The 57,671-nt window shown below is 37.6% G+C and carries 44 protein-coding genes (1 of these 44 running past the window's edge); 20 read left to right on the forward strand and 24 right to left on the reverse strand.

Annotated elements, in window-relative coordinates; translation table 11 throughout:
- On the reverse strand, positions 1-231 hold a 231-nt coding region (locus ABDZ97_RS00005; protein ID WP_343783775.1), incomplete at its 3' end, for a hypothetical protein.
- A gap of 165 nt (positions 232-396) precedes the next feature.
- Here ABDZ97_RS00005 and ABDZ97_RS00010 point away from each other — a divergent pair.
- Entirely contained in the window at positions 397-615 is a 219-nt protein-coding gene (locus ABDZ97_RS00010; protein ID WP_343783778.1) for a hypothetical protein, read from the forward strand.
- A 324-nt stretch (positions 616-939) separates the two neighbouring features.
- On the opposite strand, the gene ABDZ97_RS00015 is transcribed toward ABDZ97_RS00010, so the two are convergent.
- Positions 940-3,069 (reverse strand): T9SS type A sorting domain-containing protein, encoded by a 2,130-nt coding sequence (locus tag ABDZ97_RS00015; protein ID WP_343783780.1) that lies wholly within the window; start codon positions 3,067-3,069, stop codon positions 940-942.
- Positions 3,070-3,797: 728 nt separating this feature from the next.
- On the opposite strand from ABDZ97_RS00015, the gene ABDZ97_RS00020 reads away from it, so the two are divergent.
- From ABDZ97_RS00020 to ABDZ97_RS00060, 9 genes are all read left to right on the forward strand, one after another.
- Positions 3,798-6,005, forward strand: coding sequence for a tetratricopeptide repeat protein (locus ABDZ97_RS00020; RefSeq protein ID WP_343783782.1), 2,208 nt, complete (start codon positions 3,798-3,800; stop codon positions 6,003-6,005).
- The gene (locus ABDZ97_RS00025; RefSeq protein ID WP_343783784.1) at positions 6,002-6,748 is read left to right on the forward strand and encodes a LytR/AlgR family response regulator transcription factor; all 747 of its coding nucleotides are present in this window, start codon (positions 6,002-6,004) and stop codon (positions 6,746-6,748) included. The genes ABDZ97_RS00020 and ABDZ97_RS00025 overlap by 4 nt, the downstream gene beginning before the upstream one ends.
- Positions 6,749-6,896: 148 nt before the next feature.
- On the forward strand, positions 6,897-7,466 hold the full coding sequence (locus ABDZ97_RS00030) for a hypothetical protein (RefSeq protein ID WP_343783786.1): 570 nt from the start codon (positions 6,897-6,899) through the stop codon (positions 7,464-7,466).
- Positions 7,467-7,548: 82 nt separating this feature from the next.
- Positions 7,549-8,802 carry a T9SS type A sorting domain-containing protein gene (locus tag ABDZ97_RS00035; RefSeq protein WP_343783788.1) on the forward strand — a complete coding sequence of 418 codons (1,254 nt, stop codon included), beginning with the start codon at positions 7,549-7,551 and terminating at the stop codon, positions 8,800-8,802.
- Positions 8,803-8,808: 6 nt separating this feature from the next.
- Positions 8,809-10,158, forward strand: a complete 1,350-nt coding sequence (locus ABDZ97_RS00040) for a LamG-like jellyroll fold domain-containing protein (RefSeq protein WP_343783790.1) — start codon at positions 8,809-8,811, stop codon at positions 10,156-10,158.
- A 292-nt stretch (positions 10,159-10,450) separates the two neighbouring features.
- Positions 10,451-11,371 (forward strand): hypothetical protein, encoded by a 921-nt coding sequence (locus ABDZ97_RS00045; RefSeq protein WP_343783792.1) that lies wholly within the window; start codon positions 10,451-10,453, stop codon positions 11,369-11,371.
- A 181-nt stretch (positions 11,372-11,552) separates the two neighbouring features.
- Positions 11,553-12,431 carry a helix-turn-helix domain-containing protein gene (locus ABDZ97_RS00050; protein ID WP_343783794.1) on the forward strand — a complete coding sequence of 293 codons (879 nt, stop codon included), beginning with the start codon at positions 11,553-11,555 and terminating at the stop codon, positions 12,429-12,431.
- Between the two features lie 72 nt (positions 12,432-12,503).
- On the forward strand, positions 12,504-13,154 hold the full coding sequence (locus ABDZ97_RS00055) for an NAD(P)-dependent oxidoreductase (protein ID WP_343783796.1): 651 nt from the start codon (positions 12,504-12,506) through the stop codon (positions 13,152-13,154).
- A gap of 27 nt (positions 13,155-13,181) precedes the next feature.
- The gene (locus tag ABDZ97_RS00060) at positions 13,182-13,394 is read left to right on the forward strand and encodes a hypothetical protein (protein ID WP_343783798.1); all 213 of its coding nucleotides are present in this window, start codon (positions 13,182-13,184) and stop codon (positions 13,392-13,394) included.
- A gap of 37 nt (positions 13,395-13,431) precedes the next feature.
- Here the strand turns inward: ABDZ97_RS00060 and ABDZ97_RS00065 are convergent, their stop codons facing one another.
- Positions 13,432-15,156 (reverse strand): phytanoyl-CoA dioxygenase family protein, encoded by a 1,725-nt coding sequence (locus tag ABDZ97_RS00065; RefSeq protein ID WP_343783799.1) that lies wholly within the window; start codon positions 15,154-15,156, stop codon positions 13,432-13,434.
- 480 nt (positions 15,157-15,636) lie between these two features.
- Here ABDZ97_RS00065 and ABDZ97_RS00070 point away from each other — a divergent pair, with 480 nt between their 5' ends.
- The 7 genes from ABDZ97_RS00070 to ABDZ97_RS00100 all read left to right on the forward strand — a co-directional run bounded on the left by ABDZ97_RS00070 (position 15,637) and on the right by ABDZ97_RS00100 (position 23,938).
- Complete coding sequence (locus ABDZ97_RS00070; RefSeq protein ID WP_343783800.1) at positions 15,637-17,037, forward strand: RtcB family protein; 1,401 nt, start codon at positions 15,637-15,639, stop codon at positions 17,035-17,037.
- Between the two features lie 10 nt (positions 17,038-17,047).
- Complete coding sequence (prfH, locus tag ABDZ97_RS00075; RefSeq protein WP_343783803.1) at positions 17,048-17,761, forward strand: peptide chain release factor H; 714 nt, start codon at positions 17,048-17,050, stop codon at positions 17,759-17,761.
- Positions 17,754-18,275 (forward strand): tetratricopeptide repeat protein, encoded by a 522-nt coding sequence (locus ABDZ97_RS00080; RefSeq protein WP_343783805.1) that lies wholly within the window; start codon positions 17,754-17,756, stop codon positions 18,273-18,275. Before prfH ends, ABDZ97_RS00080 begins: the two co-directional genes overlap by 8 nt.
- A 121-nt stretch (positions 18,276-18,396) precedes the next feature.
- Positions 18,397-19,767, forward strand: a complete 1,371-nt coding sequence (locus tag ABDZ97_RS00085) for an RtcB family protein (RefSeq protein ID WP_343783807.1) — start codon at positions 18,397-18,399, stop codon at positions 19,765-19,767.
- 571 nt (positions 19,768-20,338) lie between these two features.
- Entirely contained in the window at positions 20,339-21,433 is a 1,095-nt protein-coding gene (locus ABDZ97_RS00090; protein ID WP_343783809.1) for a slipin family protein, read from the forward strand.
- Between the two features lie 157 nt (positions 21,434-21,590).
- Complete coding sequence (locus ABDZ97_RS00095; RefSeq protein WP_343783811.1) at positions 21,591-23,036, forward strand: MBOAT family O-acyltransferase; 1,446 nt, start codon at positions 21,591-21,593, stop codon at positions 23,034-23,036.
- 8 nt (positions 23,037-23,044) lie between these two features.
- Entirely contained in the window at positions 23,045-23,938 is an 894-nt protein-coding gene (locus ABDZ97_RS00100) for a hypothetical protein (RefSeq protein ID WP_343783813.1), read from the forward strand.
- Between the two features lie 46 nt (positions 23,939-23,984).
- Here ABDZ97_RS00100 and ABDZ97_RS00105 read toward each other — a convergent pair whose 3' ends face one another.
- The 11 genes from ABDZ97_RS00105 to ABDZ97_RS00155 all read right to left on the reverse strand — a co-directional run bounded on the left by ABDZ97_RS00105 (position 23,985) and on the right by ABDZ97_RS00155 (position 37,813).
- Entirely contained in the window at positions 23,985-25,133 is a 1,149-nt protein-coding gene (locus ABDZ97_RS00105; RefSeq protein WP_343783815.1) for a PHB depolymerase family esterase, read from the reverse strand.
- Between the two features lie 130 nt (positions 25,134-25,263).
- Positions 25,264-28,236 carry a T9SS type A sorting domain-containing protein gene (locus ABDZ97_RS00110; protein WP_343783817.1) on the reverse strand — a complete coding sequence of 991 codons (2,973 nt, stop codon included), beginning with the start codon at positions 28,234-28,236 and terminating at the stop codon, positions 25,264-25,266.
- Between the two features lie 120 nt (positions 28,237-28,356).
- Positions 28,357-29,106, reverse strand: coding sequence for a LytR/AlgR family response regulator transcription factor (locus ABDZ97_RS00115; RefSeq protein WP_343783819.1), 750 nt, complete (start codon positions 29,104-29,106; stop codon positions 28,357-28,359).
- Positions 29,106-30,959 (reverse strand): tetratricopeptide repeat-containing sensor histidine kinase, encoded by a 1,854-nt coding sequence (locus ABDZ97_RS00120; RefSeq protein WP_343783821.1) that lies wholly within the window; start codon positions 30,957-30,959, stop codon positions 29,106-29,108. Before ABDZ97_RS00120 ends, ABDZ97_RS00115 begins: the two co-directional genes overlap by 1 nt.
- A 32-nt stretch (positions 30,960-30,991) precedes the next feature.
- Entirely contained in the window at positions 30,992-31,477 is a 486-nt protein-coding gene (locus tag ABDZ97_RS00125; RefSeq protein WP_343783823.1) for a hypothetical protein, read from the reverse strand.
- A gap of 44 nt (positions 31,478-31,521) precedes the next feature.
- On the reverse strand, positions 31,522-33,060 hold the full coding sequence (locus ABDZ97_RS00130) for a M61 family metallopeptidase (RefSeq protein WP_343783825.1): 1,539 nt from the start codon (positions 33,058-33,060) through the stop codon (positions 31,522-31,524).
- 75 nt (positions 33,061-33,135) lie between these two features.
- The gene (locus ABDZ97_RS00135) at positions 33,136-34,761 is read right to left on the reverse strand and encodes an AMP-binding protein (protein WP_343783827.1); all 1,626 of its coding nucleotides are present in this window, start codon (positions 34,759-34,761) and stop codon (positions 33,136-33,138) included.
- Between the two features lie 198 nt (positions 34,762-34,959).
- Positions 34,960-36,027: a PA0069 family radical SAM protein gene (locus tag ABDZ97_RS00140; protein ID WP_343783829.1), complete on the reverse strand. Its 1,068-nt coding sequence runs from the start codon at positions 36,025-36,027 to the stop codon at positions 34,960-34,962.
- 80 nt (positions 36,028-36,107) lie between these two features.
- Positions 36,108-36,785 (reverse strand): LytR/AlgR family response regulator transcription factor, encoded by a 678-nt coding sequence (locus tag ABDZ97_RS00145; RefSeq protein WP_343783830.1) that lies wholly within the window; start codon positions 36,783-36,785, stop codon positions 36,108-36,110.
- Complete coding sequence (locus ABDZ97_RS00150; protein ID WP_343783832.1) at positions 36,782-36,991, reverse strand: hypothetical protein; 210 nt, start codon at positions 36,989-36,991, stop codon at positions 36,782-36,784. The genes ABDZ97_RS00145 and ABDZ97_RS00150 overlap by 4 nt, the downstream gene beginning before the upstream one ends.
- Positions 36,992-37,024: 33 nt before the next feature.
- Positions 37,025-37,813, reverse strand: a complete 789-nt coding sequence (locus ABDZ97_RS00155) for a sensor histidine kinase (protein WP_343783834.1) — start codon at positions 37,811-37,813, stop codon at positions 37,025-37,027.
- A 205-nt stretch (positions 37,814-38,018) separates the two neighbouring features.
- Between ABDZ97_RS00155 and ABDZ97_RS00160 the strand changes: the two genes are divergently transcribed.
- A complete protein-coding gene (locus ABDZ97_RS00160; RefSeq protein WP_343783836.1) occupies positions 38,019-40,394 on the forward strand; it encodes a TonB-dependent receptor in 2,376 nt (791 codons plus the stop codon).
- A 32-nt stretch (positions 40,395-40,426) separates the two neighbouring features.
- On the opposite strand, the gene ABDZ97_RS00165 is transcribed toward ABDZ97_RS00160, so the two are convergent.
- Positions 40,427-41,110, reverse strand: coding sequence for a carboxypeptidase-like regulatory domain-containing protein (locus tag ABDZ97_RS00165; protein ID WP_343783838.1), 684 nt, complete (start codon positions 41,108-41,110; stop codon positions 40,427-40,429).
- Between the two features lie 70 nt (positions 41,111-41,180).
- Here ABDZ97_RS00165 and ABDZ97_RS00170 point away from each other — a divergent pair, with 70 nt between their 5' ends.
- On the forward strand, positions 41,181-42,521 hold the full coding sequence (locus tag ABDZ97_RS00170; protein WP_343783840.1) for an FAD-dependent oxidoreductase: 1,341 nt from the start codon (positions 41,181-41,183) through the stop codon (positions 42,519-42,521).
- Here ABDZ97_RS00170 and ABDZ97_RS00175 read toward each other — a convergent pair.
- From ABDZ97_RS00175 to ABDZ97_RS00190, 4 genes are all read right to left on the reverse strand, one after another.
- The gene (locus tag ABDZ97_RS00175) at positions 42,518-43,657 is read right to left on the reverse strand and encodes an NAD(P)/FAD-dependent oxidoreductase (RefSeq protein WP_343783842.1); all 1,140 of its coding nucleotides are present in this window, start codon (positions 43,655-43,657) and stop codon (positions 42,518-42,520) included. The two genes, ABDZ97_RS00170 and ABDZ97_RS00175, sit on opposite strands and share 4 nt — an antisense overlap.
- Positions 43,658-46,894, reverse strand: a complete 3,237-nt coding sequence (locus tag ABDZ97_RS00180; protein WP_343783844.1) for a LodA/GoxA family CTQ-dependent oxidase — start codon at positions 46,892-46,894, stop codon at positions 43,658-43,660.
- A 183-nt stretch (positions 46,895-47,077) separates the two neighbouring features.
- Entirely contained in the window at positions 47,078-49,165 is a 2,088-nt protein-coding gene (locus ABDZ97_RS00185; RefSeq protein WP_343783846.1) for a T9SS type A sorting domain-containing protein, read from the reverse strand.
- A 125-nt stretch (positions 49,166-49,290) separates the two neighbouring features.
- A complete protein-coding gene (locus ABDZ97_RS00190; RefSeq protein ID WP_343783848.1) occupies positions 49,291-51,672 on the reverse strand; it encodes a T9SS type A sorting domain-containing protein in 2,382 nt (793 codons plus the stop codon).
- Between the two features lie 291 nt (positions 51,673-51,963).
- On the opposite strand from ABDZ97_RS00190, the gene ABDZ97_RS00195 reads away from it, so the two are divergent.
- On the forward strand, positions 51,964-53,109 hold the full coding sequence (locus ABDZ97_RS00195; protein ID WP_486389563.1) for an MFS transporter: 1,146 nt from the start codon (positions 51,964-51,966) through the stop codon (positions 53,107-53,109).
- A 4-nt stretch (positions 53,110-53,113) separates the two neighbouring features.
- On the opposite strand, the gene ABDZ97_RS00200 is transcribed toward ABDZ97_RS00195, so the two are convergent.
- From ABDZ97_RS00200 to ABDZ97_RS00220, 5 genes are all read right to left on the reverse strand, one after another.
- On the reverse strand, positions 53,114-53,542 hold the full coding sequence (locus ABDZ97_RS00200; RefSeq protein WP_343783850.1) for an RrF2 family transcriptional regulator: 429 nt from the start codon (positions 53,540-53,542) through the stop codon (positions 53,114-53,116).
- Between the two features lie 61 nt (positions 53,543-53,603).
- A complete protein-coding gene (locus ABDZ97_RS00205) occupies positions 53,604-54,932 on the reverse strand; it encodes a DUF58 domain-containing protein (protein ID WP_343783852.1) in 1,329 nt (442 codons plus the stop codon).
- 5 nt (positions 54,933-54,937) lie between these two features.
- Positions 54,938-55,942, reverse strand: a complete 1,005-nt coding sequence (locus ABDZ97_RS00210; RefSeq protein ID WP_343783854.1) for an AAA family ATPase — start codon at positions 55,940-55,942, stop codon at positions 54,938-54,940.
- A 5-nt stretch (positions 55,943-55,947) separates the two neighbouring features.
- Entirely contained in the window at positions 55,948-57,141 is a 1,194-nt protein-coding gene (locus ABDZ97_RS00215; RefSeq protein WP_343783856.1) for a DUF4350 domain-containing protein, read from the reverse strand.
- Positions 57,134-57,671, reverse strand: partial view of a hypothetical protein gene (locus ABDZ97_RS00220; protein WP_343783858.1) — the 3' portion only. It continues 212 nt past the right edge of the window; the window shows 538 of its 750 coding nt (coding positions 213-750); the start codon falls outside the window, past its right edge; the stop codon is at positions 57,134-57,136. Before ABDZ97_RS00220 ends, ABDZ97_RS00215 begins: the two co-directional genes overlap by 8 nt.

The raw sequence follows: 57,671 nt of genomic DNA on the forward strand, positions 1-57,671 counted from the left end.
CAGAAACTTGCTGTGGAATAAATAAACCGGGTAGAGTCCGGAACAGGGTTGGTCACGACTGGTTGTTTTTGCTGTTCCGGCAGGCGGGTTCTCTTCGGGGAACCCGTTTTTTTTTATTGTTGCGGGGAACGCCTCTTTTACTCCCCTACTCCCGCAGACCTTGGATGTTGCAGAGTGACAAAAAGGAAATACAGCAGCTTTTACATTCCATGTCCACGTCAAAAACGGCATCAAAAGTTCGATTGTACTTCCGTCCAGACCGCTTTGAAAGATTTAGAGCCTTTTTTATTTTTATACGTTTTCTTAATTTGCGTTTGTAGAACAAATTACAATTCCCCCATATTTTTTTATGCTTTTTGTGTATTATTTATCATTAGTAGCGCATAATCATTTTTCATGAAAAATATGGAATCTAATCGTTTTTCAGTAGAAATAACTGTTTTTCACGGAAGGAAGCCACCGGAGGAAGGGACATTAGTAGGTTATGAAGCATTGATTCACAAATATGAACTTCAAGTACCAAGAACCGCAAATACACTACTGAACAATGGCAGGTATACACACCACACTATTTACCTGATGATAATTTATATAGACAGTTGGTATTCGCATTAAAATATGACGGAGTCAATCTATTGGTTCTCAAAAAATATTCGACCAACTGAAAGATAAAGAAGCGATAGACCTTCTACAAGAAGAACCTACAGGACAATAATTAGAAAAACCGAAAAACTTAAAAAGTATATAGCAGCAGACTTTGCTACACAGAAAAACGATTATCTGAAAAAATATTCGTAAAGAAATACTTCAACGTGCTTCAGCTCTCCTATTGCCAAAAGACTCCAAAGCCTCATTTACTATTGAAGGAGAAAGCCTTCTCATCTCTGAGAAGGCTTTTCAAAACAGTATTTCAGGATATGACTTTCTTACTGCGTACAACTAGTTTTTAACAACTCTGGAAGTATGAAGTAGAGCATCATTTTGTTTAACGACTACTAAATAGAAACCTGAAGGTAAATAGCTGGTATCAAGTGTTCCGGATTGATTCCCGGCTGTTGTCAGAAGAACACGTCCGTTGATATCTACAAGCGAAATGGCTACATCACTCGTCTGAAGTTCAACTGGTATTGACAGTGAAATAGACTCCTCAAAGGGGTTTGGATAGACTTTTATAGCAAGTGATGGTTCTTCTGTCTCTGCAAATGCTTCATCTTCTTCAACCGAAGCTTCCTTTTTCATGAGAACCAGTAACTGACATGAAAATAATTGCGAACCGGTTAAATACTGAGTATATCCCAATAACGGTCTGAATCCATTCCCCGTCTGAGCCACTGCATACATATTAGCACCACTTCCTCCATTTCCATTAATTTTTAAGACTTTATTATTTGCCAGGCAAATCATCTGGGTATTACCATAAAAATCGATATCTGTAACTGATGAGGCAAAATGTGCACTTCCTTCTAATTGTGTAGCATAAGCACCACTTGTCGTTACAAAACCATGTAGAACTTCTGTAGCATTAAACATATTAGCACCTGTTCCCCCACTATTAAATACTTTCATGATTTTCCCGTTTCCAAAGGTTATAAATAACCGGTTTCCGCTTGGATTATGCGTAATTTTATTGATCGCTGACGAATAATTACTGTAGCCCACATAATAGTTGTAAGAAGGTATACCACTAAATCCGGATGCATTTTCACTTACCGCAAACATATTAGCACCACTACCACCAGTACCATTAATCTTTAAAATCTTACCGTTATAAAAACCTAAAAACAGATATGTTCCATTACTATACATTTCAGATACAGGTCCCATAAATTTGGAGTGTCCACTATAAAAATTATAAGAAGGAATAGTACTATAACCGCTTGTTGTTTCAGTAATCGCAAACATATTGGCTCCGGTTCCTCCTGTATTATTAATCTTCAACAATTTGCCATCCAGGGTACTTACAAACATGAACGAACCAACTGAAAACACTTTATTAACAGGAGATAAAAAATAAGAGTGTCCGGAATAGTAATTATAACCCGGAAGACTGGAAAATGAAGTTGGCGTTTCCGTAATCGCAAACATATTAGCACCACTTCCACCAGAACCATTAATCTTCAACATACCTTTATTGATACAGGAAATGAATAATTTATCATCCTTGATAAATAAATCCGTAATGCCGCTCAAAAACTTATGATGCCCGCTGTAATAGTTATAAGGGCTTATGTTTGCAAAACCATTTGTAGACTCTGTTACTGCAAACATATTAGCACCGCTTCCTCCCGTTCCATTGATCTTTAGAATCTTCCCGTCATTGAACGAAATAATTGTTTTTCCATCACTGGTATACACCATATCTGTTATTGGTGTATTAAAATCGTTATAGCCAATTAAGTTCGAATATCCCGGAAGATTCGCCGGCGGATTAAATGATAATCCCCAAACATTATCTCCTGAAGACCCCAAACTAGAGAACTTATAGATCATTCCTGCATTTTTCTGAACAAAAAAGTACTCTCCCGGTACAAATTGATAAATTTCATTCACATCCTGACATCGAGAAAATGAATTATCGTAGTCACTTCCTGAGCATACTGAATACAGACCGTCATCAGGACGAGTTACGACTATTGTATTCGTTTGTTCCGTTACAAGTGTCTCAACATAAAATCCTAAAATATACCTACGAATAATTATTTTGGCATAATAATAACCGGATAATGGCTCAACATTATCAAATGTGTAGTATATGTTTGGACATATTATAAGCCCGGAGCAATTAATCTCCTGATCACCGGAGTTATACGTCTTTGAATCAATTTGATTACCATTTCGATAAAAATTGATTTCATACGAAAAACTTTGGGCACTTGAAACATTTGATTCGTATGTCCTGATTGAGTTAAAGAAAAAATTTATAGGCTGAATGGATGAACAAGTTGCAAAATTGATATTGTCTTGTGAGCCATTCACAGAAATAGTAGACAGAGTTTTAGTCTGCGCATTCGAAGTAATCGAAAAGAGTAACACAATGCATAAACATGCGATTTGTTTAAATTTAATCATAATTAGAATTTTTAGTTATAGGTTTTGAATTATTTACTGTTATCAAGATGTTATACAACACCTTTTTTCTTTTTACATATTCACCGAGAGAGTTATTCATTTCTCTCAATGATTCTGCACACATTCAGTAGATATAAAAATTTCCTTTGTGTCCTTCTTCCCTACTCAATTTTCAGGAAATTTCACTGTTATCAGAAAATTCAGTATTCAGAGTCGTTTACATACCGATAAGAAAACACGTGTAGTAGGCGTAAAATTCTTAGAGGCAGAAATCCAGAAAAGTAGTATATCCGTTATTAATATGCGAGTTGATAAGGTTAATTTTTTGTTTAGTATTCTGTTTAATTAATGTGAAAGCAATGTAGCAAAAAAATTGAACAAAAAATATTTTCTCACATTTTTATATTTCAATACTCATTAAAAAACAAGCTGTTAAGAATTAGCGTAAAGCTGTTCATACACTAAAAATTTTAGGAAGAGCCTTCAATTTCATATATACACATTCATCGTAACGCTGTAACACAAGCCTAAGCATTACACTACCAAAATAACAGGAGTTTGATACTTTGAAAAATCAAGAAGTAGATAAATTGCTTTTTAAAAGCAAACCCATATTACAAATGACATCAGAATAAAAAAATTCGATTTACAACTGGTTTATCCTCATTTTTTTTGATTTTTACGCAAAACTTGTCATTTAATTCAAATCCACTATTGTTTAACTGAGCATGAAAAGATTCTTCCTGTCTGCTTTTTTCAGGTACTTAACACTAAATTTCTGCCTTATTATTTTTGCAATTAAGGCAATAGGACAGACATCTGTTCTAGATAGTTTGGAAAATGAACTACAACTTCATACAAAAGAGGACACAAATCGCGTTAACTTGTTGACCCAATTTGCGCATATCGCAACAGACATTGATCTTACAAAAGCTGAAAAAGCTTGTCAGGAAGCAAGAAGAATTGCTCTAAAACTGAACTACGAAATAGGAATTGCCAATGTTTACTATGAAAGAGCATGGATCCATATTGAGAAATCAGATTATCAAAGTGCTATTGAAAATGCGAAAAAAGCACTTGAAATTTATAGGAATTCCAGCAGTTTAGAGGGAGAATCCTTTAGTTTAAATTGCATAGGTACAAGTTATTATTATCAGTCAAATTATCCAAAAGCAATTGAGTATTATTTAAAATCCGCAGAAATAGATGAAGCAAGAAATGATTTGAAAGGAATTTCCGGAAGCTACCTTAATATTGGGAATATTTATGCCGATCAGGGTGAGTTTGATCAATCATTATCTTACTATTTTAAAGCACTCGAATTAAAGAAAAAAGTTAAAGACGATTCTGGCATAGCTAAATGCTTAGGGAATATCGGAAGTGTTTACGGAGAACAGGGCAACTATCCGAAAGCATTGGATTACTTCAAAAAAGCTCAGGTGAAACATGAAAAACTCGGAAATTCAATCAATGCTTCCATCTGCCTCATGAATATTGGCTCGATCTACTTACATCAGGAAAAACTAAATAAAGCTTTTAGCACTTTTAATCAGGTTATAGAACTGAACAAAGGAAATGACAACAAGCGTATTCAAGCAATGGCTTTCAACGAAATAGGCAGTGTTTTGAGTAAGAAAAAAGAATATCCAAATGCTCTTGACTATTTTTCCAGTGCACTAGCAATCAACCGAGATGGTAATAACTTAAGAGCTGTTGCCAGTAACTTAAATAACATTGGAAGTATTTTATTACTACAAAAAAAATATAAAGAGGCTCTAATTCATTTTGAAGAAGCAAAACAAATAAATGAATCCAACGATTTAAAAATGGGTTTGTGTAGTTCACTCATCGGAATTTCGAAAATTTATCTTGAGCAGAACAATTATCAACAAGCATTGGAATATGGACTTTCTGCTAAACTAATAGCATACGCATCTGATCTATTAGCACACCAGCGGGATGTGACTGAAATACTTTCAAAAATCTACAATAAATTAGGTGAATACGAACAGGCCTTGCATTATCATCAAGATTTTAAACGCTATAGCGACAGCATTTTCAATAAGGAGAAAATCGAAAAAATTGCGCAAATTGAGTACGATTTTAAATTTCAAAAGGAGTTGGAGGTTTTCAATGCAAAGGAACAAAAATTGACCAAGAAGGTTGAGCTTACGAACAAAGATTTGGAGAAATCAGAATCGCGTCTTCTCATTGGAATCGTTGTTTTCTTAATCGTCTTATTAATTGCCGCCATTCTCATCTTTCAACTACGCCTGCGACACATTAAGTCGCAAAATGAAAACAGTTTGCTCGAGCAGAAACTGCTTCGTTCTCAAATGACCCCTCATTTCATATTTAACTCACTGTCCGTTCTTCAGGGTATGATTCTGAATAAGGAAGATCAGAAAGCCAGTCTTTATTTATCCAAATTCTCAAAACTCCTTCGGGTTACACTGGAAAGTTCCCGGGAAAAAATGACTCCCCTATCTCAGGAAATTATTGCGCTTGAAAACTATGTAGCTATTCAGAATATCGAATCAAATCAATCGTTTACCTTTACAATTCGTGTAGCAGACACTATACATTCAGGAAACATACTCATTCCCCCCATGTTGATACAACCGTTTGTAGAAAATGCGATAGAACATGCTTTCACGCCTGATCACCGGGAAAAGAAGATTGAAGTTGAATTTTCATTTCCTGATAACCAACTTATTTGTACAATTACAGACAATGGTATCGGAGTTCAGGAAAAGAAAAATCGTTCGGTGAACTCAAAAAAGTCATTGGCTACTTCTATTTCAAAAGAACGGATTCAACTGTTGGCAAGAGAATTGAAAACAGAAGGTTCCATACAGATTATAGATAGAAAAAGTAATAATGAGAACGGAACACAGGTAACGTTAGTTATTCCTTACAAATTCGGTAAACAATGAAAGCACTGGTAGTTGAAGATAAAGAATACATAAGAAAAGGATTGATCAACTTATTGGAATCAATTGATAGTGACATTAACGTTATTGGTGAGTGTGAATCCGTTGCTGAAGCATTGGTCGTTGCCAGAACCTGCAAACCGGAGTTGATTTTTTTAGACATTAATCTTACCGACGGAACGGCATTTGACTTTCTCGATCAATTTGAACGAATTGATTTCAAAATCATCTTTATTACGGCATTTGAAGAATACGCTTTAAAAGCACTGAAAATTGGCGCTGTTGATTATTTGCTAAAACCCGTCGATGTTGATGAACTTAAAGCTGCTTTGCAAAAAGTAGAAGTAACACCTATCGAAAAACATAGAGAGAAGCTGAGTACCGTCAAAAAACTGATGGGTAACGAAAATGAGACAATCGTTCTCTCCTTACAGGACAGTTATCAGGTAATTGACCTAAACGAACTCTTGTATTGTGAGTCGGATAAGGGCTACACCACCTTCTATTGTACGGAGGAAAAGAAATTTGTTGTTTCGAAAACACTAAAAGAATTTGAAGAAATACTCCTGAACAACAACTTTTTACGACCTCATCAATCCTATATGGTGAATTTAAAATTCATCGATAAATATGATAAATCCGGGGAAATTGTACTCAGAAATCAAAAGAAAATACCTGTTTCAACCCGAAAAAAAGAATCTTTCTTATCCTCCTTTCTTTCTGCAAATCGTTTTAAAAACAGCTAAGCTAAAAACGAATATATTTTCGTTTCAAACGGATATTCTTTCATCATAAACAGAAATTGAATCCCTGTTTCAGGAACAGCTTCCCTACTCTATTTTTACATGTATTAACGCGGTTTATCGTGTACAACAACAGTAAAAATTAAACAAAATGATGAAAGCTAACAACGTATTTGCATTCCTTATCTCCGGAGCATTAGTATTGTCTTGTGGTCAGAATAGCGGGAATGAACCTGCAAACGCAGATGGATTTGAAAAAATAGAGAACCAAATCAAAAGTGAATTTGGAAACGATGCCTATTTTACCGAAATAAGTATTACGTATAACGAATCCATTGGAAACATTGTTGGTGTCACAGCTACGACAGAACCGGAATCGATGCAAATGGGTCAATGGAATTTGACTAGCGGAGACTGGCAACAAAATTCGGATATCACCATCGAAATTCCGAAAGGAACCAAAGCTACCGATTTTATGTTTCAATTGGGTACTAGCGTTAGCCTCCGTCAACTAGGCGAGCTTGTAGAAAAATCGAAAGAAAACCTAAAAGAAGACAAACAAGTAGATAATCCCCGGCTGCACATGGCCTTCATTAAATATCCGGATACGGGAGAAGCTTCCAAAGCGGAGTATGTAGTAATGCTTCAACCCGAAACCGGTGGGACAACATTCACTTATTCCTACAAATTGGATGGCGAATTCATTGGAATGGATTATTAAATGTACCACATGATCTAAGTACTGAAAACAGCTTTATTGATAGTATTTACCTCTAAAAACAAAAATAATTAAACAGTAAACAATGAAAAGATCAATACTTGGAATAGTAACAATGACAATGATGAGCACGACAGTATTGGCTCAAAACGTCACTATTCCGGATGCAAATTTTAAAGCCTATTTGCTTGCCAATACGGCAATTAACACAAATAGTGATTCTGAAATTCAAATCAGTGAAGCTGCTGCATTTTCTGGTCAAATGGATTGCGGTTACCTCAATATTTCAGACTTAACAGGTCTCGAAGCATTTTCGTCATTAACAGACTTGCGTTGCTACGGAAATAGCATCGCTTCATTAGATGTTAGCCAGAATTCAGCACTGGAGTACTTAAATTGTGGATACAATGGAAATTTGGTTTCGTTAAATACGGGAGCATTGACTTCTTTACACACAGTAATAACAACTGATAATACCAGTATGTCCTCTGTCGATTTTAGCCAAAACACGGCGCTGGAGACCCTGGATGTAACATCGAATGAGTTGTTTAACCTGGATGTAGCTCAAAATACAGCTCTGAAAAATCTGACTATTAATTTTAACCACATTACTACTTTGGATTTGAGCAATAATCCAAACCTTCTTTCGCTAAGCTGTTTTAACAACACATTAACTTCCCTGGATTTAAGTAATTGTCCGCTATTAAGTAATTTAGCCTGTGGAGGTAATTCTATTTCCTCACTCGATCTTAGTGCATTACCTGGTTTGTTCAATTTTAGCTGCAATGGAAATAACCTAATTGCTTTAGATGTTTCCAATAATCCAATTTTGAGCGTATTACGATGTGAAAACAACAGCATTCAACAATTAGACGTAAGTCAAAATGTCGATTTGGCATACTTCACTTGTCAATCAAATGAATTGACATCGCTAAATATGAAAAACTTAAATTCAACAACGTTAGGGAGCTTTGACGCTACTTCAAATCCAAACCTAACTTGCATTGAGGTGGATGATGTAACAGACGCTACAACGAACTGGACAGATATTGATGCGACAGCCAGCTTTAGTTTATCATGCAGCAGCTTAGGAATACAAGAAGCGAATCTTCATGAAACTATTTCCGTCTCTCCCAATCCTACTTCGGGAGAAATAAGAATTAGGGAATTAACGAATCAGGCCGATTATCAAGTAGTAAGTTTATCCGGACAAATCGTTAAAAAAGGTGTCATTTTTCCTGAGGGGAAACTAAATGTTGAGGATATCACTCCAGGAGTTTACTTTATCCATGTTCAAACAGACAACAAATTGTTCACCTCAAAATTCATCAAAAAATAATTGATTATGAAAAATTTAGTACGCATCTTATGTGTTTTTGGATTCGCTTCTTTTAGCTTAAAATCCGCTACAGCACAATGTATAACAGCTGTTGACCTTGACGGAACCAATCAGTTCTTATATGGTTCTAACTTTTTACAGTATGATTTTTCACAGTTCACTATTGAAATGTGGATCAATTCCGATGATTATACAGCCAATGATATTTACGTAAATTGGAGGAACGGCTCTTATATTGCTCTCGGAGGATGGGCAGCAGATGGAAGCTTTAATACGTGGGCAGAAGGATTAAGTCCAAATTCAATCAATTCTGGTCCCGGAACGGCTCCAACCCCGGGGGAATGGCACCATATTGCCTATGTTTTTGACGGATCGAATCAAATTATCTACATCGACGGTACTGCAGTTACAACAGTTCCTACAACCGGGAGCGTTGACCTGAATGCTACAACCCAAATGATTGGTTTAGTAGTCGGTGCGCGCTTCGATCAAGGTCAACAATTCACGAACACAAAGTTTGATGATGTACGAATTTGGAATTCAGCCAGAAGTAGTACCGAAATCAATGCAACTATGAATACCGATTTGAATGGAAACGAATCAGGATTGGTAGCATACTACCGTTTTGAGGATGGTGTTGGTAGTACAATTGCTACCGATTTGACCAGTGGAGCGAATCACCTTACACTAACAAACATGGATCCTGCGACTGATTGGGTGAACGGCGTATTTTCTTCTGATGTACATTCAACAGCAACTATTGAAAGTTGTGGATCTTTGACCTGGATAGATGGGAATACCTATACTACAGATAATAATACGGCAACCTATCTGTATTCCGGTGGTGCTGTCGGAGGTTGTGATAGTATTGTCCACTTGGACTTAACAGTTCTGGATCCCGTCGATAATACAATTACAACAAGCGGTCCTTCATTTTCCGCAAACGAAGTATCTGCAGGTACACAGTACCAATGGGTCGATTGCGATAATGGTAACACTCCTATTCCCGGTGAAATCGCTCAAACATTTACTGCAACTCAAACAGGTTCGTACGCTGTAGTTGTAACCGGACAAAATGGTTGTAGCGATACTTCTGCTTGCTCAAACATAACGATTGTTGGATTAGATGAAATTAACCCTGACCATCTAAAAGTGTCTATCTATCCTAACCCGGCAAGTTCTGTTCTTTCTGTAAAAGGTTTAACAAGTGATGAAAACTTCACCATTCTGAATTTACAAGGTGAGACCGTGCATAATGGCACTACAAACACTACCATTACAGTAGATTATTTGGCCAGCGGTACCTACTTGCTGAAATTTGAAAACAGACCGGTCGTATTGTTTGTCAAAGAATAGGTATCACAGTCTTAAACTTGCAAAAAAAACCTCGCCACCCCGGACTTTAAACTACTCATTTACAGAATCAAGTATAATTAAAATTAACGGACAGGAAATTGACAATTTATGTCGATTTCCTGTCTAAATCAAGAAGCATCCCCCCTCTAACTACAACAATTCAGAGATTGATCGTGTAAAACTGCTTGCCAATCAGCTTATGGTTTATCTCAGAAATAATGTTAATCTTACAGAACAAAAAATTTGACACGAAGACATCCGGACAGATACAATCAATTACAACGAACAAAAAATGAAAACACTAATCAGTATAGCAATCGTATTTTGGAGTATTGGATTATATGCACAAAGCGACACAGCAACACACACAAAAAGTAGAATTACAGAGATTTATGATGTCGTTGCCGTTCATAAAGAAATACGAGACGGAAGAGGAGGAACAAGAAAATACACTTCAGAGCTAAAAGGAGAAATTCTGAATTACGATCAAAGTACCGGTGTACTTACCTTTAAATCTACGGATGGTAAACTGTATTCTTTCAGTAGTGATGAATACAAATATTTTGAATACGATAAAGAATTTATCACTAAAAACAAAGTATTTACACTAAAACAGCGGAAAGAGTCCGAATTTGAATTCTCGGCAGGGGTTAGAGTTTCCTTTCTCAATTTTAATGACCATTTTACTTCCGACACTTATTATCAGTACTCCGGAGGAGGTAATACAGATCTCCCTATTTCAATTTTTGCAGGAGTTGGAAAGTATTTTAGCAGGAAACATTATGTTGGAATAAATGGAGAAATAGCCGTGATGTCGTATGGAAGTAATTATTTCTCTGGAGGATTCAACTATCATTTTCAATACGATGCTAATAAACGAAATGTTGCATTCTACATCCCGATAGGATTAAACTACTTTACTTCCAAATACAATCAATCCTTTCAATTAACTGACTCCGTCGTTGCACAATTACAAGCAAACTCAGATACCTATTCCAATCATCAGACTGTGGATTATAAAATATCTGCTCTTTCATTGTCATTAGGACATGGTTTTTCCTTTATCTTAAATAATAAACACTCTATTTCTCTGGAATTAGCATTCATCAAATTTTTCCCATTGAGCACCTCATTTACAAACTCATTGGAACAAACACCCGATATTCGAATGACAGGGAGCGGGGTTCGTCTGGGCTTAGGCTTTAATTTTTAGGAACTTCTGAATAGAAAATCTTCGAATTAGTATACTCATTGTAAGTGATGTAACTCATCCTCCTTATAGGCCTACATAAAAATAGCATTAGCATTATTCATGATTAGATTATTCTATCTGATTTATTTACCTTTATAATGCGATTAACAACTTAAAAAGTAGCATCATCAAAATACTTAACGTGACGAAAAGCATCACACATAAAAGTTTCTTTGATAACTATATCAGAATGAATGCTGACCTTTTTAAATGGCAATCCACACCATTACAAATTTATCCTTTAGAAAAAATTTCTGATTACTTGGTTTTACCAACTCCCTTATTACGAACAGACTATAACTTCATCATTTACCTATATAAGGGTAGTTATTACCAACAAGTAGGCGTAGAAAAATATACAGTTGACCGCCCATCTATTTTGTATGTTACCGAAGGGGATGTTTTTGCTTTGCTATCAAAAAAAAGTAACTTATCCGGCTTTTTCATTCTTATGGAGAATAAAGTTCTCTCATCAGTACTTGGTAAAATAGAACTTGCTGATCTCCTGAATATCGAAACATTAACCCTATTAAACCACAATACAAATCTATGGTTCAATAATTTATGTCAACTACTCTATAAAGAAGTTTCGGCCAGCACTCCCAATCGCAAAGTTGGAAGTGGATTATTACAGGCTTTGCTTCATAAGTTGATAGAAATCAATGATGGTAAAAAAACGATCACCCGGCAGCATGAAGTGGCTAACCATTTTAAACAGTTACTCAACAAATCATATAAAGAACATAAATCAGTTACCTATTATGCCCAGGTATTAAATGTTTCCGAGAATTATCTCAACCGCTGTGTAAACAAACATTTTCAAAAAAGCTGTAAGCAATTAATTCAGGAAACAATTATTATCAATAGTCAAATTTTAATGTTTGAGTCTAATATGGATATTCGTGAGATCTCCTTTGAAGTAGGTTTTGACGATCCGTCCTATTTTTCCAGAGTATTCAAAAAAATTACTGGACAAACCCCTTCTACATTCAAGAAGAACATTACGCATGATTTGTCCTAGTTATTATCGGGTTATTAAAAATACTCCTCAGTTTCTCCCACTAACTTTGTTGTCAGCATAAATTGACAAAAAATGAAAATATTCTTATTGGGGGCAACAGGCGATACCGGATACGAAGTCCTAAAAAAACTCATCTCTGAAAATCATAAGGTAAAAATTCTGGTCAGAACCCCGTCCAAATTAAACACAGCAGATATACCCAATCTCCAAAAAGATCAGATTGAAGTTATTCAGGGAAGTGTTATGGAAGCTGAAAAACTCATTGATTTATTCAAAGACTGTGATGCTATTGTTTCTGCATTAGGAACAGGTAAAAACAATTCTTATACGGAAATCTACTCTAAAGGAGGTAGAAATATCATTGCAGCAATGCGATCCAATCAAATAAAGAGACTGATTACCATAACATCTGCTCTTATCGACATGAGTGATACATCAACAGATAATTTCTTTCTAAATCGTATTATTCGTCCTAATTTCAACAAAATATATTCTGACCAAACCCGATGGGAAACAATTTTGGATGATACAACTGATATTAACTGGACTTGTGTACGTCCTACTTATTTAGTGAACAAGGAATTTACCGGTAGATATCGAATCAAGAATCAACACTGCCCTCCAAAAGGTAGAAAAATAGGTCGTTCAGACCTTGCTGACTTTATAGTAAAAGTACTCTATTCAAATGAATATATTCATCAAAAACCGGTACTCGCCTATTAAAACCCCTGTAATTTGAAATAAGCAGTTATGATTGAAATATTTAAGACTTCTGTTAAAAGAAAGTCTGACAGCCACAAAATTGTTCAGGACTTAAAAAATATAATACCTGAAGCAAGAATTAATTTTGACCTCGAAGATTGCGATAATATTTTACGAATAGAAGCAAATCATTTTGATATAAAATCTGTTCAATCACTTTTACAAAAATACGGTCATGAATCTGAGGTATTAATAGGATAACGAAGAAAGAATTGAATATGAACAATCTAAAGTGATTTTACAATTCTTCACGTTCAAGCCACTCCAATTCCCCCGGTAGTTCCATCGAGCAAAACTCCAGGTGAATCACACGTCTTCGTTTTTGATTTTGCGCTTTGGAAGAAGCGTGTAATAAAAGTGGTTTCATCAACTGAACACCTCCCTCCTGCACTTCTATAGTAACAGGAGTAGCACTGGAAATAATAGCTTCTTTTTCTCCATCCGAATAACGCTGACTGTGAGAACCGGGTATAACCTTTAATGCACCATTTTTGACCGTAGCCTGATCCAGATGCACACGAATACTAAACGTACATTTCAGAATTTCCTCGGGCGGGCATACACTCGTAATTCCATTTCTGTTGGTCCAGGAAGAAAAACCGTCCGTCTCTATCCGTTTGTTTACATTGACCGGAACATCCTGATGCCAGGTAACATACCAATTATCCGTATCAGGCTTATCAAAATAGATGGCTTTCGTCAGAAAAGCATTCTCATCCACAACCTGTACAATTTTTCTCAGGTTCCTATTCAATACAATTTTTTTCAGTTCGGGAATATCTTTCAATAACGTCCGCTTTCCAAAAGTCGGCTCATCGTGTTTATCAAAGTAAATATAAATCTTCTTCCCTATTTCCCGAATTTCCTTCCGCGTATATATATCGTTCAAAACAACATATCCATTCCGCTCCAGTTTCCTTGAAGCGGCTACCAAGTTCGGTTGGTGTAAATGTGTTCTGTATTGATCCAGCGCATTTTGTAGCTGATCCTGTATCCTCCTCCGGAGTGAACTGGGTTGTAGCACCTGAACCGTATCACCAAATCCCAAAATCAATCGTTCCAATTCAAAGTTATGGTGTACAAAAAGTTCCAGAATGATTCCATCATCCGGCAACTGCTCCAGTACGCGTTGCGAATGGTGCAACGGCTTGGTTACGAGATATGGAGCATTTGAAGCATCTACTTTCAAAATCACCCGGTCAACATATTTCTCGTCCATTACTGTTACACCTATCGTATTTTTATAATACGCATCTCCATCAAAAGGCTCTTCTAAAGCCTCCTTTTTCAGATCATACTCAACAGACACTATTCTATCCAGAGCAAGGGTTATAATACTCCCATTGCGTTTGTTTTTTCCCACAAGAAACCACCTGTTGTTATATTCTTTCAAAATAAACGGATAGAAAGTCATTTCCGAACTCTCTTTAGCTGAAAAAGATTTGTAGCGAATCTTCAAAACCAACTTTTTCACAATAGCCTGGTACAGCGCGTCCAGATGTTCCAGTCCTTTCAATCGCTCATTTTTGTCTAAATGAATGACTGCCGGTTGATGTGTTTTCTCTGTATAAATCCGATCTTCCAGTTTTTGGATAATGTCCCCCAACTCCGAAAACAAAGAAAAATCTCTGAATTGCTTCAACATTTCCACCGATTCCGTAAGTACCTGCATATCTCCCTCATTCAAAGGAATATCTGTCATTCTGTAATCCGGGTCATCGTATTTATAATATTTCTTATCGTAAACCACAATAGGCGCATTATACCCTAGCTTATCACTCCTCATCAATTGAATATCCAATTGAACCGTCCGTTTACTCACATTAACATCCCTGCCTTCGTATTCGTACAAAGCATCAGAACAAGCCTCAATAAGATCTTCTAATGTCCACTTATGGTACTGATTTTGCAGACATTTATCAATTGTTTTGTAACGTATCAGTGCATTTTTATTCTGAGCCATAATCTGTAGTATCGTTCTAAAATGACTATTCGATAGTCAAAGTTAACAGCTTATTTCATTAAAAATAATGTCTCTCCTTTTGGAGAAAACAAATTTTACTCTACATTTGCAACCGATTTAAGTTTGAAGTTTACTATTAACAAATAAAAAACCAAAGCGAAATGTTCAGTTTAATTAACATATTCTCCAGCGAGCCAGGTCAGGGACGTGTGCTTTGCGTGCTTTGGAATTCATAGATTAAAATATTCTGTTATGAAAGTCCGAAGCAATAGTTTCGGACTTTTTTTTATCTCCATTTTACGGGTTGTAAGTTCGAAACATTGAATCCATCAATTTGTGTTACGTATTTACTTTAAAAAAATGTAAGTCAAAATTTTTGACAGTAGGTTAAGCTACTGTACTCTATTATTTTTTGAATATGAGATCTAACTCTGTAGAGGATTTTTCTCATCATTCACAGTATTTATTATTTCAGATAAAATGGGAAAGAAAATTAAAGGGAAAGATCTGGTTAATCTGGGTTTTCCACAAAACAATACAATCAATATCGCTTTGGGACAAATCAGCAGGTACCGTAAAAAGTGTGACAAACAAAAATTGCTGAATGAACTTAGTGATGTCATTGCCAATCAGGACTCTTATAAAGACGACCCTGTATGGGGAAAAATTATTGAAGCAATGACGGATCCGGTAGAACTCGAAATGCACACCTTACAATCACATCGTGTTCCTTTCGAAATATTCGGAGAAAATGAAATTGGCGATCTGGCAAAACATCAGTTTTATGGTTCGTTGAAACTTCCGATAGCGGTACGGGGTGCACTCATGCCTGATGCTCATGGTGGTTACGGACTACCAATAGGTGGAGTACTTGCAACAAAAAACGCAGTAATTCCTTATGGTGTAGGTGTTGACATCGGCTGTAGAATGGCGATGTCAGTGTTCCCCCTCCCTGCCAGTCATTTCAAAGGTCGAACGGATCAAATGAAAAAGATACTCTCCGAACATACTAAATTCGGTATGTACGAAACTCATAGGGTAAAACATGATCACCCCATATTTGAGAGAAGTGAGTTTCGCGAAATTCCGTTGTTGAAGCAGCTTTTCAAAAAAGCTTACCAACAGTTAGGAACATCAGGAGGAGGAAATCATTTCGTTGAATTCGGAGTAGTGACTATGCGGGAAGATCTCTATCTAGATGGTAAGCTTCAGCTTCCTCAGGGAGAATATCTGGCTTTGCTGTCGCATAGTGGTTCCAGAGGGTTGGGAGCCAATATCGCCCAGCATTATACGCATCTGGCAAAAAAGCAATGTCACTTGCCTAAACAGGTACAGCACCTTGCCTGGTTAGATATGGATAAACACGATGGAATGGAGTACTGGATTGCGATGAATCTGGCCGGTGAGTATGCCAAGGCGTGTCATGATAATATCCATTCCAGAATAGCCAAAGAGCTCGGAACTCAAATCACTGTAACCATTGAAAACCATCATAATTTTGCATGGAAAGAAAAAGTTAACGGGGAAGAGTGTATCGTTCACAGAAAAGGTGCTACACCTGCCGGAAAAGGAGTTCTCGGAATTATTCCCGGATCAATGACTGCTCCCGGATATATTGTAAGAGGCCTGGGAAATGAAAATAGTTTGAATTCAGCTTCTCACGGTGCCGGACGTATGTTCTCCAGAAGTCAGTGTAAATCCAAATTCACGAAGAGTGAGATCCAAAAACTACTCCAAACCAATGGAATAGAGTTAATCGGAGGGAATGTAGATGAAGCACCGATGGCGTATAAAGATATTCATACAGTCATGAACAACCAACAGGAATTGGTAGAAGTGATTGGTGAATTTCAACCAAAAATCGTTCGTATGGACAAATAACAAAAACAAAATGGACACACAAATTATAACCCTATCATCAGGAAGAGGCCCGGCAGAGTGCTGCTGGGTCGTTTCCCAGGTTCTGAAGCAAATACTGATCGAAATCAGGAGTATGGGCTATACCTATCACATTATTGACGAACAACAAGGAGACCTACCGGGGACGTATCACTCAGTAAGCCTGTCTGTTGCCGGAAATGAATTGATTCATTTGCAGAAATCATGGGAAGGAACAATCCAGTGGACCGGAACCTCTATGTACCGCAAACATCATAAACGAAAAAACTGGTTTGTAGCCGTACAATTCAGAAAAAATACTGATTTGTTAAGTATTGATTTGAATCAGTTAAAATTTCAAACCATGCGAAGCGGAGGAAAAGGCGGTCAACATGTTAATAAAGTCAGTACCGCCGTTCGTGTTACCCACACTCCTACCGGAATCAGTGTTACCAGTAGCACGCATCGTTCCCAGTTACAAAATAAAAAACTGGCATTGCAAAAGCTGCAATTAAAATTGGAGGAGCAGCAACTGGAAGAAGCGGGGAAACAAGCTAGTAGGAACTGGCAGGAGAAAATTGAAATTGAAAGAGGAAATCCCATCAGAGTGTTTAGTAGCCTACAATTCAAGGATTCGGCAAATAAAAACAATAAACAGTTTGGCTCCCGAAGACAGCTACTAAAACAGGATTTACGAACAAGATTAAACGAAACCAAAGATGAATAAATACCTTTTGGAGGCACTGGATGCTTACCCTTTTGATCTGGCGCAAGCTTTTGAAGCAATGGAATACGCCTTGAGTAGTGATAATCAATGTCCCCATACACTTTGTCTGTACGGAAGAATGTATGCAGAACAGCTACAGGACTACCCCAAAGCTATCAGTTATTTTGAAGAAGCACTTCAAAGTAATCTCTATGCCATTCAGGTCTATCCGTATTATATTAATGCGCTATTAAACTATGAAGAATTTGAAGCTGCAAAAAAATTAATTGACTTTGCCTTAGATGTAAAAGGTGCAGATAAAGGGGGACTTCTTCTTCTCAAAGCTTTGTATTTTGAGTATAAAAAGGAGTACAACGAAGCCCTCAACACACTAAAAGAATCAGAATCATTTAGTTTTAATCAAGACTTCAAAAACTCGTTAAAAGAAGCTAAGACCAGGATTGAAGAGAAAAAATCACCTCAAAAAGAAGTGAACAAAACGAAAAAAAAGAAGGTTACGAAAAAGAAATCATAATTCTTTTTGGTTCTACGCAAAATAATTGCGCACATCCAGTTAACCTTTGTCCTGTTCTTATATTCAACGATTCATAAATCCTCCGTCGGCAATAGGGCTGGCGGAGTAAAAAAGAAAAAAAATGAAAACAGACGGAAATACATTAATCGAATTAGGGTATCAACCAGGAAAATGGTTTGGAGAAGCATTGGATTATATCAACACACATAAACTGGAGGGAGAAAAACTACTTCATTATCTGGATCAGTTTAAATTACCTGAACCGCTGGCTTTGAAAAAACAAGCAACAGCATTCTCTGTTAATATCCGTGCTGAACATGAATCAGAGATCGAAAACGTTTCTCAGGTGATCTCTACTATGAATGAATTAATGAAAACTCCGACACTTGTAGGTGGGACGATTATGCCGGATGCCTGCCCTACCGGAGCAATCGGACAAATCCCAGTAGGAGGCGTTGCTGTCGCAAAAAATGCGATTCATCCGGGAATGCACAGTGCAGACATTTGTTGTTCGGTTATGTTGACAGATTATGGAAAAACAGATCCTAAACACATTCTTGATATAGCACACACCTCCACTCACTTTGGTCCCGGAGGTAGATTAAGAGGAAAACAATTTCCACTTCCTACTGTATTAAAAGAGCAGTTTATGTCAAACCCATTTCTACAATCCGATCGAATGCTATCATTAGCTCAAGAACATATGGGAACACAGGGTGATGGAAACCACTTTCTGTATGTTGGTCGTTTAAAGTCTACCGGAAATACGGTTGTTGTGACGCATCATGGTTCACGTGCTCCCGGAGCGTTGCTCTATAATCAGGGGATGAAAATAGCTGAGAAGTTCAGACAGGACTTGTCTCCTGAAACACTAAAGCAAAATGCGTGGATTCCGTTTGATACCGAAGAAGGTAAAAACTATTGGGAGGCCTTACAGATCATTCGTGAATGGACCAAACAGAATCATACAACCATCCATGAGTTGGTTACCACCGGAGCGGGGGCCTCTGTTACTAATAGATTTTGGAATGAACACAACTTTGTATTCAAAGACGAAGATCTGTTTTATCATGCGAAAGGAGCAACACCGTTGGATACCAAATTTATGAATGACGTTACAGGTCCACGATTAATTCCACTAAATATGTCTGAACCTGTATTGATTGTTGATGGAGAAACAACGGGGAATAATCTCGGTTTTGCGCCACATGGAGCAGGGAGAAACATCAGTAGGACACAGCACCGGAAAAACAAAGCTCATAAAACAAACGAAGAAGTATTTTATGAGGAAACAGAAGGTTTAGATGTTCGTTTTTTCTCCAATGAGATTGACGTTACCGAACTTCCGAGTGCATATAAAAATGCCGAAAACGTTAGAAACCAAATGAAGGAGTTTGGTCTTGGAAATGTGATTGATGAAGTAGAACCGTATGGGTGTATTATGGCAGGTGACTGGCAAAAAAATGCTCCTTGGAAAAAACGAAAGAAGTGAACACTTCACACGACAATAAAACAATCGTTCTTTAAAATATTGTGTCACAACACAAAAGAAGTTGAATAGGTTACCGTATAAGTCCCCGATTCTGGTTTCTGAATAACCAAATAGTCTGATTCAGCATTGCTGCTTCAGGTGCTACTTACACTTTAACCATCAACACCTATAGCTATATGTTGAAGGTTCGAGTCCTTCCTGACCAAAAGGTTAGTATCTCAATTGGTAGAGAAATAGCTTGAATTGTGTGGGTTCGAGCCCCACTCTGCAAAAGCGGATAGCTCAATTGGTAGAGCGCTGAATAGTGGATTCAGTTTTCAAAAGAAGTTGATTACTTCTAAAAATAATCACACGGGATGTTGTGACTTTTCAGTTTGTTCCTTTTTAGGACATGCAATCTGAAAATCGCCGGTTAAACAGGATATCGCCTTAATAAAATTTCACCAATCTAATTTCATTTTTATTTGAGATAAGTAGCGTAAAATTGAATCAAGGCTTAATGTACGATCCGCAATTGACAGGTGAAAAGTTCACAACATCTCTTGTTTGATAAACAATAAAAAAAGATAACATGAAAAGGGTAAAAATAAGCTCACTAAAAATTGGATTGATCTATAAAAATGAAAATTTTAACCGGGTAACACTGGAAGGAAATCATTGGCTAGGTTTCAATGAGACAATTAGATCTTATGATCGATTAAAAATTTATGAAACTCTTCCTGATATGGAGCTGGTATCTAAGAACAAGGTATTCTCGGAAAATACTTGTGAAATTAATGTAAGAGAGAATGAAATAGCCTTGATCTTTGTTCGAAATCATTTTAATCAGGTATTAACTACTGGGAGTTACTTTTACTTCAAGGGAAATACAGATATACAAGTACAGATTCATGATTTAAATTCTACAGAAGAAATTACTTCAATTGATACAGCCATATTGAGAAAACAATCCGTTATACATCATGTAGCAATTTACAAAGTAGAAAGCTATGAGAAAGGATTGTTATTTCAGAATGGAAAGTATATAAAAGAACTTTCCGGAGGAAGTTTCGCTTACTGGTTAGGTTCAAAATCACTTGAATTATTAAAAATTGATTTGCGAAATACACAAATGGATATTTCAGGACAGGAGCTATTAACAAAAGATAAAGCAGCTGTACGCATAAATTTCCAATTAGAATATCGCGTAACTGACTGTTTTAAAGCTCTACTCGAAAACAAAGATTATTTGAAACAACTCTACTCCAAAGGTCAGCTTGCCTTGCGCGAGTTTATAGGAACATTAACGCTAGATGAACTATTGGAATCAAAAGAAAAAGTTGCCACATCTGTTCTGGGGGCATTACAGCCAAGTACTGATGCACTTGGCGTTTCCATTACAGATGCCGGAATCAGAGACATCATACTTCCTGGTGAGGTACGAGAAATTATGAATCAGGTTTTGATTGCAGAAAAAAGAGCTCAGGTTAATGTTATAGCCCGAAGAGAAGAAACTGCTTCCACCAGAACAATGTTAAACACAGCCAAACTAATGGAAGAAAACGAAGTACTGATGAAACTAAAAGAAATGGAATACATTGAAAAAATAGCAGATAAAATTGGTGAGATCAAACTTTCGAGTGGAAGTGCAGTAATTGATCAACTTGCAAAAATTCTCACCAAATAAGTACAATCAGTTTCCCTACAATCACCCTCATATCCCAAGACCTTGCAGACTTCTTTACTGCGAGGTCTTTTCATTGATACACTTTTAGTAATTTAGCTCACTTTAGTATATAAAAACATTTGACAGAAGTATTCTTAAAAAATAACTATTAGAATAGATGCTTTTTAACTCTATAGATTTCGCTATTTTCTTACCCGTAGTTTTTGCACTTTACTGGTTAATTTCTGATGCTAATCTCAGACTACAAAACTTGTTAATTGTTGCTTCCAGTTACTTATTCTATGGTTGGTGGGACTGGCGGTTTCTCTCATTAATAATTTTCAGTACACTGATTGACTTCCTTATTGGAATTCAACTTAGGAAACAAAACAATATCTTGAAAAGGAAAATTCTATTATGGACAAGTATTTTGGTCAATCTGGGATTTTTAGGATTCTTTAAGTATTATAACTTCTTTTTAGAAAATTTCATTGCTTCTTTTTCATTTTTTGGGGTAAAAATAAGCGCTGAACCGCTTCACATAATACTTCCTGTTGGAATAAGCTTTTACACCTTTCAAACTCTTAGTTATACAATTGATGTGTATCGAAAAAAGCTTGAACCAACAAATGACTTAATCGCTTTTTCTGCTTTTGTGAGCTTTTTCCCTCAACTTGTTGCCGGTCCAATAGAACGAGCCACACACTTATTACCTCAGTTCTATACACGCCGCATTTTCGATTATTCCAAAGCAACAGATGGTTTACGCCAAATTCTCTGGGGACTTTTTAAAAAAGTTGTAATAGCTGACAGTTGTGCAGAAATCGCAGACTATATTTTTACAAATTATGCAGACCTGAATAGTAGTACTTTAATTTTAGGTGCCTTGTTTTTCACCTTCCAAATCTATGGAGATTTTTCAGGGTATTCAGATATAGCAATTGGAACTGCTAGGCTTTTCGGGTTTGACCTCATGAAAAACTTTTCTTTCCCTTATTTCTCTAGAGACATAGCCGAATTTTGGAGAAGATGGCATATTTCATTATCCACATGGTTCAGAGATTATTTATACATCCCGTTAGGAGGAAGTAAAGGTGGAAAACTGATTCAAATTCGAAATACATTCATCATATTCATTGTAAGTGGGTTTTGGCATGGAGCCAACTGGACTTTCATTGTTTGGGGGGCTTTAAATGCTGTTTATTTTTTACCACTCCTGTTAACAAATACAAACAGAAGAAATTTAGAGACTGTAGCACAGGGAAAATATTTCCCTTCTATAAAAGAACTATCTTCAATGTCTATAACATTTGTATTAACCGTTTTTTCATGGATATTTTTCAGGGCAGAAAATATAGATCATGCTCTTAATTACATTACCGGAATCTTCTCTACATCTGTTATGGAATATCCAAACCTTGAAAATTATGATTACCAGATCACCCTATTACTTCTCATTTTATTCTTGGTTACTGAATGGACTGGAAGAAACGGACAATATGCTTTGGAAAAATTAGGATTCAAGTGGCATAGATCCATAAGATATACAATGTATTACCTTCTTATTTTTTGTATTTTCTGGTTTAGCGGTAAAGAACAACAATTCATTTATTTTCAATTCTAACACAAGTGATGCGACGATTTTTAAAGAAAACCCTATTTTTCCTTTTGTTACCAGTTCTTATACTAACAGTAGCATATAGTCTCTTTGCATACTATGTTAACAACACATCTACTGCTTACTATCTGGAACCAAATGTTTCAACTATTTACATAGGTGACTCGCATATTCAAAAAGCAATCAATGATAATATCATACCCAATAGTATTAATTTGGGACAACCTTCAGAATCTTTATACTTTTCGTATTTCAAACTCAGAATGTTTCTACAACATAATCCCTCTATAAAACAAGTCTATCTGGGTGTTGGTTACCATAACATATCGGAGTATTATGATCAATTTATATATGGTGATTTATCTGCATCTGTAACCCCTAAGTATTTTCATCTTTTACCTGCTAGTAAACAGGCTAAATTATTATTTTTAAGCGGTAAGAACATTACTCCTTTCATGAAAAGCATTATTAATGAGGGTGTGAAAATCATTTATCCCGACACAAATGGTCTCAACTTTAAAGGGAAATATCAAAATCTTTACGTAAAAAAAACTAAAGCTGTTGACTCCTCAATGAACAAACGTATACAGCACCAATATTACGATAATAATAGACTATACCCATTCTCTGAGCTCAACCTTTATTATCTGGATCAAATAAAAAAGCTTTGCGAATCCAAAAATGTAAAGCTAACAGCTCTAAATACTCCATTACACGACTACTATAAAAATAAAATCCCCAAAGTGTATCAAGAGAAATTACTTGAAATACTTTCTAAAAGTAAAATTGATTATTTAGATCTTTCTGAACTTAAGCTGAATGAAAATTGTTACATACCAGATGGTGATCATGTTTCTGAATTAGGAGCTAAGATAGTATCGATCTACCTTAAGAGTATGTCTGACTAACTCACTTTCATTTCACAGATGAAGTAGACCTGCTTCAAAAACCCCACTATTTCTTTACAATAATGAGTTTCTCAGAAAACGAATACTGTTTCCCCGCTCCTTTTAATAAATAACTTCCCGGACTTAGTTTACTGACACGAACAGATTGTATATCATCACCTGTTTGACGGACTACTTCACGGCCTGATTGATCTGTTATTACAATAGTGTGAATAGGATTTCCTTCCGCTTTCAGATAAATTGCCTCTAAAGAAGTTGGATTCGGCCAAACTGTCACATTGCTTTCCTTAAATTCGGGAATTGAAGCTTGCTCTGCCCGTTGGTACTGGTTGAAAAAACGCCATATCTCAATCTCCGCTTTAAAATCAAGACAAACATTTCCCGTTGAACCCGGCACAACTGTGCCCGGCCATGTATGTCCTCCTCCTATTACTTTAAATAACTCAACTGTATGCCCATTTATACCTCCCGAATACACAACTCGTTGGGCTGTTGCATTATCATTTGTATTATTATCCGGAACGGAAGTAACCTCGGGAGTTAAATTGCAACCGTTTTGATTTGCCCAAAAGAGAACAACCTCTTCAATCCCTTTCATTGTTGAATTTCCTCCATAGGGATTAACTCCGTCCTCCGTTCCGTGAATATGAATAACAGGCATCGGGTATTGAGGCATACAATCATTGTACATTGTAACAGACATAGAACCTGTTACAGCGCCAATTGCTGCAAACCGATTGCTTTGACAGGCCAGATAATAGCTCATAAAACTCCCGTTTGACATTCCTACACAATACACTCTTTCCTGATTAATTGTATACTGAGCTGCTATAACGTCAATCAGGCTCTCCAGAAAACCTACATCATCAACGGTTGATCCCAGTACATTACCATAATTCCAAAAACGTTGACCAAATAAGGTAGAACCGTCTGGATGTACTACAATAAACCCCGCTGTATCTGCAATCGGTCTAAAATCACGGTATTGAGCCTGATAGGCTCCGTCAGTCCCCAAACCATGTAAGTTAATTACCAGCGGAGCAGGAGTTCCTGGAGTATAGGATGCTGGAACATAAAAAGAATAACTTCGCTCAATTCCTCCAAAACTAAGTGTTCCGTTCACCGTGTTCTGTGTCAGAGTATGCTTTAGCCCTCCTATCGAAAAAATTAAAAATAACACATACCGTAGTAGCATATTTCGTTTTTACTGCAAGATACACTATAGGATACGAGTAAAACAATAGAGTCCAATATATTAACAAAAAAATGAGAGATTGTAAATTAATACAACCTCTCATTTCATTGTAGCAGTTTAAACGAAAAACTTACATTTTTACAACTCTAGTAGTATATACATTACCTTTTACTTTCACTGAAACAAAATAGATTCCGGGTTCCTCTGGCAGTTCAACCGTATACGAACTAACTGAATCCAAACTCTTTTCTTTCACCTTTTTACCCAAAGCATCCATTACTATCACTTTAATAAATTCAGATTCCGATGAAATCGTAATCTGTCCGTTTGTTGGATTCGGATAAACACGTATTGTATTGAATACATTATCCTTTATTCCTACAGATGTAACCTGAATACAGTCAGAAATTACCATACACGTTCCATTATCAATCTCAACCGCATAACTTCCATTATCTGTAGCTACAAAAGTCTGATTTGTTTCTCCGTTGATAGGTGTATTACCATTGTTACAGTCCAACCATTGATAGGAGTATCCCGAAGCATTTGCGGTCAATGTTAGTGCGTCTTCCTGTGTTATGGTATTATCAATAGATGCTATTACAATATCTTGTGTTTGCACGGAAGTATTACCGTTTCCGTCATCATAGGTCCAGGTGATAGTGGTTGATGTAGTAATGGGGAGTGTAGCGTTATGTGTCCCGGTGATTGCTCCAGTACAATTATCAGTCGCTGTCGGTGCTGTTAAACTTGTTACTTCACATTCTGCTGTAATATCGGATAGTGCTGCAACATCTGCCACCGGAGAAGTTACATCGTCAATAATGACTTCCTGCGTTTGGGTAGTTGTATTACCATTCCCGTCATCATACGTCCAGGTGATAGTGGTTGTTGTGGTAATGGGGAGTGTAGCGTTATTTGTCCCGGTGATTGCTCCAGTACAATTATCAGTCGCTGTCGGTGCTGTTAAACTGGTTACTTCACATTCTGCTATAATATCGGATAGTGCTGCAACATCTGCCACCGGAGAAGTTACATCGTCAATAATGACTTCCTGTGTTTGAGTAGAAGTATTTCCATTCCCGTCATCATACGTCCAGGTGATGGTTGTTGTTGTGGCAATGGGAAATGTTGCATCATGTGTCCCGGTGATTGCACCTGTACAATTATCAGTCGCTGTTGGTGCTGTTAAACTTGTTACTTCACATTCTGCTGTAATATCGGATAGTGCTGCAACATCTGCCACCGGAGAAGTTACATCGTCAATAATGACTTCCTGCGTTTGGGTAGTTGTATTACCATTCCCGTCATCATACGTCCAGGTGATAGTGGTTGTTGTGGTAATGGGGAGTGTAGCGTTATTTGTCCCGGTGATTGCTCCAGTACAATTATCAGTCGCTGTCGGTGCTGTTAAACTGGTTACTTCACATTCTGCTATAATATCGGATAGTGTAGCAACATCGGCTACCGGAGAAGTTACATCGTCAATAATGACTTCCTGTGTTTGGGTAGAAGTATTTCCATTGCCGTCATCATACGTCCAGGTGATAGTGGTTGTTGTGGTAATCGGGAGTGTTGCATCATGTGTCCCGGTGATTACTTCTCCACAGTTTGTAGAAGCAGTCGGAGCTACCAAAGTACTAACACTACATTCATCACTGATTGCTGTTAGCGATGTAACATCAGGTGTTATTGTAGTTGTTATACAGGCTTGAGAGAGCATTAACTGATAATAGTCAAATCCTCCATTTGAAGTCATAGTATGCTCACCTGTCCCGGGATCAAAATCACGTATTCCCCTAAAAGATCCTACTACTAAAACGTTGTTATTTGCATCAACAGCGATACTTTCTCCATTTGCGGGCACCAGTCCTCCGGAATTAAACGCCCAAACAAAATCACCAGTTACATCCAGCTTTACTACAAAGTAATCCTCATCGGGTACGTCTAAAATATACTCACCTGCTCCCGGATCGAAATCACATGCTTCGTCAAAATCACCTGTTATATAAACATTATCATCAGCATCTATTGCAATTCCGGCACCTGATCCATGACCGCCAACCCCGCCAAAATTCTTTGCCCATAAGTAGTTCCCGCTGGCATCTAACTGAAGTACAAAACAATCATACGGAGATCCAATAGAAGTTAACTCTGAAACCCCGGCATTAGGATCAAAATCCACAGTTCCTCTGAATTCTCCCGTTACTACAATATCTCCTGCGGAATTTATATTAATATCACGCGAAGTATCACTATTAACCCCACCAATCGTTTTACTCCATATATAGTCTCCTGATGTATTCAATTTAAGAATAAATACATCTTTAAATCCATTCGAAGTATAAGAAACCGTTCCTACACCAGGATCAAGATCTACCGTACTTTGCACCGCTCCTGTTACGATTGGATTTCCAAGTTCGTCCAAAATCAAACTAACTCCTGTGTCATATCCCGCACCTCCTAACTGCTTTACCCAAAGGAAATCCCCATTGTTATCTAATTTTTGAATAAATACATCACTGTTTCCTTCGGATGACAAAGATGCAACTCCTGCACCAGGATCAAAGTCAACGGTCCCCCAAAAAGAGCCAACAGTATAGACAGATCCATCTGCGGCAACCTGAATTGATCGTGGTTGATCTCTATCCGATCCTCCAAACGTTTTCACCCAATCGAAAGCTCCTGACGCAGTTAATTTCAATATAAAGCTATCTGAATCACCTTGAGAAGTAGCTGATTCTACACCGCTGTTAGGGTCAAGGTCAGTAGTTCCTTCAAATTCTCCCGTAAGATAAATGTTTCCAGAAGCATCTGTTGTCATTTCAAAAAAACGAACTCCCAAATTACTTGTTAATGTCTTCATCATAAGCAGATTTCCAGCCGGATCCTTTTTATACATTCTTGCCGAAGGAATTGATGTAGCATTATACCTTGCAACTAGCATATAATTATTCCCTGCATTATCTATATGGACATCATATCCACCATCACTAGATGCCGTCCCATCGGAATAACTCCATTCATAGGTAGGTTGAGCAAAAGAAAAAGTGGTTAACAAGACAAAAGCTGCAAAAACCTGTAATCGTATTCGTTTATTCATTTTTCTGTTTTTATTCATTTTGGTTTTCAAATATATCGAAGTATAAACTCTATAAAAGTAGATTTATGTAGTTGGCAGTCTATTTACAAAAGTTGGTGGAATCTAATTATCAATCGGTAATTAACTAAATCGGGCTATGAAATCCTGTTTTCGGCTACGGCTTACTTTTAACTCTGATCCATTCACCATTTCCACATATCCATCATCAGCTTTTTTAAACCCTGTCACATGGCGCAGGTTGATAACCGTACTTTGGTGAATTCTAAAAAAACCCTGTTCAGAAAGCAAACGTTCATATTCACCCAGATTTTTACTTGTGGTTACTTTGGTTCCATCTTTCATTATAATATGGGTATAGTTTCTGTCTCCTTCCAGATGTATGATTGATTTAATTTCCAACACCCTGAAACCATCCACATTATTCACAACCAGTTTTTGAATTTCTCCATCAGCACCATAATTTTCAACAAGAATCCGTACCCGTTTATCCCGTTCCATCTTTTGTTGTCGTGTTTTTTCAGCCAGTTTTTCAACACTTTGGATAAGATCAACCGATTTAATGGGTTTCAACAAATAATCAAATGCACTGAATCGAAATGCCTTGATAGCAAATTCATTATAGGCTGTAATAAAAATAACCTCGAAATCTATCTGATCAAATTTTTCGAGCAGATCAAAACCTGTTCCCGTTTTCATCTGTACATCAAGGAAAACCAGATCCGGTTTTTTTTCCCTAATAATGGAATACCCAGTCTCGACATCATCCCCCTCACCAACAATAACCAGTGCTTCACTTAGTTTTTTTTGTACCAGATTTTTCAATAAAAACCGGGCATCTTTTTCATCATCTATAATTACAACTCGTATCATTATCTGATAATTGGTATGGTTAAACAAATAGTAGTCCCCCCCTCTTCTTTACTTTCAATCACTACTGCCTTTTCACCGCCTAGTCGTTGGGCGGTAATAGCCATTCCTTTAGAAGTATTTTTCTTATTCTCTTTTTGTTGAATACTGGTCGAATACCCTATTCCATTATCTGTTATTCTACAAGTAAAGATAGATGAATCGGGTTGTTCTATTTCAATCCGGATATTCCCCTTTTTCTTCTTATTAGGAAGAATTCCATGCCATATTGCATTCTCAACATAGGGTTGAATGATTAAAGGTGGAATTAGCTTTTTAGGATTAACATCAGGAGACAAGTGGATCGTAAATACAAACTGATTATCCGTCCGCATTTGTTCCAATTGAAGATACAATTCTGTAATCTGGATTTCCTCTTCGAGAGAAATTGCATTCTTCCCACTATTATTAAGTATTCCACGTAAGAGATGGGAGAAATCTGCCATGTAATCATTTGCCAGATCTTCTTTTCCTTCAATATATAGCCGTTGAATACTATTCAGGCTGTTAAAGATAAAGTGCGGATTCATCTGAGCACGTAATACTTTTTGCTCCAATTCCTGTTGTTTGACCTTAATTTTCAACTTGGATTGTCTGTTATAAAAATATACAAATAACAAAGTTGCGATCAATAAAAGAGAGGAAACGACAAACAAGGTAAACCGGAGTGCCGCATGTTTTTCCAGATTATCATTCTCATTCGTTAATTGCTCGATTTCAGCTTTTCGTTCGGAAGCCTGAAACTGCTCATGCAATCGATAAATTTCATTTACTGTATTCTGGTCGACAATACTATCACTATAAGCTGTAAAATATTCCAAAGCAATCAGGGCATTTGAAAGATCTCCTTTAGCTTTATAAACTTTATTCAGTAAAGAATATGTCTTTTTGATATCTTCTTTTGAATCACTTTTTTTGGCTAATACCAAGCTTTCTTTCAGTGTTTCTATAGCCTTGTCGTATTTTTCCATATTACGATACACTATTGCTATATTGTTCAAGATCCCTGCGGTTTCTTTATCTCCGTTTTCAAACTGCCGCACATAACTTAAAGCTTTCTGATACCCTTTTAGAGCTTTCTGATATTCTTCCTTTCTAAAGTGTAACGCTGCAAGGCCATTACTACAAGAAGCCAATGTCTTTATGTTATTAGTCCGAAGCGCATACTTATATCCCAATTCGAATTGCTGTTGTGCCTTATCCAACTTTCCTTCCGAGTAGGAGATTGCAGCTAATGTCTGGTAACTATGTGAAAGTGCATCTATCTTATATTCCTGTTGTTCGTAGATAGCAATTGCTTTCTCCAGATACTCTTTTCCATTCTCAAAATCACCTTGACGCATCGCAATGACTCCCAGGTTATTATAGTTCACTCCCATGAGTCGCGTGAACCCGTTTTCTTTGGCCAGTTTTATTGATTCTAGAGAATATCGGGAAGAATTAAGATAATCCGCCTGTTGTAAATAATACAAGGAATAGTTTCTGTAAGCTAAAGCTAACTGGTATAAATTATTGTATTTCTCAGCCTGTTTTCTATGTGCTTCTAAAGTTAGTAAAGCCTGATCCAAATCTGTATCAATCTGTTGTTTAGCCAAAGAATCCAAAACAGAAAAGATGGAGTCATTCACATGCTGTTTCTGCGCCGTAACTGTATTTATAGTAATTGGTAAGATGAATACAAGCAGTAAAAAAAAGATGGTTTTTATTAAATGTAACAAGTCGTTTCTTTTTGGCGCACCAAATATACTTATTCTCATTTTTTTAATCCCTTCCAATGTACATCCAGCCAGAATAATCTGATTATCGGCAGTGTTCATTGACTAAATGGTAAAAATACAGCTTACGTAATTTATCTCCTTCTCCCTCTTGGATTATACTTCTCTATAGTTACCCCCAATCGTTTACTAAGTTCTTTAGCCTGATTTTCTATCATTTCATGATTTTCAGAAGAATTGATATAAAAACGATACGTTTGAGTAGCATTCATCAGATACAACTCACTAAACCCACCTTTTGTTTTCAACGAAGAAGTCGCTAATGTACCTGTTGTTGTTTTTACACCCCTTTTGATCATTATCACCAGATGCATCCCCTCTTTTATAGGTTTCCAATCCCCCTTCCTTGTATTTAGAAAAGATGTGTATTTTCTGAACTTCTTATTCTTCACATCCAACTCTACTCCTGTCGTTCTTGTCAACAAAAGAATGACCAACAAAAAGCCAAACAATCCCCAAAGGCTGTAAACTGATAAGAAAAAGATAAAAAGAGCTACTACACTGCTGGCTATAATCTGTAATTTATAAATTTCTCTGTTCCGGATGGTAATATACTGCATGTTTGTTGTGTTCGGTATTTACTTAACAAGTGTAAAGTTACGAATTAGTTCAACCAACTCTTTCTTAACTTCAACTGTTCCGGAGTAGGATGATCCATCTCTACGATTTTTCCTTTGTTTAGTGTATACCCTACTTTATTCAAAACATCTTCAAGAGGTAACGGTTCTGTACCTTCAATGTACTTATTGATAAACTCCCTTACCCCATCAAACCCGGTTACACTTATAATTTCCTCAAAAAAGGTATCATCTTCAAAAGGCTGGTCTTTTCCGTATTTTCGCATTAATTGCATCACCATATCCTTCACTCCGTACTTTCCTTTCGACCACTCTCTCAGGTACACGTCGAGACACAGGTTCAACAAAGCTCCTTTTAGATAAACATTGTAGTATTGATCCTGATTTTCCATAGGGTTACGACTTAAACTCGTAATAGATAGTTCCGGATCAAACTCTTTCATGGCATCCGCTTTTACGGCTACTTCATCCAGAAATTCCTGAACACTTCCAAGACCTGTCCAAACCGGCATGTGTATAGTAAAGTACTCTGTCATTCCTTCGTATAACCATATATGCTTTGAAAATTCCGGTTCATTATAATCGTAATTCTCTATTTCATGGGAATGTAACCCTAACGGCATCAGTGTATGGAAAAACTCATGGCTTGCTATCCCGTATACATTTTGACGAATTACCTCCATATCCAACGGCATAAACAGTAGAATCAATGTCGAATTAGAATGTTCTAATCCGTCTCCCAATATAGAAGTCGATCCTGGTCTAAAGTTGTGATAAATAATAAATGTGTACTTATCAACTGGCAATTGGTTATCCAGATATTTTGCCTGCCCCTGTAGCAGGGGACGTATATATTCTGCAATGGCTCCTGAAATAGATCCCCCCGAAGTTGAATAACAAGCCACTTCTACAGAAATACCGGGAAGTTCGATACTGGTTGTATCCGGTTTTGCATATAAAATCGGGTTATCTACCAACTGATGATAGTCCTCTGCAAAAAACACATCTTCCTTTTCTGCCATCGTTTTAGTCAGACTGGTAGCCGGATAAATCCCTTTTTTCTTCCTTACTTTCACCTCTACCGCATGGTCTGTATACCCTCTGAAATACCCGAACAAGCTGTGTGGCGTGATAACATATACACTATCTCCAAAAGAACTGGCTGCTGAACGATAAAACCCTCTTTCCATGGTATCATCAAACTTCTCCCAGGCATCGTCCACCAGATAGGACAAAGAAGCTATCTGATTTGCTTTGGTTATTTCCCAGCAATTCTCACCCGTTTTCTGAACCTCCATCAATTGCCCGGCTTTATCATACACCTGAAATGAGCTAATATACTGACCAAAATTCATGGCTCCATAAATCCCGGGAATAATCTTAGGAAAACAATACGTTAGCGTCTCTTCTGATAGTCCACCAATTGTCAATTTGACCTGTAACTTATCATCTTCTACTTCCTCTATATTAGTTTCATACTGATAAATCACGTCATTACCCTGAGAATAAGACGGTAAGCCTGAAGAACAAATAATGATTACTAGTGTACTAAAAATCCGGTTCATGTTTTTCTGATTTGATCGTTAACAAAGAAAGTACTTTCATCAGAAAAACAGATACCACTCATGTATTAATAGTCTCTACTCTGAAGCAAGTCCCAGCTCTTTTGCTGCAATCTCCCTCATTTCTATTTTTCGGATTTTCCCAGAGACTGTCATAGGAAAATCTTCCACAAACTTCCAGTACTTCGGTACTTTGTAATAAGCAATGTGTTCCTTGCAAAATGTTGCAAGTTCCTGTTCTGAAATAGGTTCTCCCTGTTTTAGTTTTACCCATGCCATCACTTCTTCTCCGTATTTTTCGCTCGGCACTCCGATTACCTGAACATCCTCTACGGACGGATGTTTGTAAATAAAATCTTCGATTTCCTTCGGGGAAATATTTTCACCACCCCTGATGATCAGATCCTTTATACGCCCTGTAATCGTTATATATCCCTCATCGTCCATTGTTGCCAGATCTCCTGTATGCATCCACCTAGCATCATCCAGTACGGAACGGGTAGCTTCGGGATTATTCCAGTACTTCAGAAGAACTGAATACCCACGGGTACATAACTCGCCCGCGACACCTCGTTGAACAATGTGCCCGGTTTCCGGGTCAATTATTTTTATTTCAAGATGATCGTGTACTGTTCCTACCGTACTTACTTGTTTTTCCATAGGAACACCAATTTTTGTCTGTACAGATACCGGGGAGGTCTCTGTCATTCCATAACAAATGGTCACCTCTTTCATATTCATTTTTGTCTGCACCTGTTTCATTATTTCTACCGGGCAAGGAGAACCTGCCATAACACCGGTTCTCAAAGACGATAAATTATAGTCTTCAAAATGAGGGAAATTAAGTTCTGCGATAAACATAGTAGGTACCCCATATAATGATGTGCACTTTTCCTTCTCAACTGCTTTCAGTGCACTCTCAGCAGTAAAGCTTTCTGACGGAATTACCATACAGGCTCCATGTGCTGTACAACACAGGTTACCTATCACCATACCAAAGCAGTGATAAAAAGGAACGGGAATACAAACCCTGTCTTCACTGGTGTAATTCATCCGGATACCGATAAAGTAGCCGTTGTTTAGAATGTTATGATGAGACAATGTAACGCCTTTAGGGAACCCTGTTGTTCCTGATGTGTACTGAATATTAACCGGATCATCAAACTGTACTGCATTCTCAACTGCAAACAACTGATCATCATTCACCTCACTGCTTTTCTCTACTAACGCATCCCAATCTCTGTCCAAAAAGTAAACTCTTTTCAGTGTTTCACTTTTCTTGCTCACTTCATTCAGCATACTCTCGTAATCACTGGACTTAAATTGTGTTGCAGCAATCATCGTACTTATCCCCGATTGATTAATAACAAACTCTAACTCACCAATACGATAAGCCGGATTTACGTTTACGAGGATTACCCCAATTCTCGCTGTGGCATACTGAATAAGTACCCACTCTGCACGATTCGGACTCCATATTCCGACGCGATCTCCAGAATTAACACCTACAGCCAGTAGTCCTCTGGCTACTTTTGTCGTTTCCGCATAAAACTCACTGTAAGTATATCTACAGCCCTGTTCCACACATACTAAAGCATCATGATTCGGATATCTGGCTACAGTGCGGGCAAGGTTCTGCCCGATTGTTTCCCCTAATAATGGAATAGTTGATTCACCAGTAACATACGACAATTCTGATCTCATTCTTTATACTATTTATCAAAAAAATTATAACTCCTTATAAGGAATTACCCGTTGTTTTTCGATAATAGCATAGCACACAATTTGTAACAGTTATTGCTCAGCAAAAGTTGTTACCACACAGTAATCCGCAGTTGTCCGGTTCTAATATACCTGTTTTCTAATTCAACGCCAATAGTCTTCGGTTTATTTTATCTTGCTTCAGAATAAAGTCAGTTGATCACCTTCCTGTAAAGGTGGACAAAACAAATCAGTTCGTAAATGATTGGTCTGTTTTTCAGAAAAAAATCGCTTTTGTGCAACTGCGAACTGTTGGCGGATGTTTTCAGCAAAATGTCCTTCCCCTCTCATCCTTTTACCAAAAACAGAACTATTCACAGCATCTCCATGCATAGAACGCAGTTGATTCAGTATTTTTTCAGAACGATCCGGATAATGATGCGAAAGCCAGTTGGAAAAAATAGCTTCGTTCGGACCGTTTAATCGCACAATCTGATAATGGACACTAGTGGCTCCATGCTCCGAAGCAGCTTTGCATATCGAAAATATTTCTTCCTCATTCAGAGCAGGAATAACAGGTGCCAACATAACATTTACAGGTATTCCTTTCTCAGCCAGCAATTCAATAGTCCGAAGTTTCTTTTTTGCAGAAGCAGTTCTGGGTTCCAGCTTTCTCCGCAAATCCTCTTTGAGAGTCGTTATGCTGATACTTACGCCCACAAGTTGCAACCGGGCTAACTCCTGTAAAATATCTGCATCTCTTTCAATCAATGCATTTTTGGTGATCACTCCGACAGGATGTTTAAAATCAAGTAAAACCTGTAACATTTTACGCGTCAGCCCCAACTTCTTTTCACAAGGTTGGTAGCAATCTGTATTACCGGACAACATAATTGTCTTCACTTCCCAATTTCTTTTTCGCAGAGTTTCCTCGAGCAATTCAGGCGCATTTTTTTTCACCAGTACTACCCGTTCAAAGTCAACACCGGCACTGTACCCCCAGTATTCATGTGTAGGGCGTGCATAACAATAGGTACATCCGTGTTCGCACCCCTGATAGGGATTCATGGAATAAGATAACGGGATATCAGGACTTTTAACCTTGTTTATAATTGTTTTCGGGTATACTTCTATGAAAGTTGTCTTACGATTTTCAACTTCTTCAAACTGCAAATCATCAAATGCGTCACCATCCCTGTTCTTCAGAAATCGACTTTCAGGATTTATAAAAGCACCCTGCCCTTTTGTTTTTTGCTGTCTGTCGGACATTCAACTAATCTTTCAGACAAAAATACAATTATTTGATTAAAAAATAATCAAATAAAAATTTAAATACTAATCATTAAAGATTATTGTTTCACGTATTTCGCTAAAAATGAGTCTTTATAGGCTCTTCCTATAGGGATAGGGCGATCTCCCTCCACAACAACCTGACCTCCGGAAACCTTTGTTATCTTACTACTATTTACAAGGTAAGACTTATGAACCCTAATAAATCCAAGATCTGCCAGTTTACCTTCCCAATACGTCAGTGTCTCAGAAGAGAGCAACTTTTTATCTGAAAAATGAAATTCTGTATAATCCATATCCGAACAGATATAAGAAACGGAACTACTCCTGATCTGAACATATTCATGTCCCGTTTTTATAAAAAACAGTTTTCCATTATCAATAGATTCCTGCTTTTGTTTGGCCTTTTCTACCGCTCTCGTAAAACGCTCAAATGAAAAAGGTTTTACCAGGTAATCAATTGCATCAAAATCATAACTCCGAACGGCATAATCCGAAAAAGCGGTTGTAAAAATAACTGCAGGAGGATTAGTAAGAGCTTCCAGAAAATCTATTCCGGATAGTTTTGGTAAATGAATATCAAGGAAAATCAGATCAACAGTTTCATTGTCAAGATACTCTAAAGCCTCAACAGGATCTGTAAAAACTCCTTGCAGGTTCAGGTTACCATAATCCAAAATGTATTTTTTTAGTACACGCTGCGCCGGTGCCTGATCTTCTACTATGATACAATTCATTCTTTTCCTTTTTTCAGATCCAAGCGAAGATCAACCTTATACCATTCTTCTTTTGCGCAGATATCCAACTCATAGGCAGCCGGGTATAATAAATCCAGCCTTTTCCTTACATTCTCCAAACCAATCCCTTTGGATAGGTCATTAGTATTGGATTGCTCCGAAAAACTGTTTGTACAGGTAAACCATAAGTGTCCACTCTCATCCACCTTAACATGGATAGCTATCTTTATATTCTTGCTTTAGCTGGATAAACTGTGCTTGAATGCATTTTCAACAAAAACGGATAATATCAACGGAGCAATTCGATAACCGGCAGGTAGTGGGCGCGTTACTTCAAAGATCACTTCTCCTCTCTCTTCAAATTGCAATTGACTCAGATTAATAAAATTCCCCAATTGCTCTAACTCATTTTTCAATGGAACGAATTTCTCCTGACATTCATAAAGCATATAACGTAGCACTCCTGACAATTCAAGAATAATACCGGGTGTTTTTTCCGATTTTTCCAGAGCATACGCATATAGATTGTTCAGATTATTGAATAAAAAGTGTGGGTTAATCTGAGATTTTAGATAAAGTAGTTCACTTTCTTTTACCGCTACCTGTAACTGCTCTAATTGCTTTTGTTTGGTAAGAGCATCCCACGCAAATTTAAACCCGGTTAAGATTGTGATTGTTGGAAGAGCTCCTACTAAATTGAAAAACACTCCGGGAAAATGGGTTCCTCTAGTATCCGGATAATAAATTTTCTCCAGAACACCTTCCTCCATAACAATTACAAAAGTGATCACCAAAACGATCCAACCGACAAACAACAGATATTTTTTGCGGTACAAATAACGTGGTAACAAATAATAATTAATGAAGAAAGCTGCCAGAACGTAATTCAGAAAGAAAACAAGTTCCTGAATATCCACTCTGAAATCCCGTCTGCGGTGGTCAAATGAATAAAAAATGAAAACCACTGTCAATAAAATACACTGGAATAAAAGCTCCTGTATTCTGGGGTTACGAATTCTTTTTACCATTTGCATCTCTGTAAAAATACGTATAAGTAGTAAGCTTCTGAAACAAAGTTACTCCAACGACATGATTAAGGGGGTGTACGACCAATACACTCTGCATATTCTGTCGTTGAGGGGAAAAAATATGTCGTTGAACCAACCCCTCTTTTTTACCAGAAAGATTATCCCCTACTTTGTAAAAAATTAGAACCAGTAAATCGTATTTATCATGAAATCCCTGATCAAATTGTTTGCTTCAATTGGTATCGTTGTTCTTTCGGGAAATAGTTTGGCACAAAGCGAAAAGTGGTTAATCAGCGGACAATTAACGGATGGAGAAACAGGAGAGGCTGTCCCCTATGCTGCCGTTATTGTTCATTCGTCAGTAACACATACTATTCTCAACGGAATAACTACAAACGATCAAGGAAATTTTAAAGTAGGAACCGATTCGTCTGCCGTTTATCTCGAAATTAAATCTGTCGGTTATATTCCGGATACCATCCGTACGATTCGTTTCAACACGCCCCATATTAATCTTGGTGAAATCAAATTGTTCCGGGATAATCAAATTCTGGAACAGGTGCAGGTAACAGCCGAACGTTCTACAATGGAATTTAAACTCGACAGACGTGTTTATAATGTAGGTTCAGACATCAGTAGTACAGGAATGGGGGCCCTTGAAATATTAAATAATATTCCTTCGGTGAATGTGGACATAGAAGGTCAGATTAGCTTGCGGGGAAATACAGGCGTACAAATTCTGATTGATGGAAAACCATCTGTCCTTGCTGATGAACAGGGAAATGCACTTGGTACAATTACAGCTGACATGGTAGAGCGAATAGAGGTGATTACCAATCCCTCTGCCAAATACAATGCTGAAGGAACATCCGGAATTATCAATATTGTTCTTAAGAAGGAAGAAAAAAAGGGAATCAACGGATCTATCTCTCTGAATACAGGTTACCCAAACAATCATAGTATTGGAGGGAGTCTTAATTTGCGAACGGAAAAATTCAACTTCTTTACACAATTTGGCGCCGGTTATCGTTCAATGCCCTGGGAAAGTAAAAGTACCAACCGGAATATTACTTCCGGTGATCGAATAGAAAGCGAAGGTAACAGTATCAAAAACGAAAATTTCTATAATATTACCATTGGTACCGACTACCACATCAATGAACGCAATGTCTTGACATTATCAGGGAACTTCGCTTATGAACTGGAAACCAATCCTACTCAAACAGCTTTTTATCTGTACGACGAAAATCAGGAACTTTCTTCAAGTTATAACAGAACGGAAAAAACAAAAGCTACGAACCCCAAATGGCAATATGACCTGCAATACCAGAAAACATTCACGAATAATAAAGAACACATTCTTCAGTTCAGTACACTGGGAAGTTTCTTTGGCAAAGACCAGTCTTCAGATTTTGAAAATGAGTACCTGACCGGAATAGCCAGTGATCCCAGCCAACGAACAGCAACAGATTTCTATCAGGCAGATTATACATTTAAACTGGACTATACCAACCCGCTTACCAAAACAATTACATTAGAGACAGGAGCATTGTATGAGATTAATGATGTTGGAAATGATTACTCTGTAGACAATCAGTTAGGTGACTCCTGGATACCGGACACCAGTTTGACAAATAACTTTGAGTACAATCAAAAAGTTTTAGGGATATACACCACCGGATCTTATGAAGGTAAAAAATGGGGGGTAAAGTTGGGAGTACGTTTAGAAAATACAGACCTTAAAACACTTTTGACAAATACAAACGAAAGAAATACACAAAACTACACCAACTTCTTCCCTTCTTTACACACTTCCTATAAAATTTCGAGAGCGTTTTCTCTTCAGGCGGGTTATTCCCGACGCATCTTCCGCCCACGTTTGTGGGATTTGAATCCTTTCTTCAACATTCGCAATACATACAATATCCGAACCGGTAATCCGGATTTGCAACCTGAATTTGCCGATTCGTATGAACTCACCGGGGTTTTCCTGTTTGAAAAATTATCGCTTAATATAAGTGGCTATTATCTTTACACGACTAATGTTACAGAACGTGTTTCTTATTTTGAAAACAATGTAAATATCACAACCCCTATTAATGTAGGAATCCGGCACAAAACAGGGGGAGAAATTAATGCGAAGTACACCGCTACGAAATGGCTTACGCTGAATGGAGAAGCCAATTACGGGTACTTTTTACGTAAAGGTGTTTTTGAAAATCAGAATTTCGACTTTGAAGGAAGTCAGTGGTCTGGTAAACTAACTGTGAAATTTAAACTTCCGGCAGACATTGATCTGGAAATTAATTCCAATTATCAGTCAGCTTACAAAACCGTACAGGGAAAAGTTTCCGGATTTGCGTTCGTTGACGCTGGTATTCGTAAAAGGCTCTGGAAAGGGAAAGGAGTTATCAATCTGAGTATCCGGGATATCTTTGCTTCAAGAATTCGTGAAAGCATTGTGGATCAACCCTCTTATTATCTGTATAGTTTTTCAAAAAGAGGACGTTTTATCACACTCGGATTCAGCTATAGCTTCGGAAAAGGAGAAGCTATGACTTATAGTGGAGGAAAAAGGTAAGATAATCAACTCTTAAGCTGAGTAACTAAAAATTACTCAGCTTCAATAATCAATACCTCTCCAATGATGAAAGCTTTCGTTTCTGTTAGATAAAAGTCACGTTTAACAGGAAGATCCTTTACTTTTACTCTAAACTCTGCACTTTCGTACCCTAAAAACCCAGCCTTGAGGACTACTATTTTCATCTTCAGCATTTCGGGGACCTCCATTTCAAACTCTCCTTCAAAGGTTGTTTGAACGACGATATCAGTTCCTACTAATTCTACTTTGACAAAAGGAAGTGGCTCTCCTGATTCATCCAGTATCCTCCCCCTGATAATCCGAAGTGAATCCTGAGGTTTCCGTTCATCTAGATGGTTCTTTCCAACCTTTACAACAGTAAACATTCCCTGTTGTAAAGCAGCCCTATCAGGTTTCATCGCAGCACCTACATTCCCTGTCATTAAAAAACTTGCAATCACTGATTGAATGATCGGATAGAAAGAAGTTATTCGTCTGTTACTCCTGTTTGTATTCAGTTGTTCGACACGAACTCTTCCACAAACTTTTGTACTTTTATTTTCCAGATATTTTACAATCTCTTCTTCCGAACAGTTTGTCAAATCAAGTACTTTATAATCACAAACACTACATAACTTTCCTTTTTCCAACTCGGTCATGAATTCCCACTGCTGATTGCAAGGGCTTGGAATAGTTATTCTTTTCTTCTTACTCATCTTTTATCCTCTTTTACATTGAGATTGTTTTTCCTGTAAATTTCCATAAATTCACAGACTATATTTATATATGAAACAATTTATACTACTATTTATTATCGTTTTTACCTGTAAAATGATTCTTTCTCAAACAAAAGTAGCTATTGTTGGAGGAGGAATAGCAGGTGTCGCCAGTGCCTACTATATTCATCAGTTTGACCCCTCTGCTCAAATTACTATTTATGAAAAAGAAGATTTTCTGGGAGGAAATGCCAAGACAGTTGAAATTGTAAATAAAAAAGGTATTACTTGTAATGTGGATATTGGTCCTCAATATTTCACAGAAGGTCCCTGGGATAATTACCTGAAATTCCTCGACGATGTAATTGGTTTGGAATCCATCGAAACCGAATCTGTTCAAGGGTCTCTTCTTATAAAAAGGGAGGATAATAAAACTCCTACACTACTTACTCCCATCGATAAAAAATTACGTGGCGAAAAACTGGGAAAACTATTACGATTAAAAAAATTTAACACAGCAGCTTTCAATGTTTATAAAAATCCGGAACAATGGATAGACAAAACAATTGATGATTGGGTGGTCTCTTTAAAGTTTTCACTTTCTTTTAAGAATGAGATTATTTATCCTTTTCTGGCTGCAACTTTAGGCACTGATATTCAATCTATAAAAACAACTTCAGCAATAGAAATTGTTAATTTATTTGCTTTTCGAAAACCAAAAGTGTCTAACAGTTTTAGTATTATGACAAAGGGTATGGGAGGACTTATCCAAGCAATCGGAAATAAACTGGAACAATCTGGTGTTATAATAAAAACCAGTTCCCCCGTACACTCTATAACCAAAGAAAAAAATAGATATACAGTTCTCTTTCAGGAAGGCAATAAAAAGAAATCGGAATCAGTTGACTTTATTGTTATGGCCGTGCATGCTGATATAGCAGGCGAATTGTTGCGCCAAGATCCTGTTTTTGACAAAATCAGTCAACTACTAATTTCTCGGTTCCCTTATTTTAAAGCACATATTGTCCTTCATTCAGACGCAAATTACATATATTTTGCCCAACCTGCATTTCTTAATATTTTTACAAATATCACTAATGAAGTGACTTCATCAACTATGAACTTATCTATGATTTCACCACGATTGGAAGGAATTTATAAAAGTTGGATGTCAGAAAAAGAAATACAACAGATAAAAGAAAAGGGATTATTTCTTCATGAAACCACGTTTTATCATCCTCTCATTACCCCTTCATTTGTAAATAGCTTAGATGAGCTTCATTTGCTTACTGATTCAATTCCTGGAATTTGTTTTGCCGGCGGATGGACAGAAGGATTAGAAACACAAAACAGTGCTGTTCTTTCCGGAAAGCGTGCTTTACAACGCTATCAACAAATAAAAAATGACTAGACCTGTTCCCTCGAATAAGAGGGAATTTTTCTCTGTCTCCTTTCCCAATACGGTTCATTTTCCCAACGTTTTTCCATTGCGTAAAACAGGTTATAGTGTTTTAGGTAATGTAGCCAAATATTTTCTGAGCTTTCATAAAAGGATGTGTAAAACCGGGTCACTTTTTCTCTTTCCGGATCACAAATGAAATCTATGGAACAAATTTGTTTTGCTGTTTGAGCAGCCATCACCATTGCATTGTACATTCCCTGAGACGAAAGCGGGTCAAAACACATAGCTGCATCTCCAATTGCTATCCAATTCTTCCGACCAATATTTTCCAGCCTATTGGTTCCGGCAGCTCTTGTTCCTAAAAAGCGAGGATCAATTATTCCCTTAATTTCTAATTGTGACTGAAGAAGCGTATTCGATTGTAATTTCTGTAAAATAAACGCAGTATCTTTCGTTGCTGCTTTATCAAGTAAATCTGCATCTGTATAAAAAGAAACCAGTATTCTGTCTTTATCCGGAAGCGGACTGCAATACCACCAACCAGATGCTTCGGGAAGAATCGTTGAAACCATTCGATCATCTGTTTTTTTTACGGTTACGCTGATACAAATTTGCTGATCTTTTTTCACCCTGTTCAAATTCAACTTTTTCCTCAGAACGTTTGTTCTACCCGATGCATCAATCAGAAATTTTGCTCTTATTTTTCGTTTCTCATTTCCACTTACATAAACTTCCCAAAAATCTTCTCTTTCATTTAATTTGTGGAGCCTCCCCTCCAGCCATTGAACAGGATATTGATTTGTTATCTTCCTCAGCTCTCTCACGAAAGCAGGTTTATCAATACTCCAACCTTCTCCTTCCGGGTTTCTCAGTGCATCGGAATACACTGGATTTTCACTCCCCCAATACGACTTCACTCCTATTGAAGGAGTGCAAATGGTTGTATCAAGAGCACAAATCTGATTGTAAATCCCTAATTCTTTAAAAATTCGTTTACTGGAAGGAACTAACGACTCTCCCCATACCCCAACCTGCTGATCCGGTTTATCAATAATGCAAACAGAGTATTTTTCACAAAGAAACATAGCCGAAATACATCCGGCTATGCCTCCTCCAATTATAAGAATATCCGTTTCCTCCGTCATCTATCTTCGTGCATTCAGTTGCTGTCGGAAACGCTCGTGTATGGTAATCACTTTCTCCCCTGGTTTTACATATGTTTTCTCAGGAAGTTGTTTCACCGGTTCTATAATCTGTTCTGTTATCGCCGTTCCCAGCATTGTTGTTTGCAGATTAGTATCGGCTTTTACCCAATTCTCACTTAAACTTTTCGTTGTTTCACTTACTGTCTCACTTTTCAACAGAACTTCTTTTTTCCTATCCGAAAGAATACCAACGATATAGTCGATCATATCCCCGATCTTATCCGTATCATCCTGCAAGAGATTTTCCAGAACAGGCCGGATTCTATCAACAGGTATAGTAATCCGGAAATGTTCTCTAAATAAATCGTGAATGGCCTGACAAAGATGGCCCAGCGTTTTAGGGTAAGCAACCTGTATTTTCTCCGGTAACTCCGGAACGTCCAAATCTTCCTGTAAAACGACTCCTACCCGATCAAAACTCGTGACCATCTTATTAATAACCTCTCTGTAATCTGTATATCGTGTCGGATGCCCCGGAAGATCGGACAACCACTCCTTCCGATATCTGAATTCTTCCATTTTCTGATCTGCGGGTATCTCTTCGTCCATTAACTGCTGGTATTGTGTGTACCCCAGAATATTATTCGGAACTCGTGCCGGCCAGAATGTAGGTAAATAGGGATCGTAGGTTGTATCATATCCATCCCTGCAACTGGATGTATCCGTTTGCCATGGAATAGCCATCCAACGTGTTATTCCTCCTGCTACCTGTCCCCCAAACGGATTTATGTCTGCCGTAACAATGCTGTAATCAATAGTTGCTCCATAATCAAGATGATCGCTTATCTTTTGGTTCTTATCGTGTGCAAACCTGAATGGTCCGCGATACATAGCTGGCATACGTACCGGCCACGTCATTTCACAACCCGGGTGAAAAGCATCCGCTAAACAAAAATCGAGTGCGGCTCTTGTTAACAGATCAGGTTGCTTACTTACCGGATACTCATCTATTGTACGATGTACTGCTTTTTCATCCAGATCATTTACAAAATCTCCCTGAACCCATTGCTCCAGAAATCGAAGCTGTAGAGAAGTTAATGTTGTGTGCTGTCTTGGTGATCCCTGAGGGGGTAATTCAATTGCATCACCGTACAACCAGGGCCACAAAGCCGGAGATTGTGATCCCGGAAGTTCAAACTGTCTGAACTGGTTATAAAGTGTTCGTCTGAACTCTAAATTAGTCATCGACTGATCCGACAACCTCTCTATCCATTCCTCATTTGTAAAGTTAAACGGACCGAGATAACCAAACATTTCTGAGAACCCTCTGTTTACCCATTGCAAATCTGCCATTCGCATAAAAATCGGCAGAATATCATCCTTTAATGATGGACGCTGCGGACAAGGCAACATCTTTTGCGAAACAGCCAAATCACGCATTAAGTCCCACATGGTACGAACTGACTTCTGCATCGGAGCATAGTCCGGTGGTCCGCAAATCACCCAGGCAGGCTCAACCTGAAGCTCTTCACCTTTGTAGCTTACTGTAGCGGTAACGGGTCCATCCGAAACATCATCATACCATCCTTCATTATTTGCAAAAGTGATAGCAGGTTCTCCGTTTATATTTTCTGATTTCCCCTTTCCTCCTACAAGATATAATCGGTTGGATTCAGGTTTCACAAACATATCTCCCAAATACACACTTTCATCCAAAAATGTACCCGCAAATGACTCTACATGTTTTGCTCCGTATTGTAAATCATTTGTTGCCGTGTCAGCGGCTATACAGGAAATAGATTTCTCTCCTCCGTCAATTACCAACGAATCCCTATTCTTTATATTCATATTTCTGGGATTTGAAGCCGGATATTCTTTTGCTTCCGGAATATCAAGAGCAATGTTAAAGTCGTACCAGGCTGCTTTTTGATTCGCAAGATGACATGACCATGTAATTTCAACATCATCTACTTCTGCTCCGGTCAATTCTCTTACTGCCTCTCCCTTAGCATTTAATCCATAAATACGAAACTCTGCAGTTTGTCTTTTTAATCTCCCGTATTTATCCCTGTAAAAATCGTCTCCATTCGGTATTGGATCAGGTACTAATGGTCCCGGATATACCTCATCACTGTTTCCTATTCGCATAATTCCGATAGGCGGATAAATTGCAGCTCTGACTATACAGTCATCTATATTTTCTGATTTGGCATGGTATGGGCAGGGAGTAGATTCCGGTTCTCTCATATTCCAACCGTTTGCACTATAGCGTGTTTCAGCACTGTATTTATAGACTTCCCGTCTCGCTTCCGCTAATGTACCGAATGGTAAATTTTGGGTAGGAACTCTCCAAATATTAAAATTCAGATAATTCCCGAATTCAGGAAGCCCTTTCTGCATCGTATTCTGTTGTGGCAACACAACTTCTGCAATAGGGTAAAACGGTTCTTTCCAGGTATGTTGCAAGTCCTCTCCTGCAGCTGCATCATACTCTTTCACCTGAATTTCAAAATGGAATCGATAATCTCCATTCAACAATCGGCTATGTAGATCTTCGGACAAGTAATTCTTATCCTCAAGAGGGTTTGAGCTTTCAGGATTAACAGGACGAAGACGATACTTCACCATGTATCCATCTCCGAATTTAAAAGGAATTATCGCCCAGTAATTCGCTGTCAGGCAACTTCCTTCCGGGTGACTCATTTCTCCCAAAATTACTTTTGTTTCGGGATGTTTTTCAAGATAAGTATCCAGATCTCTATCTATCATCGAAGCAGTTGTGAATTGACACATCTGATCCGCATCCTTCACAAAAAATCGATCAATATTCTGGAAAATAAAATCGGTATTCGGAGCGGAGAAAAAATCATTATTACTCTCTTCTCCAAACAATTTCATCCCTATTCCGATGGTAGAATTTAAATCTGCCTGATTAGGTGCTATATCACTGGAAAATCTCAGGATACATTCAAACGAGTTGTCCTTTGATGTATCATAATTAAACACTCCCAAATCCTGTCCTTCGAGAAATTTTAATTCATCCGGGAGAGGTAACACTGAAAATCTTCCGGTTGCTATACCGTGTTGTTTTCTAAAAACAGCCCTCGGAGCAGGAGGTTTACCATTTGCAATCAATTTTTTCTGGTTAATGTCTACAAACATTTCCTTTAACCGTTCTATTGATCTTTTACCATCCGGATTCCAACAAGGGAAATCATTCACTGAATCATTTTTCATAGTTGTTTAGTTTAAAAAGATAAGTAGTTCAAAATTAGTCCATACTCAATTACAAATGCAATCGAGGAACATCAAAGTAACCCTTTTATTCTCCAAAAAAGAAGAGGGTTTCTACCTGTTTCAGCAAGTAAAAACACCTGTTTTTATTTAAACGCTTTACTTCTGTAGATCAAGTATATATTTCTACTGTCGAATCATTTTTTCCACCCAAATTCCTTCTTTTGTATATACCTCTATGGTGTACATTCCCGACGAAAGAATAGAAAGGTCAACTGTAGTACCATCTGACTCTATTATTTTTTTCCCTTGCATATCTATAACACAGACATGAACTTCTCCTGTTACATTACCAATTGTCACAAGCCCACTAGTCGGATTCGGATATATTGAAATGTTCTTTATCTCCTCCGAATCCATTAGATCCAATGTTGTTATACTATAACAAGATGAAGTATCCGTACAGCCCTCATTGGTTGTCACAATCACTGCATACGTCCCGTTCTCTTCAGGAGAAAAAACTGCAGTTACAGCTCCCTCAATAGGAGTATTTCCGTTATCACAATCAATCCATTGATAGGTATTTCCAGAAATTGCTGTTAATGTTGCTGCTTGTAAAACGACAGTTGTATCAGGCAATGGGTTCTCTGTAATATAAAATTCTTGTGATCTGGCATAACATTCTTCATCTTGTATGGCAACCACAGAGTAATTACCCGATGAATTGACGTAAATGGTTGTATTGGTAGTATCTCCGTTGCTCCACAAATAATCATATCCTGGCGTTGTTGTAACATTTAACATTGCACTATCTCCCTGACAAAATTCCACCTGAGAAGCAACCACAGTTGGTTCGGGCGTATTACACAATCCATATTGGGCAATAAAACCTCTATAATTACCAGTACCATCTGTAAATGAAGTGGAGTTATCAAACACGATACGTTCCTTAAAACTCCCTGAAACAATGATATTCCCCCCTTCTCTTGCCAACCTGATATTTCTTCCCAAAACCCATGCAGCAGGAGCTCCTGAAGAAGGCGGTGGTCCGGTTTCTATGATTTCTTCCCAAATTTTTGTCCCTTCATTGTTATACTTTATAAACAAACAATATACATCTCCTCCTAAACATGCTTGATGCCCACCAATCACATACACATTTCCTATTTCATCAACCTCTATCTGCGAATAATAATCGCATTGTGCATACTCATACCTATCAATCCAATTGAGATCCCCATTTGAGGCGTTTAATTTTACTATAAAAGCATCTTTATTGTTAGAATTACCATAACTCGTTATTGTTGTTCCATCAATAGTAAATGATCCTCCATAAAATGATCCAGCCAAAAAAATGTTTCCCCAGGGATCAATACTCATTCCTGAAACATCAACTGTTCCTAAAGTCACAACTCCTAAATCTTTTGTCCACAAAACTTCTCCCAACTCATTATATTTAGTCAGAACATGTTCTATTCTTGTATATCTGTATAGATTACTTTGACGATCCATCCCAAAAAATTCATAACCAAAATCATCAATACCGTTACTAATTACACCTAAACGCTGAATGGTTTGGAGATTTCCTAATGTATCATATACAGCTCGGAATGCATCTACACCTTGTTCATTATCTGTATTTATTGTATCTCCATTATCAAAAACCAATGTAGGTGTAAAGGTTGCTATCGTATGTATATTATCCTGTTGATCAAAATAAATTTCAAAATTGTCAGGGGGAATTGTTACAAAACTATTAGGACGAGCAATTGTACGTATCCACTGAGCGGTTCCATCCTGAGCATCCATCTGTATCAGAACCAGATCTCCAGCACCAACAGAACCTGACTGGTGAGGAGGAAATGCAATCCCATCCACTATAATATTTTGTTCTCTAAAACACGTAAATAAGTATAATCTGCCTTTATGATAAAAGAACTTATTTGGATTAGTGTTAGCATACGTTAGAAAGACAAATGGTATTTCTTTGATCCAAACGCCATTGCCATTAGAATCATATTTAATCATAATACATTTACCATTAGCCCCAGCACTTACTGTAGTTCCATTTATAGTCAAAGAGGTTTGGTTTAAAACGCCTAATACATATATATTACCCTCACTATCATTTGTTAAAAGACCTACATTCGATGCTCCAGAATTGCCTATTTTTTTTGCCCATGCAAAATCAGGTGTACCCTGAGCCTTTGCACCTTTTATTGTCAAAACAACAAGCATTGCAAAAAACAAGAATATGTAGTAGTTCTTTTTCATTGTATTAGTTTGAGAATTTAAATTTACATTTTTCACACTATTTTACCAAATTAAAAACTATCGCTACTCCAATTAAGCAGCAGCGATAGTCAATTTTGTCTTCGATCACGTGTTCAAGTAGGTCATTATTTCAGGACCTGCACCTTTTCTGCATACGTTCGGTTATCAACAGTAATTAAGATTACATAGGTTCCTTCCTGTATGCGTTTTTCTGATATCTGGTTCGTTCCTTGTTTCAGACTTCCCTGAGCAACGACAGCCCCCTTCATATCAATAATTTGAAAATCGGCTGACTGTTCTATTCTTTTTCCTATCTCTATGGAAAACTGTCCACTATTCGGATTTGGATATAGTCGAATTTTGTCATTCGAAGTAATTCCTATATCGTTATTTCCTCCCAATATCATGGCACTATATGAGCCTCCTCCTGTACACAAATTGGTTGTACAACCATTCGTATCCATTACTCGTACACATACACTATCCGGAGGTGTAGATGTTCCATAAAGACTTAACGTAGGAGCTGTATTTGCATTTTGTACACCGTCCAGGAACCAGGTATAGCTTGACGCTCCGGGAACCGCAGGGTTTATATAATACAGATCACTTGATGGAAGCGGAACGAGCAATAAACTTGAACCTGACCCCAGTGAAACAGGTACATTTAGTGTGCTACTTGTCCCACAGGGAGTCTGATGAGCTATATGTAACGTATAATTCGTAGAACTTGCAGCTCCTGATGTATTTAACGTAATTTGTCCTGTAGAAGGATTAACACTATAGCTCAACAACAAATCAGAAGGAGTTGAACTGACAGTATAGGTTCCGGTAAATGGTGACGGAGCATTGTTAATTACCACAGATGTAGTACCGTCTATTCCCACATTAAAACATCCAACTGTAGCCGTATCCGGATCTACAGGATTGAAATTGATATTCCAAATTGCCGAATTCACACTGTTACACCCCATACCAGAAGTATCAACACCTGTAGCCGTAATAGCTCCTATGGTTACTCCACTTGGCGTAACAACAATTGTTTCTGTAGAACTGCTACCTGTCCATCCGGGAGGCAGGGTCCATTGATAATTCCCCGGAGGGCTTACCGTATAGGTCAGATTACCCGTGGCACCATGATTAATACATGTACTTCCTGCAACAATTGTTGGATCATCAGGTCGTACACGCACTGTAAACTGTATCGTATCACTGGGGCATTCGCATGAATACGCCTCAAGTGTATACACTCCTCCCGGAGTTCCGTTTGGAATGGTAATATCCAAATTCGATTCTGTGTTATTTAGCGCATTAGCTGTCCAACCCGCTGGTAGATTCCAACAAGTTTGATTCCCTTGAACTCCTACAGGATAGATTTGATAATTATGAGTTGTACTATCATTTACACATGTATCTCCGACAATAGATACCAATGGTGTTGAGAAACTTCTTCTAATAGTATCTGTAACAGTTACAGAACTACATCCTCCATTTTTCACTTCCAGAGATAAGATACCTCCGTTATAACCAATTCCTGAAACCGTTGCTCCTCCTGCATTCGGAGTAATCAACCATTGTGGATTATTGGACGACCATTCATAAGTATATCCGGGAACATAAGGAGTAACTCCAACTGCGAATGATGTTGCAGTCACGTCCAAGCAGCCCGGAGAACTCAATACAGGAGGAGAAGGACTAGCTCCCACTACTGTGGTAATACAGGTTGTATGCATGGCTCCGGAAACATCTCCATCCCATGGGTTCGCTCTCCCAAAACAACATTGAATGGTGTAAGGAGCATTTAATGTTCCGGGAGCAACAATCGTCACCGAGCTTTTATCAGCAGAAGTATAGACCTGATTTACAATTGTATCTCCGTTACTATCTGTAATTGTCCAGTAATAACTATCCAGTCCTATTCCATCGGGTAAATTATCACTAGCTATTTGATCTACAGAGTAGGTATAAGTTGAATCTGTTAACCAGCAATCAGGCCCTACAATATTCGGAATTGGATTACTGTAAACTTTGTAAACTTTAAAATAAATACTATTTGAACATCCATTCAGTGTATCATCGTATGGGATCCGTACTTGCCCGATACTCCTTGCTAAATTTGGATTTACCGATTGTTCAGATTGTCTTACATCTTTGTTGTAAGACATTATATCAGCTGATCCTCCAATAGCTGATACAATAGGGTCTCCATAAGGATTCACATTAGGTGCTATTGACAAATCTCCCAAAAGATACCAACCATTAGTCGTATTTCCATTAGGATTAATAGTAAATGTCCCTCCAATATATGGATCAGGCATGGTTACAATACCACCATTTCCAACCACTCCTCCAAAACCCGTTGTACCGCCGACACCGGCAACAACAACATTACATACAGCAGGCACATTGACTGTAGGTTGTGCCAATAACTCGCCGGAGATAATTAACATCACTCCGGTGAATAAGAACCCCAAAAAGCCTCCTTTTCGGTTTGTTATTATATATTTCATAGTAAAAAATTTGAGCCTGTATATCTACAGGCAGGTTTAATAAAAAATACAAGGTGCATTCTTCTGTAGGTCGAACACGTTTATCTCAAACAGAAGCAATTTAAACTTTTTTTTCGAGCTAAAAAAATAAACACCAGATTTTGAACAACTTATATTACACAACTGGCACCTCATGCACCATTCACCACCTGATCCCGCTACAATGGTCGATCTTTTTACTTCACCAGTCGATTTCTATTTTTATCCATTAGGTTAACGACAAACTATCTGTACCTTTGCAAAAAAATTTGCGTGGGGTATTCATCCAATTTTTGGGCTCTTAGTTTTTCCATGTTTTTCTTCATGGTTAGTTTTAACCTGATAATGCCTGAGCTGAATAATTTCCTGACACAACTTGGCGGAGAAGATTATAAAGGATACATCATTGCACTGTTCACCCTTGCAGCAGGATTAGCTCGTCCTTTCTCAGGCAAATTAGCCGACAAGATCGGACGAAAGCAAGTTATGTATGTAGGTTTACTTGTCAGTATTCTATCTAACTTTGTATATCCTTTTGTTTCTGTAATCTGGCTATTCCTTCTGCTTCGCTTCTTTCACGGTTTCTCTACAGGATTTCACCCAACAGGAGCTACAGCGATGGTTTCAGATATTCTCCCGGAGAATCGACGAGGGGAAGGAATGGGAGTATTCGGCACGTCAATGTCACTGGGTATGGGACTGGGACAATCACTTGGGACTCCCGTAGCAAACTGGCTGGGAATGAACGGACTCTTCTTATCAGCAGCCGGCATAGGGGTTATTAGTGCTGTTCTTTTACTCCGAGTAGAAGAAACACTTTCAGAAAAAGAGCGGTTTAAAAGAAAAATGCTTTTGGTTAAGAAAAATGAGATTTTTGATCCTTTAGTCACACCTGTTGCCATTACGATGTTTCTTTCTTCTTATTGTAGTGGTTTGATCCTTGTATTAATGCCGGATTTATCAGGATACCTGGGAATAGGAAACAAAGGTCTCTTCTTTATTTTTTATGTTGCATCTACGATTATGGTGCGAACATTTATGGGGAAACTATCTGACCGTATCGGACGAAGGCAAACCTTGTTTTATGGTATGCTTATTCTGTTAGGAGCAATTATTTTACTTGCTTTTGCCGGAAATCTGGTTCTCTTCATTATTGCCGCTACAGTATTTGGTATTGCTACAGGAATCACCAGCCCTACTCTGTTTGCATGGACAGCAGATCTCAGCAATCCCTCCAATAAAGGACGAGGTACCGGAACAATGTTTATTGCACTTGAAATGGGAATTATGTCCGGTGCATTATCTACACTGGTTTTCTATACAAATAATCTGGAAACCCTTCAGACCTGTCTATATGTAGGTGCTATCATGTGTATCCTTGCCCTTGGTTACCTTCAGACAATTAGAAGTAAATATTAAACGATTATTCTTTGTCTTCCCGTCGAATATAATCAGCAAGAGAAGTTTCTGATAAAATAGATAATGTAGCGTCCCGCACCTCGAGCATCACGTCTCTAAGTCCACAGGTTTCTTCATCTATACATTCTTCACATCTTTCGTAAAAGTTAAGACTCACACAAGGAAGCATGGCAATAGGCCCTCCTGAAATACGTATAATCTGACTGAGTTCAATGTCTTCCGAAGGTTTTGCCAGATAGTATCCACCAGATGCCCCCAATTTAGATCGAACCAATCCATTATTTCTTAGTTCAACTAAAATTGCTTCCAGAAATTTGCGGGGAATTCCTTCTTTTTCAGAGATCTCAGAAATACGCAATGGTTTCTGTGATTTCTCATTTCTGGCTAACCTTACAAGGGCTTTTATGGCGTACTTAGACTTCTTTGAAAGCATCGTTTGATCAGTAAATTCTTTGGTTAACCAAAGGTATGAATTTTAACAAAATTGTAATTCGTCAGAGTAAGCCTCTGGCTTTTATTTCAAGGTATTTATTTATCGTTTCCATTGTCAGGTTTTCAGGCTCTGTCAAAACGGAATAAATACCATGTTTCCTGAGTTCGTTCACAATTAAGCGTTTCTCAAACTCATATTTCTCAGCAGTGACTTTTTCAAAAACCTCAAACAAATCAGAAGATTTTCGTTCAATGATGTGATCCAGTTCGGTATTTCTAAAAAAAACAATAACCAGTAAATGACTTTTTGCCATTCCTTTCAGATAAGGCAATTGTCTTTTCATACTTTCTATTGTATCAAAATTTGTGAATAACATCAATAAACTTCGCTGTCTGACTGTTCGTTTGACATCTACATATAATCGACTAAAATCACTTTCTTTAAAATCCGTCTGGATGGAATACAGATTTTCTGTAATCAACTGCATTTGCGTCTTTCTTCTGTCCGCTGCAATGATATTTTCTACTTTTCTGGAAAAAGTAAACATCCCGGCCTTATCACTTTTATTGATAATTACATTTGCCAGTACTAATGTAGAATTTATTGCATAGTCCAGTAATGTCATCCCGTTAAAAGGCATTTTCATCTGACGTCCCTTGTCAATAACCAGATAGATTTCCTGTGCTTTCTCGTCCTGGTATTGATTCACCATCAATTCATTCCGTTTGGCCGTTGCTTTCCAGTTTATCGTACGGATATCATCTCCTCTGACATATTCTTTGATCTGTTCAAATTCAGTTGTATGACCTATTCTTCGGATCTTTCGCAATCCGAAATGCTTAAATTTATCATTAAATGCTACCAGCCCATATTTTCGTAACTGGATGTATGAAGGGTAGACAGGGACCATTTTATCTGAATCAAAACGATACCGTTTTGCAACCAAACCAATAGCTGAACTCACATAGCAATTTAAAGCTCCAAACTGATACTCACCTCTTTCTACAGGGCGAAGAAAATAAACAAATTCATCACTCTGTCCGGACTTTATTGTCCGAATTACCGAAAAGTCACGTATCTGAAATTGCACCGGGATTTCATCTACAACTTCAATACGTGTTGTAAACGAATAATTACTTCTTAGTTTTATCAGGATCTCATTTTGATCTCCATTTGACAATCGATCCGCAGCAATGCGCTCTCCCGTGATTCCGTTTTTCATAAACAGGATCACACTGTCTATTAATGTAGCTGTTAGTAACGCTACAAGACATAGTTCCGCAACGACAAATAACCATCCAAAGAAAAAAGACACAATGAACAAAGCTACAATTCCCAACAAGGAATAGAAAAACAATGAGTTTATATAGAGTGCCTTCGCTACTTTCATGTTACTTAACGGGGAATTTCAACACTATCAACAATCTGTCCGATAACCTGAGAAGCAGTCAATCCCTCCATTTCTCGTTCCGGAGAAACGATGATTCTGTGTTGCAGAACCGGTACAGCAGCATCTTTTATATCATCAGGTGTAACAAAATCACGTCCGCGAATAGCTGCAAATCCTTTCGCTGCATTCAAAAGAGCGATGGAAGCTCTCGGTGATCCTCCCAAATATAAAAACTGATGTTCCCGTGTTTGCATAACTAATCTCGCTATGTATTCAAACAGGTGCTCTTCGATCTTAATCTTTTTCACCAATTCCTGATATCCTACTAATTCTTTTTGCGCAATAACCGTATTGATCCCTTCCATCTTATCCTTGTTCTCAAGCTTGTTTTCTTTCACAAGAATATTAACCTCTTCTTCCAAAGATGGATACCCAACATTGATTTTAAACAGAAAACGATCAAGTTGAGCTTCGGGTAAACGATAAGTACCTTCCTGTTCAATCGGGTTTTGCGTAGCAATAACCAGAAAAGGTGGATCCATCAAATACGTAGTTCCGTCCGCAGTAATCTGACGTTCTTCCATTACCTCAAACAAAGCAGCTTGTGTTTTTGCCGGAGCACGGTTAATCTCATCAATCAGTACAAAATTAGCAAACACCGGTCCTCTTTTGAATTCAAAAGCAGACTTAGACACATCAAACACAGATGTTCCAATAATGTCTGAAGGCATTAAATCCGGTGTAAACTGAATCCGGCTAAAATTCAGAGATAATGTTCTTGCAAGTAACTTGGCTGTAACTGTTTTCGCAACACCGGGTGCACCTTCAATGAGAACATGTCCGTTTGCAAGAATTGCTACCAGTAACTGATCGATCATTTTATCCTGTCCGACAATCACCTTTCCGATCTCATTCCGTACAGCATCGACAGCAACCTTTAAAGGTTCAAGGTTGATACGCGACTCGAAGTTTACCCCTCCGTTTTCTTCCAACTCTTTATTTTCTTCCATAACTGTTATAGATTCATTTTTTCAAGTAACTTATTCAAACCAATAACATCATATTCCGTCGCTGTTGTTCGGTTATAGTGATGCTTAATGATTTCATATAACTGGTTCACATCTTTTTCAGCTGCTCCTAAAACCTGAAGAAGCTTATCCCTAAAACGATCGTCTATCTCACGAGTATCTATCCTGTGATCTTTTCTCATCTTTTCAAGGAAAAACATGATTCGTTTATCCATTATTGTATAGTAATCCTTTTCCCTGTAATGTAAATCAGCAACCGTTCGCACAAACTGAAGCGTGGTATTCGCATGTGGTATTTTCACAGGTATTACTCGCTGTCTTCGCTTTGCCCTGAAAATCATAAATAAAACTCCCGTTATCAAAAGTAATAACCACGCCCATTTCAACGAGCGCTTCGACATAATGAAACGCAATGGGGTATTCCCCAGGTTTTCATTGGACAAGTTTCCATTGGAGTAGAAAAAGACCGTTTTTTCATTGATATATCCTGCCAGATATTCGGTATATTCTCTTTTTTCCTTTTCCAGAAGAAAATAGTTAGAAAAAACTTCCGGGTTCAGATGCAAGAATACTGTTCCATCTCCATACGGAAGCCGGATAAAATTGACTCCTAATTCATCTGTATCCGAATAACGCAACCCCAATTTGATTTGATCAGAACTATCCGGCAAAGAAAAATATTGATTCTCGTGCCAGACAGGAAGTTCAAACTCATTATCCGTACTTCCCGGGAGTAATAGCTTCATTGTATCCCCTATCCAGGCTCCAGACTCCAACTCTACCTCTAAATCTTCCAAAAAATCATACGGAAAATCAGAACAACTCAAAAAGACGGTATTTCCGAAAGAAGCAAAATCAAGAATTTCTTGCTGGGAATAGTTATCAAGCGAAAAATCTCTTGAAATATACAAGAATGTCCCCTTTACCGAGTAGTTCAACTCCTCAGTATCGAACTTGTCTATAAAAAAATTATACGGCGTCTCTGAAAATCGGATAACTTCAGACTCATCTAATAAAGCATCTACTTCCTGATTCCACACATACAACCCGAACGGTGTTTTTTTTGCCGTTTTGTAATACGGGTACCAGTCCACCGGTTTAGGTCGCGAAGCTTCAAAAATAACCAACCCTATTACGATTAGCAGCAGAAAGCCTATGTATATGTATAAACGCCTACTCATATTTCGTTCTTACTGCTTTTTTAAACTGCTCTTCTGTTTTTCTGAATTGCTCTGCATCCAATTCGAACTCTCCATACCAGCAATAATCATAGATATAGGACAGATATGCGAATTGATTCCGGGTTGTCTGATCTTTTATCTCGTACAGGTATTCTGTGTTTGTTTTATCCTTATGCCAGATAATTACGTTCCCCGCAGAAAGTTGTTTTAACAACCACAAATAATAATATCGTACAGCCAATCTGAAATCTTTTGCTTCAATGGCTTTGGCTACCAGTTGCTCAAAATCAACCTTCTGTATATTCTCAGCGATGACTTCTGAAACATGAATTTTCCGCTTTCTTTTAAAGATCCCTGAAATCTCATCTCTGAAGAAAGAACGAAGAATAAGAAAAACAAGTCCTGCAATAGCTAAAACAGCCAAAATTTTAAATATCAGATTCCAGTTTGTCGGTTCTCCGTCAGGTGTGTACAAGATCTCGCTTAACCACTCCCAAAATCGTGCCCATAACCGTTCGAAAAAAGACATC

It is taken from the genome of Wandonia haliotis, from assembly GCF_039523435.1.
Taxonomy (GTDB): domain Bacteria; phylum Bacteroidota; class Bacteroidia; order Flavobacteriales_D; family Crocinitomicaceae; genus Wandonia; species Wandonia haliotis.

Excerpts from the sequence above, each read along its gene's own strand:
- ABDZ97_RS00170 (WP_343783840.1), top strand. The coding sequence starts at position 41,181 with ATGAAACAATTTATACTACTATTTATTATCGTTTTTACCTGTAAAATG.
- ABDZ97_RS00175 (WP_343783842.1), bottom strand. The coding sequence starts at position 43,657 with ATGACGGAGGAAACGGATATTCTTATAATTGGAGGAGGCATAGCCGGA.
- ABDZ97_RS00180 (WP_343783844.1), bottom strand. The coding sequence starts at position 46,894 with ATGAAAAATGATTCAGTGAATGATTTCCCTTGTTGGAATCCGGATGGT.
- ABDZ97_RS00155 (WP_343783834.1), bottom strand. The coding sequence starts at position 37,813 with ATGGTAAAAAGAATTCGTAACCCCAGAATACAGGAGCTTTTATTCCAG.
- ABDZ97_RS00165 (WP_343783838.1), bottom strand. The coding sequence starts at position 41,110 with ATGAGTAAGAAGAAAAGAATAACTATTCCAAGCCCTTGCAATCAGCAG.
- ABDZ97_RS00070 (WP_343783800.1), top strand. The coding sequence starts at position 15,637 with ATGGGAAAGAAAATTAAAGGGAAAGATCTGGTTAATCTGGGTTTTCCA.
- ABDZ97_RS00020 (WP_343783782.1), top strand. The coding sequence starts at position 3,798 with ATGAAAAGATTCTTCCTGTCTGCTTTTTTCAGGTACTTAACACTAAAT.
- ABDZ97_RS00065 (WP_343783799.1), bottom strand. The coding sequence starts at position 15,156 with ATGGCTCAGAATAAAAATGCACTGATACGTTACAAAACAATTGATAAA.
- ABDZ97_RS00015 (WP_343783780.1), bottom strand. The coding sequence starts at position 3,069 with ATGATTAAATTTAAACAAATCGCATGTTTATGCATTGTGTTACTCTTT.
- ABDZ97_RS00160 (WP_343783836.1), top strand. The coding sequence starts at position 38,019 with ATGAAATCCCTGATCAAATTGTTTGCTTCAATTGGTATCGTTGTTCTT.
- ABDZ97_RS00105 (WP_343783815.1), bottom strand. The coding sequence starts at position 25,133 with ATGCTACTACGGTATGTGTTATTTTTAATTTTTTCGATAGGAGGGCTA.
- ABDZ97_RS00120 (WP_343783821.1), bottom strand. The coding sequence starts at position 30,959 with ATGAACACTGCCGATAATCAGATTATTCTGGCTGGATGTACATTGGAA.
- ABDZ97_RS00130 (WP_343783825.1), bottom strand. The coding sequence starts at position 33,060 with ATGAACCGGATTTTTAGTACACTAGTAATCATTATTTGTTCTTCAGGC.
- ABDZ97_RS00090 (WP_343783809.1), top strand. The coding sequence starts at position 20,339 with ATGAAAAGGGTAAAAATAAGCTCACTAAAAATTGGATTGATCTATAAA.
- ABDZ97_RS00055 (WP_343783796.1), top strand. The coding sequence starts at position 12,504 with ATGAAAATATTCTTATTGGGGGCAACAGGCGATACCGGATACGAAGTC.
- ABDZ97_RS00140 (WP_343783829.1), bottom strand. The coding sequence starts at position 36,027 with ATGTCCGACAGACAGCAAAAAACAAAAGGGCAGGGTGCTTTTATAAAT.
- ABDZ97_RS00110 (WP_343783817.1), bottom strand. The coding sequence starts at position 28,236 with ATGAATAAACGAATACGATTACAGGTTTTTGCAGCTTTTGTCTTGTTA.
- ABDZ97_RS00145 (WP_343783830.1), bottom strand. The coding sequence starts at position 36,785 with ATGAATTGTATCATAGTAGAAGATCAGGCACCGGCGCAGCGTGTACTA.
- ABDZ97_RS00060 (WP_343783798.1), top strand. The coding sequence starts at position 13,182 with ATGATTGAAATATTTAAGACTTCTGTTAAAAGAAAGTCTGACAGCCAC.
- ABDZ97_RS00025 (WP_343783784.1), top strand. The coding sequence starts at position 6,002 with ATGAAAGCACTGGTAGTTGAAGATAAAGAATACATAAGAAAAGGATTG.
- ABDZ97_RS00205 (WP_343783852.1), bottom strand. The coding sequence starts at position 54,932 with ATGAAAGTAGCGAAGGCACTCTATATAAACTCATTGTTTTTCTATTCC.
- ABDZ97_RS00045 (WP_343783792.1), top strand. The coding sequence starts at position 10,451 with ATGAAAACACTAATCAGTATAGCAATCGTATTTTGGAGTATTGGATTA.
- ABDZ97_RS00010 (WP_343783778.1), top strand. The coding sequence starts at position 397 with ATGAAAAATATGGAATCTAATCGTTTTTCAGTAGAAATAACTGTTTTT.
- ABDZ97_RS00190 (WP_343783848.1), bottom strand. The coding sequence starts at position 51,672 with ATGAAATATATAATAACAAACCGAAAAGGAGGCTTTTTGGGGTTCTTA.
- ABDZ97_RS00030 (WP_343783786.1), top strand. The coding sequence starts at position 6,897 with ATGATGAAAGCTAACAACGTATTTGCATTCCTTATCTCCGGAGCATTA.
- ABDZ97_RS00200 (WP_343783850.1), bottom strand. The coding sequence starts at position 53,542 with ATGCTTTCAAAGAAGTCTAAGTACGCCATAAAAGCCCTTGTAAGGTTA.
- ABDZ97_RS00040 (WP_343783790.1), top strand. The coding sequence starts at position 8,809 with ATGAAAAATTTAGTACGCATCTTATGTGTTTTTGGATTCGCTTCTTTT.
- ABDZ97_RS00125 (WP_343783823.1), bottom strand. The coding sequence starts at position 31,477 with ATGCAGTATATTACCATCCGGAACAGAGAAATTTATAAATTACAGATT.
- ABDZ97_RS00100 (WP_343783813.1), top strand. The coding sequence starts at position 23,045 with ATGCGACGATTTTTAAAGAAAACCCTATTTTTCCTTTTGTTACCAGTT.
- prfH (WP_343783803.1), top strand. The coding sequence starts at position 17,048 with ATGGACACACAAATTATAACCCTATCATCAGGAAGAGGCCCGGCAGAG.
- ABDZ97_RS00095 (WP_343783811.1), top strand. The coding sequence starts at position 21,591 with ATGCTTTTTAACTCTATAGATTTCGCTATTTTCTTACCCGTAGTTTTT.
- ABDZ97_RS00085 (WP_343783807.1), top strand. The coding sequence starts at position 18,397 with ATGAAAACAGACGGAAATACATTAATCGAATTAGGGTATCAACCAGGA.
- ABDZ97_RS00185 (WP_343783846.1), bottom strand. The coding sequence starts at position 49,165 with ATGAAAAAGAACTACTACATATTCTTGTTTTTTGCAATGCTTGTTGTT.
- ABDZ97_RS00215 (WP_343783856.1), bottom strand. The coding sequence starts at position 57,141 with ATGAGTAGGCGTTTATACATATACATAGGCTTTCTGCTGCTAATCGTA.
- ABDZ97_RS00210 (WP_343783854.1), bottom strand. The coding sequence starts at position 55,942 with ATGGAAGAAAATAAAGAGTTGGAAGAAAACGGAGGGGTAAACTTCGAG.
- ABDZ97_RS00035 (WP_343783788.1), top strand. The coding sequence starts at position 7,549 with ATGAAAAGATCAATACTTGGAATAGTAACAATGACAATGATGAGCACG.
- ABDZ97_RS00115 (WP_343783819.1), bottom strand. The coding sequence starts at position 29,106 with ATGATACGAGTTGTAATTATAGATGATGAAAAAGATGCCCGGTTTTTA.
- ABDZ97_RS00080 (WP_343783805.1), top strand. The coding sequence starts at position 17,754 with ATGAATAAATACCTTTTGGAGGCACTGGATGCTTACCCTTTTGATCTG.
- ABDZ97_RS00135 (WP_343783827.1), bottom strand. The coding sequence starts at position 34,761 with ATGAGATCAGAATTGTCGTATGTTACTGGTGAATCAACTATTCCATTA.